Annotated in this window: 39 protein-coding genes, 1 pseudogene and 1 riboswitch (1 of these 41 running past the window's edge); of the genes and pseudogenes, 22 read left to right on the top strand and 18 right to left on the bottom strand. The window is 71.3% G+C overall.

From position 1 onward, the window contains the following. Positions 1–665, bottom strand: the 5' portion of a protein-coding gene (locus ACGFYP_RS28775; protein ID WP_393499486.1) for a fatty acid desaturase family protein. It extends 442 nt beyond the left edge of the window; only the first 665 of its 1,107 coding nucleotides appear in the window; the start codon lies at positions 663–665; the stop codon falls past the left edge of the window. A 298-nt stretch (positions 666–963) separates the two neighbouring features. On the opposite strand from ACGFYP_RS28775, the gene ACGFYP_RS28770 reads away from it, so the two are divergent. Both ACGFYP_RS28770 and ACGFYP_RS28765 read left to right on the top strand, forming a co-directional pair. After that, the gene (locus ACGFYP_RS28770; RefSeq protein ID WP_393499483.1) at positions 964–4,008 is read left to right on the top strand and encodes a DEAD/DEAH box helicase; all 3,045 of its coding nucleotides are present in this window, start codon (positions 964–966) and stop codon (positions 4,006–4,008) included. Then, the gene (locus ACGFYP_RS28765) at positions 4,005–5,327 is read left to right on the top strand and encodes an SWF or SNF family helicase (protein WP_393499480.1); all 1,323 of its coding nucleotides are present in this window, start codon (positions 4,005–4,007) and stop codon (positions 5,325–5,327) included. The genes ACGFYP_RS28770 and ACGFYP_RS28765 overlap by 4 nt, the downstream gene beginning before the upstream one ends. A gap of 27 nt (positions 5,328–5,354) precedes the next feature. Here the strand turns inward: ACGFYP_RS28765 and ACGFYP_RS28760 are convergent, their stop codons facing one another. Beyond that, positions 5,355–5,927, bottom strand: a complete 573-nt coding sequence (locus tag ACGFYP_RS28760) for a hypothetical protein (protein ID WP_393499477.1) — start codon at positions 5,925–5,927, stop codon at positions 5,355–5,357. Between the two features lie 129 nt (positions 5,928–6,056). Beyond that, positions 6,057–6,911 (bottom strand): bifunctional 5,10-methylenetetrahydrofolate dehydrogenase/5,10-methenyltetrahydrofolate cyclohydrolase, encoded by an 855-nt coding sequence (locus ACGFYP_RS28755; RefSeq protein ID WP_361955892.1) that lies wholly within the window; start codon positions 6,909–6,911, stop codon positions 6,057–6,059. Positions 6,912–6,940: 29 nt separating this feature from the next. Further along, positions 6,941–7,046: riboswitch (ZMP/ZTP riboswitch) on the bottom strand. A gap of 112 nt (positions 7,047–7,158) precedes the next feature. Between ACGFYP_RS28755 and ACGFYP_RS28750 the strand changes: the two genes are divergently transcribed. From ACGFYP_RS28750 to ACGFYP_RS28740, 3 genes are all read left to right on the top strand, one after another. Then, positions 7,159–8,547: a GAF domain-containing protein gene (locus ACGFYP_RS28750; RefSeq protein WP_393499472.1), complete on the top strand. Its 1,389-nt coding sequence runs from the start codon at positions 7,159–7,161 to the stop codon at positions 8,545–8,547. A gap of 45 nt (positions 8,548–8,592) precedes the next feature. Beyond that, positions 8,593–10,116: an aldehyde dehydrogenase family protein gene (locus ACGFYP_RS28745; protein ID WP_393499469.1), complete on the top strand. Its 1,524-nt coding sequence runs from the start codon at positions 8,593–8,595 to the stop codon at positions 10,114–10,116. A gap of 398 nt (positions 10,117–10,514) precedes the next feature. Beyond that, positions 10,515–12,500, top strand: a complete 1,986-nt coding sequence (locus ACGFYP_RS28740) for a PIG-L family deacetylase (RefSeq protein ID WP_393499466.1) — start codon at positions 10,515–10,517, stop codon at positions 12,498–12,500. Positions 12,501–12,761: 261 nt separating this feature from the next. Here ACGFYP_RS28740 and ACGFYP_RS28735 read toward each other — a convergent pair. Both ACGFYP_RS28735 and ACGFYP_RS28730 read right to left on the bottom strand, forming a co-directional pair. After that, positions 12,762–13,028: pseudogene (locus ACGFYP_RS28735) on the bottom strand (transposase); the annotation flags it as partial. Positions 13,029–13,410: 382 nt separating this feature from the next. Further along, positions 13,411–14,925, bottom strand: a complete 1,515-nt coding sequence (locus tag ACGFYP_RS28730; protein WP_393499463.1) for a DHA2 family efflux MFS transporter permease subunit — start codon at positions 14,923–14,925, stop codon at positions 13,411–13,413. Positions 14,926–15,130: 205 nt separating this feature from the next. Between ACGFYP_RS28730 and ACGFYP_RS28725 the strand changes: the two genes are divergently transcribed. Then, positions 15,131–15,547 carry a discoidin domain-containing protein gene (locus tag ACGFYP_RS28725; protein WP_393499459.1) on the top strand — a complete coding sequence of 139 codons (417 nt, stop codon included), beginning with the start codon at positions 15,131–15,133 and terminating at the stop codon, positions 15,545–15,547. A 154-nt stretch (positions 15,548–15,701) separates the two neighbouring features. Here the strand turns inward: ACGFYP_RS28725 and ACGFYP_RS28720 are convergent, their stop codons facing one another. From ACGFYP_RS28720 to ACGFYP_RS28700, 5 genes are all read right to left on the bottom strand, one after another. Next, a complete protein-coding gene (locus ACGFYP_RS28720; protein WP_393499456.1) occupies positions 15,702–16,838 on the bottom strand; it encodes a PQQ-dependent sugar dehydrogenase in 1,137 nt (378 codons plus the stop codon). A 536-nt stretch (positions 16,839–17,374) separates the two neighbouring features. Further along, positions 17,375–18,340: a hypothetical protein gene (locus tag ACGFYP_RS28715; protein WP_393499449.1), complete on the bottom strand. Its 966-nt coding sequence runs from the start codon at positions 18,338–18,340 to the stop codon at positions 17,375–17,377. A 690-nt stretch (positions 18,341–19,030) separates the two neighbouring features. Beyond that, positions 19,031–19,162, bottom strand: a complete 132-nt coding sequence (locus ACGFYP_RS28710) for a universal stress protein (protein WP_393499447.1) — start codon at positions 19,160–19,162, stop codon at positions 19,031–19,033. A 36-nt stretch (positions 19,163–19,198) separates the two neighbouring features. Then, positions 19,199–20,191 (bottom strand): transcriptional regulator TrmB, encoded by a 993-nt coding sequence (locus ACGFYP_RS28705; RefSeq protein WP_393499444.1) that lies wholly within the window; start codon positions 20,189–20,191, stop codon positions 19,199–19,201. 138 nt (positions 20,192–20,329) lie between these two features. Then, positions 20,330–24,064: a S8 family serine peptidase gene (locus tag ACGFYP_RS28700; protein ID WP_393499441.1), complete on the bottom strand. Its 3,735-nt coding sequence runs from the start codon at positions 24,062–24,064 to the stop codon at positions 20,330–20,332. Between the two features lie 319 nt (positions 24,065–24,383). On the opposite strand from ACGFYP_RS28700, the gene ACGFYP_RS28695 reads away from it, so the two are divergent. The 7 genes from ACGFYP_RS28695 (at position 24,384) to ACGFYP_RS28665 (ending at position 31,059) form a co-directional block, all read left to right on the top strand. Continuing rightward, a complete protein-coding gene (locus tag ACGFYP_RS28695) occupies positions 24,384–24,797 on the top strand; it encodes a hypothetical protein (RefSeq protein WP_361955806.1) in 414 nt (137 codons plus the stop codon). A 58-nt stretch (positions 24,798–24,855) separates the two neighbouring features. After that, complete coding sequence (locus tag ACGFYP_RS28690; protein ID WP_393499437.1) at positions 24,856–25,416, top strand: hypothetical protein; 561 nt, start codon at positions 24,856–24,858, stop codon at positions 25,414–25,416. A gap of 32 nt (positions 25,417–25,448) precedes the next feature. Next, positions 25,449–25,544, top strand: coding sequence for an Ms4533A family Cys-rich leader peptide (locus tag ACGFYP_RS28685; protein ID WP_361955802.1), 96 nt, complete (start codon positions 25,449–25,451; stop codon positions 25,542–25,544). 196 nt (positions 25,545–25,740) lie between these two features. After that, positions 25,741–27,471, top strand: coding sequence for an ABC transporter substrate-binding protein (locus ACGFYP_RS28680; protein ID WP_393499433.1), 1,731 nt, complete (start codon positions 25,741–25,743; stop codon positions 27,469–27,471). Next, the gene (locus ACGFYP_RS28675; protein WP_393499430.1) at positions 27,468–28,445 is read left to right on the top strand and encodes an ABC transporter permease; all 978 of its coding nucleotides are present in this window, start codon (positions 27,468–27,470) and stop codon (positions 28,443–28,445) included. Before ACGFYP_RS28680 ends, ACGFYP_RS28675 begins: the two co-directional genes overlap by 4 nt. Next, positions 28,442–29,431: an ABC transporter permease gene (locus tag ACGFYP_RS28670; RefSeq protein WP_361955796.1), complete on the top strand. Its 990-nt coding sequence runs from the start codon at positions 28,442–28,444 to the stop codon at positions 29,429–29,431. The genes ACGFYP_RS28675 and ACGFYP_RS28670 overlap by 4 nt, the downstream gene beginning before the upstream one ends. Next, entirely contained in the window at positions 29,428–31,059 is a 1,632-nt protein-coding gene (locus ACGFYP_RS28665) for a dipeptide ABC transporter ATP-binding protein (protein WP_393499425.1), read from the top strand. Before ACGFYP_RS28670 ends, ACGFYP_RS28665 begins: the two co-directional genes overlap by 4 nt. Before the next feature lie 43 nt (positions 31,060–31,102). Here ACGFYP_RS28665 and ACGFYP_RS28660 read toward each other — a convergent pair whose 3' ends face one another. The 4 genes from ACGFYP_RS28660 to ACGFYP_RS28645 all read right to left on the bottom strand — a co-directional run bounded on the left by ACGFYP_RS28660 (position 31,103) and on the right by ACGFYP_RS28645 (position 35,861). Next, on the bottom strand, positions 31,103–31,933 hold the full coding sequence (locus ACGFYP_RS28660; protein WP_393499422.1) for a RimK family alpha-L-glutamate ligase: 831 nt from the start codon (positions 31,931–31,933) through the stop codon (positions 31,103–31,105). A 229-nt stretch (positions 31,934–32,162) separates the two neighbouring features. Beyond that, on the bottom strand, positions 32,163–33,218 hold the full coding sequence (locus tag ACGFYP_RS28655) for an ABC transporter ATP-binding protein (protein ID WP_393499419.1): 1,056 nt from the start codon (positions 33,216–33,218) through the stop codon (positions 32,163–32,165). Further along, entirely contained in the window at positions 33,215–34,840 is a 1,626-nt protein-coding gene (locus tag ACGFYP_RS28650) for an ABC transporter permease (RefSeq protein WP_393499416.1), read from the bottom strand. Before ACGFYP_RS28650 ends, ACGFYP_RS28655 begins: the two co-directional genes overlap by 4 nt. A 1-nt stretch (position 34,841) precedes the next feature. After that, a complete protein-coding gene (locus tag ACGFYP_RS28645) occupies positions 34,842–35,861 on the bottom strand; it encodes an iron ABC transporter substrate-binding protein (protein ID WP_393499413.1) in 1,020 nt (339 codons plus the stop codon). A gap of 225 nt (positions 35,862–36,086) precedes the next feature. Here ACGFYP_RS28645 and ACGFYP_RS28640 point away from each other — a divergent pair, with 225 nt between their 5' ends. After that, complete coding sequence (locus tag ACGFYP_RS28640) at positions 36,087–38,678, top strand: AMP-binding protein (RefSeq protein WP_393499410.1); 2,592 nt, start codon at positions 36,087–36,089, stop codon at positions 38,676–38,678. A 33-nt stretch (positions 38,679–38,711) separates the two neighbouring features. Here the strand turns inward: ACGFYP_RS28640 and ACGFYP_RS28635 are convergent, their stop codons facing one another. Together ACGFYP_RS28635 and ACGFYP_RS28630 are read right to left on the bottom strand one after the other, a co-directional pair. Beyond that, positions 38,712–40,328, bottom strand: a complete 1,617-nt coding sequence (locus tag ACGFYP_RS28635; RefSeq protein ID WP_393499407.1) for a phospholipase D family protein — start codon at positions 40,326–40,328, stop codon at positions 38,712–38,714. A 267-nt stretch (positions 40,329–40,595) separates the two neighbouring features. Further along, complete coding sequence (locus ACGFYP_RS28630) at positions 40,596–42,347, bottom strand: lysyl oxidase family protein (protein ID WP_393499404.1); 1,752 nt, start codon at positions 42,345–42,347, stop codon at positions 40,596–40,598. 343 nt (positions 42,348–42,690) lie between these two features. On the opposite strand from ACGFYP_RS28630, the gene ACGFYP_RS28625 reads away from it, so the two are divergent. The 8 genes from ACGFYP_RS28625 (at position 42,691) to ACGFYP_RS28590 (ending at position 54,950) form a co-directional block, all read left to right on the top strand. After that, a complete protein-coding gene (locus ACGFYP_RS28625) occupies positions 42,691–44,451 on the top strand; it encodes a GMC oxidoreductase (RefSeq protein ID WP_393499401.1) in 1,761 nt (586 codons plus the stop codon). After that, a complete protein-coding gene (locus ACGFYP_RS28620) occupies positions 44,448–46,022 on the top strand; it encodes a patatin-like phospholipase family protein (protein WP_393499398.1) in 1,575 nt (524 codons plus the stop codon). Before ACGFYP_RS28625 ends, ACGFYP_RS28620 begins: the two co-directional genes overlap by 4 nt. Before the next feature lie 16 nt (positions 46,023–46,038). Further along, positions 46,039–47,913 (top strand): hypothetical protein, encoded by a 1,875-nt coding sequence (locus tag ACGFYP_RS28615; RefSeq protein ID WP_393499395.1) that lies wholly within the window; start codon positions 46,039–46,041, stop codon positions 47,911–47,913. Positions 47,914–48,062: 149 nt separating this feature from the next. Next, positions 48,063–48,941, top strand: coding sequence for a hypothetical protein (locus ACGFYP_RS28610; protein ID WP_393499392.1), 879 nt, complete (start codon positions 48,063–48,065; stop codon positions 48,939–48,941). Positions 48,942–49,313: 372 nt separating this feature from the next. After that, complete coding sequence (locus ACGFYP_RS28605) at positions 49,314–50,399, top strand: UDP-glucuronic acid decarboxylase family protein (protein WP_393499389.1); 1,086 nt, start codon at positions 49,314–49,316, stop codon at positions 50,397–50,399. A 111-nt stretch (positions 50,400–50,510) separates the two neighbouring features. After that, complete coding sequence (locus ACGFYP_RS28600) at positions 50,511–52,400, top strand: glycosyltransferase family 2 protein (protein ID WP_393499385.1); 1,890 nt, start codon at positions 50,511–50,513, stop codon at positions 52,398–52,400. Positions 52,401–52,435: 35 nt separating this feature from the next. Then, positions 52,436–53,458, top strand: a complete 1,023-nt coding sequence (galE, locus tag ACGFYP_RS28595; RefSeq protein WP_393499382.1) for a UDP-glucose 4-epimerase GalE — start codon at positions 52,436–52,438, stop codon at positions 53,456–53,458. A gap of 55 nt (positions 53,459–53,513) precedes the next feature. Next, complete coding sequence (locus tag ACGFYP_RS28590) at positions 53,514–54,950, top strand: UDP-glucose dehydrogenase family protein (RefSeq protein WP_393499379.1); 1,437 nt, start codon at positions 53,514–53,516, stop codon at positions 54,948–54,950. An 88-nt stretch (positions 54,951–55,038) separates the two neighbouring features. Here the strand turns inward: ACGFYP_RS28590 and ACGFYP_RS28585 are convergent, their stop codons facing one another. Both ACGFYP_RS28585 and ACGFYP_RS28580 read right to left on the bottom strand, forming a co-directional pair. Beyond that, positions 55,039–56,688 (bottom strand): right-handed parallel beta-helix repeat-containing protein, encoded by a 1,650-nt coding sequence (locus ACGFYP_RS28585; RefSeq protein ID WP_393499376.1) that lies wholly within the window; start codon positions 56,686–56,688, stop codon positions 55,039–55,041. A 192-nt stretch (positions 56,689–56,880) separates the two neighbouring features. Further along, the gene (locus ACGFYP_RS28580) at positions 56,881–57,411 is read right to left on the bottom strand and encodes a MarR family winged helix-turn-helix transcriptional regulator (RefSeq protein ID WP_393499373.1); all 531 of its coding nucleotides are present in this window, start codon (positions 57,409–57,411) and stop codon (positions 56,881–56,883) included. Positions 57,412–57,671: the final 260 nt, after the last annotated feature.

The raw sequence follows: 57,671 nt of genomic DNA, 5'->3' as shown, positions 1-57,671 counted from the left end.
AGGAGGGCGCCTTCGACGAGCCGCTCGCGCCGGGTCCGGTACGGCCCGTTCCTGGAGAACAGGGCCTGGATTCCGTAGATCTTGAGCGCGATGCCCTCCAGGGTGGTCAGCGGGAAGAAGAGCCAGGCCTGGTGGCGGGTGAGCCAGCGGCGGAATCCGACGCGCCCGGTGGTCTGGTGCTGGGCGAAGACGAGGATGTCGGCCGCGACGTCCGGGTCCTTGTCGAGGTGGTTGGGGTTCGCGTGGTGGCGGTTGTGCTTGTCGTTCCACCACTCCTGGCTCATGCCGAGCAGCAGGTTGGCGTGGACGAGTTGGATGAACCGGTTCCGGCTCCGGTCCGCGCTGATCTGCGCGTGTCCCGCGTCGTGGGCGACGAAGGCCACGCGGGCGGAGAGCAGGGCGAGCGGTACGGCGAGGAGGAGGGCCCACCAGGAGGGCCCGAGCAGGACCATGCCGGCGACGACGGCGGCGAGTCCCAGGAAGTTGACCGCCATGCCGCGCGCGTACCAGCCGGTCCTGCGCTCAAGCAGTCCCTGGTCCTTGATGGTGCGCAGGAGCGGGGCGAACTCGCTGGCGCCGCGCCTGGGGGCTGCGCCACGGGTGACGGCCCCCGGATCGGCGGCGCTCCGATCGGGCGCCGTGAGCGTTGCGGTGGCCTGAGGCATGGCGGTCTCCGGGGTCCGTGGGCGGGGTCCCGGGCGCGGGCCGCCCGGTCTCCCTCGAACCTACGGATCGGTGATCCTCCGCAACCATGACGTCACCCCCCGAGATCCCGGGGGGATTGCCCGGGGCTGGAGGTAGGGCTGGCTCCACCCCCACGGCGGTGTCGGGCGGCCAGGTCCGTGCGAAGCGCCCGAGCGGACGGGGGAACGTGAGTCAGCTCACTTCGATCCCGCTCACGGGTGGGCCGGTCGCTCCTGTACCCTCGGCCGCTCGGCCCAGTAGTCAAATTTGAGGAATGTGTTGTCGCCGTCCCAGAGACTCGATGAACTCGCCCGCTGTTCCGCCGTTTTCCTGCCCGCCGATCCGCCCCGCGCCGGCCGCGTCGCCTTCTGGTCGCCCGACTGGACACCTGACGGGTCACCCGACGGGGCAGCCAGCTCGACACCCGACGGGGCGCCGCAGACCGACGGCCTTCCGGAGACGGTCGACCGACTGACCGTGGTGGCCGAGGACGTCCGCCCGCGGACGGTTCCGGCCGTACTCCTCCCCGTACGGGACGCCCTGCCGCTCCTCACCCGCGCCCGCTTCTCCGACGGGGCCTCGCCCGCAACCGCGTTCTGGGGCGCCGCTTCCCTCTTCGCCCTGCACCTGGCGGCGAGGGGGCTCCTGCTGCCGGGCCTCACGGCCACCGACCACGACGCCTGGCGGGCCGGGCCACTGGGCCCCGAAGAGCTGGCCGACCTCCGCGCCCTCGCCGCGTCGATGCCGCCGGCCGCCCATGCCGTACCGCTGTCCGAGGCCGGGGATGCGGCCGGTGACGGGCCCTTGCTCCTCCCCGAGCCGGAGAGGCTGCTGCGCGCCTTCGTGGACGCGGTCGTGGACGGGCTGCCGCGCACCCCGGCCGCCCCGCTGGCCGCCGGCGGGCCCGCCTTCGCGGCCGACGAGCCCCAGGAACTGCCCGCACACCGGGCCTGGGCCGCGGACGTGGCGGCCGGTCACGACGCGGGCGTACGACTCTCCCTGCGTCTGGAACTCCCCGGGCTCAACGAGCGACAGGCCCCCGCCTTCCGGGCCGTGCTCCAGATGCACAGCGTCGCCGACCCGACACTGGTCGCGGACGCGGCGGAGGTCTGGGCGGGGTCCGGCTCCGCCGGATCTGCCGGTCCGGGGGGCTCGGCGGCCTCGGCGTTCGGGCCCCGGGCCCGGATGGACGCCCTGCTCGCCCTGCGCCGCGCAGCACGCGCATGGGCGCCGCTGGCGCCGCTGCTCTCGGCGGCCGTCCCGGACGCCGTCGAGCTGGCGGACGAGGAGGTCACGGACCTGCTCGGCCCCGCGGCCCGGGCGCTCGCCGCGACCGGCGTCCAGATCCACTGGCCGCGCGACCTGGCCCACCGGCTCACCGCCCACGCGGTGATCGGCCCATCGGACGAGTCCACAGAGTCCACAGAATCCGCCGGACCCACTGGTCCCGCCGGACTCGCGGGACCCGCCGGTGACGCCGCATCCGTAGAGGGCGCCGGAGGCGCCGACGGCGGGCGCTCCTCCGCGCTCCCCTCCTTCCTCTCCGCCGACGCCCTCCTCGCCTTCAACTGGCGTTTCGCCATCGGCGACCAGGACCTCACCCGCGCCGAGCTCGACCAGCTCGCCGAGGCCGGTCGCCCGGTCGTCCGGCTGCGCGACCAGTGGGTCCTCGTCGACCCCGCCGAGGTGCGCCGCGCCCGCGCGTCCCAGGACCGCAAGTTCACCCCGGTCGACGCGCTCGGAGCCGTACTCACCGGGACCGCCGACCTGGACGGAGAGCGGGTCGAGGTCCGGGCGACCGGCTGGCTGGAGCAGTTGCGCGCCCGCCTCGCCGACCCGGAGGGCGGCCCGCAGGAAGTCCCGCAGCCTGCCGCGCTCGCCGCGACGCTCCGCGACTACCAGCTGCGCGGCCTCAATTGGCTGCACCGGATGACGTCGCTCGGACTCGGCGGCTGTCTCGCCGACGACATGGGTCTGGGCAAGACCATCACGCTCATCGCGCTCCATCTGCACCGGCAGAGCGATCCGTCGGCCGCCGGGCCCACCCTCGTGGTGTGCCCGACCTCGCTGATGGGCAACTGGCAGCGGGAGATCGAGAAGTTCGCGCCCGGCACGCCCGTACGCCGCTTCCACGGCCCGTCGCGCACGCTGGAGGAGCTGGCCGACGGCGAGTTCGTCCTCACGACGTACGGCACGATGCGGCTCGACACCGACCAACTGGCCGCCCGGACGTGGGGCATGGTCGTCGCGGACGAGGCCCAGCACGTCAAGAACCCGTACTCGGCCACCGCCAAGCAGCTCCGTACGCTCGGCGCCAAGGCGCGCGTCGCGCTCTCGGGCACCCCGGTCGAGAACAACCTCTCCGAGCTGTGGGCCATCCTCGACTGGACGACCCCCGGTCTCCTCGGCCGGCTCGGCACCTTCCGGTCGCGCTACGCCTCGGCCGTCGAGGGCGGCGAGGACCCGGCGGCCGCCGAGCGCCTGGCCGCGCTCGTCCGCCCGTTCCTGCTGCGACGCCGCAAGTCCGACCCGGGCATCGCCCCCGAGCTGCCGCCGAAGACGGAGACCGACCGCGCCGTCTCCCTGACCAAGGAGCAGGCCGGGCTCTACGAGGCGGTGGTGCGCGAGACCCTGGCGGCCATCGCCGAGGCGGACGGGATGGAGCGGCGCGGTCTGGTGGTGAAGTTGCTGACGGGGCTCAAGCAGATCTGCAACCACCCGGCCCAGTACCTCAAGGAGGAACGCCCCCTGATCGAGGGCCGTTCCGGAAAGCTGGAGCTGCTCGACGAGCTGCTCGACACGATCCTCGCCGAAGACGCGAGCGTGCTCGTCTTCACCCAGTACGTCCAGATGGCTCGGCTCCTCGAGAGCCATCTGGCGGCGCGGGGCGTGCGTACGCAGTTCCTGCACGGGGGCACTCCGGTCGCCGAGCGCGAGGCGATGGTCGCGCGCTTCCAGGACGGCGAGGTGCCGGTCTTCCTGCTGTCGCTGAAGGCGGCGGGTACGGGGCTCAACCTCACCCGGGCCGGGCACGTCGTGCATTACGACCGCTGGTGGAACCCGGCCGTGGAGGCCCAGGCCACCGACCGCGCGTACCGGATCGGCCAGACCCAGCCGGTGCAGGTCCACCGGTTGATCGCCGAGGGCACGATCGAGGACCGGATCGCGGACATGCTGCTGCGCAAGCGGGCGCTGGCCGACTCCGTACTCGGCTCGGGCGAGGCGGCGCTGACCGAACTGACCGATGCCGAGCTCGCGGACCTCGTCCGACTGCGCGGGGACGGGGACCAGAACGAGGACGGAAACGGGGAGGACGGACGATGAGCGCCTACGGACAGGGACAGGGACACGGACAGGGATCCGACGAGGAGCGGACGTTCGAGGCGCTCCCGCCCGCGCGGGGATCGGCCTTCGCCCGCACCTGGTGGGGCCTCGCCTGGCTCAAGGCCCTGGAGGACACGGCGCTCGACGGCCAGCAGCTCAAGCAGGGGCGGCGCCAGGCGCGCGCCGGCGCGGTGGGCGCCGTGTCGGTACGTCCTGGCCGGATCACGGCGGTCGTGAAGGACCGTGACGGTTCCTCGTACCGCAGCGACGTCCTCCTCCAGGAGCTGTCGGACGCCGACTGGGACCGGCTGCTCGACCTCGCGGTCGAGAGCGCGGGGCACATCGCGGCGCTGTTGGACCACGAGATGCCGCCGCACCTGGTGGAGGACGCGGCGGCCGCCGGGCTCGAACTGCTGCCGGGCATCGGCGACCTGGACCCCGAGTGCGGCTGCGAGGCGTGGGACCACTGCCCGCACACGACCGCGCTCTGCTACCAGGTGGCGCGGCTGCTCGACGAGGACCCGTTCGTGCTGCTGCTGATGCGGGGGCGCGGTGAGCGGGCCCTCGTGGACGCGTTGCAGGAGCGGAGTGCGGCGAAGGCGTCGACGGCCTCGGCCACGGGCGCTCGCGAGTCCGCCGAGGGGGCGGGGGCCGAGGGCGTACTCGCCGAGGAGGCGTTCGCCGCGCGGGACATCCTGCCGCCGCTGCCGGCTCCTCCGGCGCTGCCTTCCGTACCGGGCGAGCCGCCCTCGCTGGACACCGAGGCCGAGCCGGCGCCGGGTGTCGACCCGGCGGCGCTGGAGTTCCTGGCGGCGGACGCGGCCGCCCGTGCCCACCGGCTGCTGGCCGAGGCGCTCGCGCCCGGCCCTGAACGCCATGACCGCCTCTTGACGCCCAGTCAGGACGCGGTGCGGATGGCGGCCATGGGGGCTCCCCCGACGCGGGTCGTGACGCGGCTCGCGGAGGGGTCGGGGCGGCGCCGGGCCGACCTCGACCTGGCCACGCGCGCGTGGCGCTTCGGGGGCGCTGCCGCCCTCTCCGTACTGGAGGAGGAGTGGACACCGGATCCCGAGGCGCTGGTACGGGCGAAGGCGGTGCTCGCGGAGGCGTGGGAGGAGGCCGACCGGCCCGTTCTGCGGCAGGCCGGGGCGGCGCGCTGGACGGTGGTCGGCGCGGAGGCGCAGCTGCGCCTGGGCGAGGACGGCCGCTGGTGGCCCTTCCGCAAGGAACGCGGCTCGTGGGCCCCGGCGGGCCCCGCCGACCAGGACCCGTCCGCCGCGCTCGCGGGCCTGGGGACGCCGGAGGAACGAGAGGGATGACGGGGAGGATGCCACTGGGCGGCAGGGTCAGAGCAGGGGCGCGGTGAGGGGGCGGGCGGCCGTGCCGGGTGCGGCGTACGCGGTGAGGCTGCAGGCGACGGTGTCGGATCCGAGGAGGTAGCCGGAGCGGTACGGGTACTGGACGAAGGTGGTCCAGCGCGTACCGCGCGGCTGCGCGGAGGCCTTGCGTCGGAGCGGCTCGCGGCACAGGGCCGCCGCCGCGTCCCGTATCCCCCGGTCGGTGCGGTGCTCGCCGGTCAGGCGGACGACGGTGACGAGCTGGGCGTCGTGCGGCCGGCCGCAGCCGCGTCGTACGACGGTGCCGGGCGCGGCACGGTCGATGTCGAAGCACTCCCCCGGCTCGAGGTGGTGGTACGCGACGGCATCGGCGGGCCCTGCCGTTCCGCCCTGCGCCGCGAGCCGTTCGCCGGCGGCCGGGGCGACGTCGACCGTCGCGCCGCCCCGCGTCCGCGCGGTCGCGTCCCACCGGCTCTCACCCTCCTGGCGGCTCGCGAACGCGACGGCCGCGACCAGCGCGAGAAGCGGTACGAAGACGTACCGGGCGAACGACGGCGCATTCTCGCCGGAGAACGGGGACATGGTGACCAGGGTCACCCGCGGAGGGCCAACAGGGTTGTTCTGCAGCCGAGTTGAGGCCCGGCCCGTACAGAACTGTGACAGTTCCCTTGCCTGTACGGGCCGTTCGGATCCTCGTTCCACTCCGAGAAGCTACAGACCGAGCTGGCGCTCGGCTCCCTCGACGGTCTGCGCGAGGAGCACGGCGATCGTCATCGGGCCGACACCGCCCGGTACGGGGGTGATGAGGGAGGCCCGCTCGGCGGCGGAGTCGAAGTCGACGTCGCCGACGTTGCCCGGGTTGTAGCCGGCGTCGATCACGACGGCGCCGGGCTTGATGTCCTCGCCCTTGATGAACTGGGGCTTGCCCACGGCCGCGACGAGGATGTCCGCCTCGCGGACGACCGACGACAGCTCGGCGGTGCGCGAGTGGCAGTACGTGACGGTGGCGTCGCGCCCGAGCAGCAGCAGTCCTGCGGGCTTGCCGAGGATCGCGGAGCGGCCGACGACGACGGCGCGCTTGCCGCGCGGATCGACGTCGTACGCGTCGAGCAGCCGCATGATGCCACCGGGCGTGCAGGAGACGAATCCGGGCAGTCCGAAGCCCATGGCGGCGAAGGAGGCCATGGTGACGCCGTCGACGTCCTTCTCGGGGGCGATCGCCTCGAAGGCGGCCCGCTCGTCGATGTGCGGGCCGACCGGGTGCTGGAGCAGGATGCCGTGGACCTCGGGGTCCTGGGAGAGCGCGGTGATCGCGGCGACGAGCTCCTCGGTCGTCGTCTCGGCGGGCAGCTCGACGTGCTTGGAGCGGATTCCGGCCTTCGCGCAGCGGTTCTGCTTCATCTTCACGTACGTCACGGAGGCGGGGTCCGAGCCGACGAGCACCGTGGCGAGGCACGGCGTGACGCCGGTGCGGCGGGTGATCTCGGCGGCGCGGGCTGCGGTCTCCTCGACTGTGCGGCGGGCGAGGGCGGTGCCGTCCATGAGGGAGGCGGTGCTGGTGGACATGGGCCACTCCTGGGCGTCGTCGATGACAGGGTGATCGCCCAGGCGCACGGCAGCGTCGGATCCGCACGGGTGCGCGGGGTCCGTGGGCCGCTCCCCGGTGGTGATCCACCTCAAGCGCCAGTCACGGCCCGAGCCCCACTCTACGTGAGCCCCGGGCGGGGCCCAGGGGCGGTGTCAGGACAGGGCGCATATGCCGGGGTGTCGGGACGCTTGTCGACGACCTCCGCGCGCACGACGATGACGACGGATGGGACGTCCGACGGATGGGACGTCCGACGGATGGGACGTCCGGCCGACGAAGCCGTACGAATCATGGACGCCGTGGAAGCCGTGGGACCTCGACGTGGAGGCCGAGTTGAGCGATGCGTGGGAGGCGGCGGAGCCGGACGCCGGGGCGCTGCGGAGGGCGCACGAGGCGTTCACCAGCGGCGGCCGGGTCCACCTCCCGCCGGTGCGGCCGCTGGTCGCGGCGTCGTGGCGGCGCTCGGCGCGGGCCCGGGTGAGCCCGGACGGCGCGGCCTGTGTGGAGCTGGCGGACGACGAGCTCGCCGACCACCGCGCGGGGCATCCACTGTCCGCCGCAATGCCCGTGATCCGGGAGCTGATGGGCGCGTACGCGACGGACGGCGAACACCTCCTGGCGGTCTGCGACGCGGCGGGCCGGATGCTGTGGGTCGAGGGCCATCCGGGGACGCTGCGGAAGGCGCGGGCGATGAACTTCGTCGCCGGGGCCCGCTGGTCGGAGTCGGTGGCCGGGACGAACGCGCCCGGGACCGCGATCGCCGTGGACCGCCCGGTGCAGGTGTTCAGCGCCGAGCACTTCCAGCGGCCCGTGCAGGCGTGGACCTGTGCCGCCGCTCCCGTACACGATCCGGGCAGTGGGCGGCTGCTCGGCGCCGTCGACATCACCGGCGGGGACCGGCTCGCACATCCGCACAGTCTGGCGTTCGTGCAGGCCGTGGCGCGGGCGGCGGAGTCGCAATTGGCCCTGCTCGCGCCACCGCCCGCGGCCGAACGGATACGGCTGACCGCGCTCGGCCGGGACGAGGCGCTGCTCACCGTGGCGGGTCGGCGGCTGCGGCTGAGCCGCCGCCACAGCGAGATCCTGGTGGTCCTGGCCCATCGACAGGAGGGCGTGGGTGGCGAGGAACTCCTCACGCTCCTGTACGAGGACGAATCGGTCACCCCGGTCACGCTGCGGGCCGAGCTGTCCCGGCTGCGCGGGCTCCTGGGGCCGGAGCTGCTGCGTTCCCGCCCGTACCGCTTGGCCGCGGAGGTGGACGCGGACTTCGCGACGGTGGACCGGCGCCTCGGCTCGGGTGCGGTGTCGGCGGCACTCGCCGACTACGCCGGGCCGCTGTTGCCCGCGTCCCGCGCTCCCGGGGTCGTACGAATACGGGAGCGGCTGGCCGGCCGGCTGCGGGCGGCGCTGGTGGACCGGGGCGACGCGACGCTGCTCGCGGACTGGACGTACAGCGCGTGGGGCGAGGACGACGTGGAGATGTGGCGGGCGCTCGCGCGGGTGGTGCCGGCGTCGGGGCTTGCCCCCGTGCTTGCGCGCCTGCAGGCGCTGGACGAGGAACTGGCCGCGGGCGCAACGGGGTTGCAACGTCGGGCTCCGCACACTCGGGGTTGAGTGCCGGTCAGGGACGGCCGGCGCGGTTCGAGGGAGGCCATGTCCATGACCCGTTACGCCGCACCCGGCACCGAGGGCGCGCTCATGTCGTACCAGGCCCGCTACGACCACTGGATCGGCGGCGCGTACGTGGCCCCGGCGCGGGGCCAGTACTTCGAGAACCCGAGCCCGGTCGACGGCCGTCCGTTCACCGAGGTCGCCCGGGGCACCGCGGAGGACGTGGAGCGCGCCCTCGACGCGGCGCACGCGGCGGCGCCGGCGTGGGGCCGTACGTCGTCGACCGAGCGCTCGAACGTCCTGCTCAGGATCGCCGACCGGATGGAGGCGCGTCTGGAGGAACTGGCGGTCGCGGAGAGCTGGGAGAACGGCAAGCCGATCCGCGAGACGCTGGCCGCCGACATCCCGCTGGCGATCGACCACTTCCGCTACTTCGCGGGGGCTCTGCGCGGCCAGGAGGGCGCGCTGAGCGAGATCGACGACGACACCGTCGCGTACCACTTCCACGAGCCGCTCGGGGTCGTGGCGCAGATCATCCCGTGGAACTTCCCGATCCTGATGGCGGTCTGGAAGCTGGCGCCTGCGCTCGCGGCGGGCAACGCGGTCGTCCTCAAGCCGGCCGAACAGACCCCGGTGTCCATCCACTTCTGGATGAGCCTGGTCGCCGATCTGCTGCCACCGGGCGTGATCAACATCGTCAACGGCTTCGGAGCGGAGGCGGGCAAGCCGCTGGCGTCCTCCCCGCGCGTGGCGAAGATCGCCTTCACGGGCGAGACGACGACGGGGCGGCTGATCATGCAGTACGCCTCCGAGAACATCAAGCCGGTCACGCTGGAGCTGGGCGGCAAGTCCCCGAACATCTTCTTCGACGACGTGTGGGCGTCGGACGACGACTTCAGGGACAAGGCGCTGGAGGGCTTCACGATGTTCGCCCTGAACCAGGGCGAGGTCTGCACGTGCCCGTCCAGGGCCCTGATCCAGCGCGGCCACTACAGCGAGTTCCTTGAGGCGGCGGTCGCCCGCACGGAACAGATCGTCCCCGGCCACCCGCTGGACACGGACACGATGATCGGCGCCCAGGCCTCCAACGACCAGCTGCAGAAGATCCTGTCGTACCTGGACATCGGCCAGCAGGAGGGCGCGAAGATCCTGACGGGCGGTCAGCGCATCGAGTACGACGGGGAGTTGGCGGGCGGCTACTACGTCCAGCCGACCATCTTCGAGGGCGACAACCGCATGCGGATCTTCCAGGAGGAGATCTTCGGCCCGGTCGTCGCGGTCACCTCCTTCACCGACTTCGACGACGCGATCCGCACGGCGAACGACACCCTCTACGGCCTCGGCGCGGGCGTCTGGACCCGCGACGCCACCACGGCCTACCGCGCGGGCCGCGCGATCCAGGCGGGCCGCGTCTGGACGAACTGCTACCACGCCTACCCGGCCCACGCCGCCTTCGGCGGCTACAAGCAGTCGGGCATCGGCCGCGAGACCCACAAGATGATGCTGGACCACTACCAGCAGACGAAGAATCTGCTGGTGAGCTACTCACCGAAGAAGCTCGGCTTCTTCTAGGGCCTGTCGTTTGGATCAGGCCGGATCGGGGAGCGGGGTCTGGTGCGTGCGATCGCAAGGCGGAGGAGGGAGTCAACGCGGTGGGGGCACCTCCCGTGCCCGAAGGGCTACGGGGGACGTTGACGACCGACGACAACGCGGCTGGGGGTGCCCCCTGCTCGAAGAGCTTGGGGGAGCGGTGCCAGGGCCCGCGAGCCCGGCATGATCCAAACGAAAGGCCCTAGGGGCACCATCGGTGCCGCGTGCCCGGCGGCTCGTCCTGCTCGGCCCCATTCGGGTGAGAGCGGCTGTACCGGGCGGAACGGGTGCCTTCGAACTCGGTTGAACCGGTGAGCCGAAGCCCGTCCAGCGGGCCGGCCACGCATGACGGGCACAGCCGGACGGAGGATGCGCGACCCGTGGACGACAGAAGAGTGGCGCGGCGCACGGTTTTCGCGGCTGCTGCAGGGCCAGCCGCCGCGGCCATCGCCGGATTCCGCCTTCCCGAGCCGCCCGCCGACCCGGCGCGACGGGCCGACCCGGCACCGGGCCGGCCCAGCGCGACAGGTCTGCGGGCGCTGCTCATGCAGTTCGCCGCGCACCCTGACGACGACCTGTACTTCATGAACCCTGACACGCAGCGGCTGCTCGACGCCGGGGTCCCGATCGTCTCCGTGTTCATGACCGCCGGCGAGCACACCGGCAAGAACTGGATCAAGGGCATGCCCGTGACCCCGCCCGACAAGGCGGCGTACTCCTCCGCACGCCGACAGGGCCTGCGGCAGGCGTACGCGGACGCGCTCGGCGCCGACAAGTTCACCGCCTGGGACCGGCGGGTGACCACCCTCGCCGGTGGGCGCGGTGCCGAGGTCAACACGCTCGTCCACAGGGGACGGCGGGTCGAGCTTGTCTTCCTCAACCTGCCCATGCACACCCCCCGCCGCTACATGGCCGTGCCCGCGCTGTGGAAGGAGCTCGCCTTCGAACTTCACACCCACCTGTCCGCCGACTCCCCCGTCACCCGCGCCGACAGCTACGACCACGAGCAGCTCATCGAGGTCCTTGCCGGGCTCCTGGCCGCCTACCGGCCGACCGTCGTGCACACGCTCGACCCCGACCCTGACATCCAGATCAGCGACGAGGCCACCCGCAAGAGCGACAGCGAGCAACCCGGCTACTCCGACCACGGCGATCACACCGCCGTCGCGTCCTTCACCTGGGCCGCGCTGCTGCGCTGGGTCGCCGCCGCGACCGCAGGGGGAGGGGCGGTGCCGGCGTTCACCGTGAGCGCCTTCCGCGGCTACTACAACCGGCACTGGCCGAAGAACCTCCCGCCCGGCGTCCTCGCCGAGAAGGCCGCGCACCTCGTACCGTACGGCGGCGACCCGACCTGGGACTGCGGCAATCCCTCCGGCTGCGGTGACTACAGCGTCGGCGGCGATCGTCCGCTGACCAACCGGAAGGGATGGGTGCGCTCCACCCACTACCGCTGGCCCGCCCCGGCACCCGCCGTCGCCGAGGAGCCGGGCGGCCGACTGGCCGCCTACGCGGTACTGGGTCTGCGCGTGGTCCGCTGGCGCGAGACGGCCCGGGCGTCCGGCCGGTGGGCCAAGCCGGAGGACCTGGGCGGCGGCCCGTTGGCGCCCGCCCTCGCCTCCGCATCCCTCCCCGACGGCCGCCTGCTCCTCTTCGGCATCCGCTTCGCGGCCCTCTCCGGCCCGGGCGACAACCGGCGCGAACTCGTCTTCCTGGAGCAGCGCTTCCCGGGCGGCCCCTTCCTCGCCTGGCAGGGCCTGGGCAACCCCGACCGCGGCGACGACCGGGGTCGCCGTATCGGCGCCCCGGTGGCGGTCACCGCTCCGGACGGACGAGTCCACCTCTTCGTACGCAACGCGGACAAGGGCGTCTCGACGCGGGTACGGGCGGCTGACGGCAGTTGGCGCCCATGGCAGCCGCTGGCGGCCCAGGAGGAGCTGCAGGACGGCCTGACGGCGCTGGTCGACGCCACCGGCAGGGTGCATGTCCTGGCCGCGGGCCGCACGGCCGTACGCCGCTGGGTCGACGGCGTCCCCGCCGCCCCGTTCCCCCTCGCGGGCGGCCCGGTCGCGGCGGTCCCGGACCCTGGCCCGGACCACGTCCGGGTCTTCTACCGCGCCCCCGCCGACGGGCTGCTGCGCGCGACGACCGGCCAGGCCCCGGCCTTCGAGGGCTACGGCCTCTTGTCCGCCGCTCCCGGCCCGGTCCTCCTGGGCCGCGACCTGGGCCATCGGGTCCAGTTGTACGGCGACGGCCGACTGCACACCCGAACCCAAGGGGTGGTGCCGGTCGGCGACGCGGTGCTGGTGCGCGGGGCGACGGCGGTGGGCCTCGGCGCGGACGCCCGGCCGTGGGTCTGGCGCCCGTAGGAACGTCGTGGGCCCGTTTCTTTGGGGGAAGCGGGCCGCACGCGGGCAACGACACGAGGCCGACGGGCAGCCGGCGGCATTGGCGCGTCGGTCGTCCGGCTAGGCGATCGCTACGTTGATCCGGCGTTTGCGCAGCTAGGATCGGTTGGCGCGACTGGGGTACGCCTTGTCGCCACGTCCCCGGTGCGGTCCGGTACGGGCCATGTTCAGGACCCGGCAGGTGGTCGATCCGACGTTGACCGCCGATCAGCCGTCCGCGTCCTTCCCGGTGGTGTCGGCCCTGTTCTGGAAGGCACGCAGGATCCTCGACCAGGTGCTGTCGGCCGACCAACGGCGGTGACGTTCGTACACGGTCTGCCAGGTTCCCTAGCGTTCGGGCAGGTCACGCCAGGGAATGCCGGCCCGCGTCCGGTAGAGCACACCATTGACCACGGTTCGGTGGTCGGCCCACCGCCCGCCCGGGCTCCCCGATTCCGGCAGCATGGGAGCCCATCGCTCCCACGGCTTCCCGCTCTTGCCTCCTGCCAGCCGCTCGGGCGAGCGCCTACCAAGATCCGGACCATTTCCGGACCAGCCCCAGCCAGATGGCCGCACAAGCAGCCGTTAGATCAGGTCAGCATGGGTGAAGCTGCTGTACCACCAGCAGACGAAGAACCTCCTGGTGTCCTACTCCCCGAAGAAGCTCGGCTTCTTCTAGAGCCTGGAGTCGGTTGCCCGTAAGCAGCACCTGGCCGGGGGGGGGGGGGGGGGGCCCGCCGCCGCCCGCGGGGGGGGGGGGGGGGGGGGGGGGGCGGGGGGGGGGGGGGGCCGCCCCCGGGGGGGGGGGCCCCCCCCCCCCCGCCGCGCCCCCCCCCCCCCCCCCCCCCCCCCCCCCCCCCCCCCCCCCCCCCCCCCCCCCCCCCGGTGGTCGCTAGGTGGGTGTACGGGCGGTCTTGTTCGTCGTGGTGCCGTCTTCGTCCTGGACTTCAGGCGCAACGGGCTGTTGCGGAACGGGCGGCGTACGGACCAGCAGCGCGACCAGCACCGTCAGCCCCCCGAGCACGGCGCCGATACCGAATCCCCACCGGATGCCCGCGGCCAGGGCGCCGGTGGCATCGGCGCCATCGGCTGCTGCCGTGGCGGCGCGTCCCGACATGACACTGATGACCAGAGCGGTGCCGGCGGCGGCCGCAACCTGTTGGAGCGAGCCCAGGATGGCGGAGCCGTGGGGGTAGAGGTGGGGCGGAAGTACGGACAGGCCGGAGGTGAAGACGGGCGTGAAGACGAACGCCATGCCGGCGCTCAGTGCCACGTGAAGGGCGAGCACCAGCCACGGCGAGGTCTGTTCGTCCGTGAGGGCGAACAGCGCGAGGCAGAGCGCGGTGAGTACGGCTCCGGGGACGACCAGCCGTGGTGCGCCGATCCGGTCGTAGAGCTTTCCGACCTGTGGTCCGAGCAGGCCCATGGTCAGGCCGCCGGGGATGAGGAGCAGCCCGGTCTGCAGTGAGGTCAGGCCGCACACCTCCTGCAAGTAGATCGGCAGCAGGATGAACGCACCCATGAGCGCCATGAAGGACAGGCACATCAGGCCGAGGGCCACGGAGAAGTGACGAAACGTCAGGGCACGTAGGTCCAACAGTGGGGTGGACGAGCGCTGCAGTGCCAGCTGCCGCCATGTGAACAGGCCCACCAGCACGGCACCGACCAGGGTCGTGGCCTCTGGGGGCACGACCGCCGAGGCTTCGTCCCCGGCGCCGAGGCCGCTCAGGCCGTAGACCAGGGCGCCGAAGCCCACCGCCGCCAGAGGGATGGACAACCAGTCGATCGGGGTGGCCTGCGGCTCGCCGATGTTGACCAGTTTGCGCTGACCGACCATCGCCATGGCTCCGGCGATGGGCAGTACCGCCAAGAACAGCAGGCGCCATGTTCCCAGCTGCAGCAGCACCCCGGAGACGGCGGGGCCGAGGGCGGGTGCGACGGAGATGACGAGGGTGATGTTGCCCATGACACGGCCGCGGTCCTGCGGCGGCACGAGGGTCATCAGCGTCGTCATGAGCAGCGGCATCATGACGGCGGTGCCACTGGCCTGGATGACCCGGGCGACCAGGAGCACGGGGAAGGCGGGCGCGGCCGCGGCCAGCGCCGTGCCGGCGAGGAACAGCGCCATGGCCAGGCCGAAGGCGGTCCGGGTCGTCACGCGCTGGAGGAACCACCCGGTCACCGGGATGACGACGGCCATGGTGAGCATGAAGGCCGTGGACAGCCACCCCGCGGCTGCCGCCGTGACCTCGAACTCGCGCATGAGTCGCGGGATCGCGTTGACCATGATCGTCTCGTTGAGGAGAACGACGAACGTGGACAACACAAGGATCCGCAGCACGGCGGTGACACGGTCGGGCGAGAGGGTGGGTGTTGCTTGTGGTGCGAGCATGGCGCCTTCCGTCATGTGAGTGTCCTCCGCACATAGCAGGTCACACCAACAGACCGCGGCGCCGGGAAGAACTCATCGGTGTCCCCCCGATCCTGTCGGCGCCGCCGCCCGAGCTCAAATCATTTTTTGTCGTTGACCCCGTCACCGTTCCGGCGCTCACCAACTCCTGAACACCCGCCGGACCGGCGGGGCAGGCTGCCCGACACGGACGTCACGGTCCTTGCGGGAGTTCCGCGAGCGCATCGAGCGCGAACTGCCCGGGGACCTCGCCCGCGGGGCACGGACCCGGGGCGACGGCAGTCGGACCGCCCGGGCCGTGGACGGCGACCCGGACACCGCGTGGACCTCGCCCGCGCCGAACCGGGGGACGCTCACCGTCGACCTCGGCCGTGAGCGGGCCGTCGACCGCATACGTCTCGCGGAGGACGTCCGGCACGGCCAGCAGGTCGAGGCGGCGGTCGTGGAGGCGCACACCGCGCACGGCTGGGAACCGATCGCCGACGTCGGGACCCTCGGCGCGAGCCGGATCCTTGTCCTGCCCGCTCCGGTGACGGCACGTCAGTGGCGGCTTCGTGTCGTCGGGTCCAGGAACGCCGCCCGGATCGCCGCGTTCGAGCTCCATCGCTCGCGCGTGTGAACACGACCGCGGGTGCCTGCCGACCGCCGGGGGGGGGGGGGGGGGGGGGGGGGGGGGGGGGGGGGGGGGGGGGGGGGGGGCGCCGGCCCCCCCCCCCCGCCCCCCCCCCCCCCCCCCCCCCGCCCCCCCCCCCCCCCCCCCACGGCGCGGGATGCTAGGCCGGGTCGATGCGGGCGATGTTGCCGCCCAGCGCAAGCACGTACAACTCGCCCTTGCCGCCCTGCACGAACGAGATGACCTCGCCGCCGTTGACGACGAGGTCGTTCACTCCGGTCACCGTGCCGTTCTTCAGCTCGAGCGCGCGGAGGGTGCCGTCGCAGTAGTCGCTGAACACGTACTGGCCCTTGAGGGCCGGGATCGCGTCCCCCCGGTAGACGAATCCGCCGGTCACCGCGCACCCGAGGCCGCCGCGGGCGTACTCGTGGATCGGGCGCACGTGGTCGGCCGGCTCCGTGCCGCCACGGAAGGGATGGTTGCCCTCCATCTGGGACCAGCCGTAGTTCTCGCCGCCCTTGTTACGCGCCGGCGCCCAGTCGATCTCCTCCCAGTCGTTCTGGCCGACGTCGCCGATGAGCAGGTCGCCGGTGCGTGAGTCGAAGGAGAACCGCCAGGGGTTGCGCAGTCCGTAGGCCCAGATCTCGCCCCTCGCGTTCGGGTCGTTCACGAACGGGTTGTCCGACGGAATCGCGTACGGCGTGCCACCGCGCGGGTCGATCCGCAGCATCTTGCCGAGCAGCGTGGCGAGGTTCTGTCCGTTCCCGTGCGGGTCGCCGCCCGCGCCGCCGTCGCCGAACGCGATGTAGAGGTATCCGTCGGGCCCGAACTTGATGTCGCCGCCGTTGTGGTTCGAGTACGGCTGCGTCTGAGTGAGGACGGTGCGCCGGGTGTCCGGCTGGAGCTTGCCGTTCCGCACGGCGAACTCGTCGATGGTGCTGGTGCCTTCGAGATTCGTGTACGAGATGTAGAAGTGCGCGCGCTGGTTGTCGAACGCGATGCCGAGGAGGCCGCGTTCACCGTCGGTGGTGGTCTCGGCGGAGATGTCGAGCACGGGCGCTCCGAGCCCTTGATCGCCCAACACCCGGACCGTGCCGGCCCGTTCGGCGATCCAGATCTTGCCGCCGGGACCGGCGGCCCCGGCGATCGGGTTCTGCGCCGTGGCCACGTTCGTGAGCGCGATCTTGGCGACCTTGTGCCGGGGTGTTCGGTCTTCCGCGGACGCCGTGCTCAGGGCGAGGGAGGCGACGAGGCAGGCGGTGCCGATGATCGCCGAGCTTGTCGTGCGAACTTTCACCGTGATCCTCCTGGAGGCGGCGAACGGGGGCTCCCGGCTGCTCAAGGCGGTAAGAAGTCGGCGTCGCCCGCGCCAGCACACAACCGGGGTGGGGGGAAGGGCGCACCAATGGCCACGGACGAGACTACTGGCACCTGAGCGATTGGTATAGGCCAAGCGAGCGCATGCTGCGCGGCAGCGGATTGCCGCTTCACGAAGCCGGCGCTGGACAGCGGGCGCCTCGGCCACGGAGGTGAGGAGTTCGCCGAACGGTGCGGGTGGTCCGGCCGTCGTGCACCAGCGCGCACAACTGGTGCTCGGTGCCCCGTACGTACTCCTCGGCGATCCACCGCCGGTCCGGGCAGGCCTCGTCCTCCGCTGGGACACCGGCGCGCAGGTGGAACGCCGGCCTACCCGTCCGGCACTTCGACCGTGGACGTCTCCGGCTGGATCATCCGCGCGCCACGGGACGGAATCTGAGGGTGAAGGGAGTTCCGATGCCCGCGGACATCTGCACCTTCCGCCATCTCATCGCTGGACCGGCTGCGCCATGTCGCTCAGGGGCAACTCGAGGCCGGGTCGTCGTGGACGAGGGCGCAGATCATCTGCTCGCCTCGCCGGTGGTCCGGGTAGGTTGTGCGCAGTTCGGCCTTGAAGTCGTTCCACTGGCGGGTGGTCTCGGCGGTGGCCCCGGAAAGTGCGTGGCTGAAGTTGTCGCCGGTCTTCGAGCGGCGGGCTGCGGCAGTGTCCTTGTTCAGGTCGCGGTTGTGCTGCACACGGCCGGCGCAGTCGTCGTCCTTGACCCCGGTGGAGTCGAAGTCGGAGTAACAGCCCGTTGCGAGGTCCACGGGTATGCGGGTGCGTGCGTCCCGGGTCCAGGCGGCGTCCTCCATCCCGCTGTAGCGGCGGATGTCGAAGAAGGGGGCGACATCCGTACGTGCCAGTCCGGGAGGGTTGTCCAGGCCGACAGGACCGGGGGCGGCGCGGTCGGACCAGTTCGAGTGCGCGTAGAAGTCCTGCATCTGGTGCCAGCCGCGGCCGAGCTGCTCCAACACGTCGCACTTGGCACGGTCGGGAGCCTCCTTCCACGTGCAGTGGGAAGTCAGGTCGCTCTGGTCGGCCCGGACCTTGCCCTGTGCGTCGACGAGGCCGTCGGCCGCCTGGATCGCGTTCCGGAAGTGGGCGACGGAGGTACGGATACAGGCGAGGAGCTCGGTGGTGGCCTCGTCCCGGCTGCGGGGATAGTCCTCGACGTAGCGGGGGCTGACGTAGTCGGCGTTGTCGCAGTGCAGAGGGCCGAGGAGGAAATAGCCGCCGTGGTCATTGGCATTGATGGCCCCGTTGCGGGCATCCGCCATCTCGGACAGTGTGGCCGACTCCCATGGGAGGGCCGCCCGTGTCACGGTCTCGTGGTTGCCCCCGGTGAACGCGAGTGCGGGGTCGGACGGCGCAGCGGCCAGGGCGATCATGAAGACCGCCACGGTGGTCGTTCGCGCCAGGCTGGGTATGGGGCTGTTTGGCATGCGACGCTCCAGTCGTACGGGAACCGAAGGTTCTCGGTGCCCCGGCAGTGGCTGCGCTTCCGACGGAGACGGATGTCTTCAGGCCAGCCTAACGAAGGAACGGCACGGACGCCGGAGGGGTCATGGGGCGTCACGCCCGCGTAGCAGAGCGGCACCCATCAGGACCATCGGCATCCTGCCGTTTCACCTCAGTGGTCGAGTTCGTGGCACCGCGGGTGCCGCCCGGGCTGGCCGGGCTGTCCGGAGTGGCATCGATGAACCCCGGATCCGCGGTGCGGGCGTTGGTGTCGCCGACGGGACGGCACCCGCCTTCGCCCGGCAGGGCAAGGGGCGACGTCGGTGTGACGGGCCCTAGGTCTGTTGGACGGTACCCCTGCAGGAAGGAATCGAGCGCGGAGTTGAGCCTCCGAAGACGGCCGAGGGCCTCGGCATCGGCAGGCGGGGACAGGGCGACCGCGCCGGCGGGGCCGCGGACGGACAGCGCCCCGCGCTTACGCGCGAGCCGCGACTCCCACACCACCGTCTCCCCTTCGGTGCGGTGCCAGGTGCGCCGGGTCGTGAACGGTCCTGCGCCTTCGGCGCGTTGCTCGGGCGGTTCCACGACACGAGCCCAGTTCCAGCTCCACGGCCCCCCGGGCAGTGAAACGTGGATGTTGTCCTGTCTCCCCGAGTGCCCGGTGTCCCCACCTGTCAGGCGTGTGGCACGACGGCCGCAGGACAGGAGGCGTGGTGGATGACGGCGTGGGTGACCGATCCGATGTGAGCCCCCTGGCCGCCCTGCGTCGACCGACGACCATCAGGCGCCCGTCCGGCGGATGACACGTCGTGCCCGCCCTTTCGGGGTACGGGTGGGGGAATTCAAGGAACCTCTGTCCAGCCGTTCCGCATGGCGTGGGCTCCCAGCTGCATCCGGGTCCTGACTCCGGCCAGGTCCATGAGGTGGCGCAGGCGTCGGTGCAGCGTACGCGGTGACAGACCGAGTTGGGTCGCGGCGGTCAGGTCCGTCAGGCCGGCCAGGAGCAGGGTGACGATCCTTCGGTCGAGATCGGTGGGACCTTCCGTACCGACCTCGACGGTGGGATCGGCCCCTCCGCCTGCGCCCGACAGTTCGAGGGGGCGGGCCGTGCGCCACACCGTCTCGAAGAGTGCGTCCAAAGCGTCCAGGAGGCCACTGCGGTGGAGCAGTACGGCTCCGGGTTCTCCGGCCGCTGTGACCGCGAGCGGGACGAGTCCGAGGTCGGCGTCGGCCAGGACGAGCTTCATCGGCAGTTCGTCGGCGACGCGCAGGTGCACGCCCTTGCCCAGGGAATCGATCGCGTCGTCGACGATGCCGGGTTCCGCCAGTACGGCCCGGTCCAGCACGGCGCGGAAGTGCACACCCCGGCCGATGGCCACGGGTTCGGCCGTGTTCTCGTCGGGCGGCAGGGCGACGAACGGCGCGGTGATGAAGGAGCGGACCTGCGTGCGGGCCGCCTGCTGCACCTGGAGGAATCGATGCCGGATGGCGTCGACGCCCGTGACGACCTCGATCAGATCGTTGATGCTGCTCCCTGTCATCGCCGCCCGGTGTTCCTCGGCGAAGGTCACCAGGGCATGCTCGGCCATGCGCAGCCCGTCCCTGCGCTGGCTGATGAGGGCGCCGAGCGCCATGGCCGGCGGCGCGGCGGTGAACCGGTCGTCCGCCGACCTTGTCGCCAGTCCCCACTCGACGAGGCGGGACAGGGCCTTGTCGAGGTGGGCCTGCGACAGGACGGCCAGGTCGGCGAGGAGGCTCGCGGGGGAGTTCGGGCGTCCGAGCAGCGCCCGGTAGACCCGCTCGTCGTCGGGTTCAAGGCCCAGAACATCCAGCATCGGCGACCGACTCTCTTCCGCTTGCCGCAGCGGGGAGAGTATGCGCCATGGCGGCAGACCCTGAATAGTCCCTGGTGGGAGCGGGTGCGGGGGGGAAGGGTCCCGGGGAGCCGCCTCCCCGGGACCCGACAGAGCGGTTCATCGCAGGCCGTACGCCCGGATGATCTCGTTCTTGACGCTGTAGCCGCTGTCCGTCCCGGCGCTCGCGCGGACCGAGAGGAAGCCGCCGGGCTTCTTGGCCGTCCTGAACGAACCCGTCCAGTAGCCGTCGGTGCCCTTGGTCAGGGTCACCTTCTGCCAGGTCGTGCCATCGTCGTACGAGACGTCCAGCTTCACCGTGGTGACGGTGCCCGGCAGGGTGCCGCGGCCCATCGGCACCGGCTTGAGCGCGATCTTCTGGGTCGAGTTGGCCCTCACGTCGCCGTGCAGGTCCGACTCCAGCTTGTAGTCCAGGTTCAGCACCGAGAACGGCTCGAAGAAGTCCGAGTCGACGGTGTCGGACATGAACGTCCACTCGGTTCGGGTGCGCGTCGACAGCCGGAAGTGATCACGGGGGCGCTCGGCGTCGAGGACGGCGCGGTAGGGCAGGTTGCCCGCCGGCACCTCCACCCACTGCATGTCCGTGCTGTGCGGGTTGTCGTGGATCAGCTTCTCGCCCTGGAAGACCTGCAGGTGGGTCGGCGTCTCACCCCACGGCAGGAAGCCGCCCAGCCGCATGGTGTCGCTGGCCGATGCCCACGCCTGCACGTTCCAGGTCATGTGGTTCTGCCAGCGGGAGTTGTACACGCCGAAGGACTCGCTCTGGCCGGGGCGGGTCGCCGGAGCGAACCAGTCCAGCCGGGTGGTGCTGCCCTTGGCGTACGTGTTGTCGCCCGACACCATCACCCACGGCAGGGTTCCGTCGACACCCTGCGCGTGGAACTCCCTCCAGACCTGGTCCGGCGTCACCCATTCGGTGCGGGTGCCCGGGTGCCACTCGGCCTCGGGGAAGTTGAACGACGGGCTGAGGGTGAAGTCGGACCGGTAGCCTTCCGCCACCGTGCCGCCCGCGGCCGAGTAGTAGCGGGCATCGATCCGGGCGAGGTCACGCTTGGTCGGCTTGTAGACCAGGTCCCGGTCCGGCACCTGGCCGGGGTATTCCCGGGTCAGGTCGTAGACGAAGGGCGTGTGCTCGGTCTGCTCCACGGACAGCCTCAGCATGCCGGTCCTGGCCATCGAGACGAGGGACTTGCCCGCGTCGCGGTGCACGGTGGCGACCGGGATGGCCGACTCGCCGACGTACTCCATCAGGCCACCGACGCCGTCGTTGACCACGATCAGCGCCTTCGCGCCGGCCGCGACCGCGGCCTCGGTGCGCTCCTGCGGCGAGACCTCGTCGCTGCGCGTGATGACGACGACCTTGCCCTTGGCCTTGATCCTCTCGTACGCGGCCGCGGCGCCGTTGCCCGCGTAGGCGGCGTCCAGCTTGTCCGTGGCGGTGCCCAGGGCACTGCCCGCCTGCACCCGTGTCTCGAAGCGGAGCCCACCGCCCAACGTGCTCAGGCCGAGCGCCGGTTCGCCCTTGCGCCAGCGGGTGGTCAGGATGAACTCTCCCTGTGTCATCGGTTTCGTCGGCGCGACGTAGACGTCGTCGTACGTCGGCGGCAGCACATACGCGCTGCGGTAGTCCATGAACGCGTCGAGGCCCTTGTAGTGGACGTTGAAGTCGACCTTGCGCTGGCGGTCCTCGGTGCGCTGCGGCGCCTCGGTCTGCAGCAGGCGTGCCTTGCTCGCGTCCAGCACCACAGACGCGGAGCCGTCCTTGAGCACGGTCTCCGGGGCGACCATCACGGCCAGACCCGAGCGGTCCTCCTTCTCGCCGGCCACGTCGAGGTACCCCGCGACGGTGTACAGGCCGGGTGGCATGCGCATGGTGGTCTGGCCGTCGACGTGGACCGACCACGGCCAGAAGTCGCCGGCGAGGTTGACCGTGACCTGGCCGACGGCGGGCTTGCCGTCCCGGCCGACCAGCTTGATGGTCAGGTCGTGACGCTCCTCCTCCTTGAGCAGCGCCACGGATGTACGGGTGACCGGCTGCCCGGTCGCCGCGTCGGTGGCTGTCACGTAGCCGACGTGCCGGCCGGCGGAGGCGGCCTTCGGGTCACCCGTCACCGGGACGGCGGCGGTGCCGCCCGCCGGGACGGTGACCGTGGTGGCTCCCAGCGTGAACGGGCCGCCGTCGTCGGTCAGTGCCAGGTCGAGCGTGAGGTCGGCGGAACCGGCGTTGGTGAAGGTCAGGTCCTTGGTGACGGCGGCGTCGCTCGGCTCGTGCGGCCATGTGTGGTTGCCGAAGAAGAGGGATCCGGTGGCGCGGACCGTGCTGCGCACGGCGGCGGCCACGTCGAGGCGGCCGGTGCCGACCTCGTACGGCGAGTACCCGCCCTCCAGGCCCTTCGCGGTGCTCATCAAGTGTTCCTTGAGCTGCGCGCCGGTCCAGTCCGGGTGCTGCTGGGCCAGGATCGCCGCCGCACCGGCCACGTGCGGGGTGGCCATCGAGGTGCCGCTGATGGTGCGGTAGAGGCCCTCACCACCACCGGTCATCTCCTGCGAGCGGGCAGCGGTGATGTCCACGCCCGGCGCGGCGATGTCCGGCTTCATGCCGCCGGAGTGGGCCAGCGGGCCTGTACTGGAGAAGGACGCGAGGCGGTCCTGCTTGTCCGTGGCGGCCACGGTAAGCGCGGAGGCAGCCGCACCCGGGGCTGAGATGCTCTCCGGACCGGAGTTGCCGGCGGCTATGACGAACAGGGTGCCGTACTGGGCGGAGAGCGCGTCGACGGTCTGCGACATCGGGTCGCTGCCGTCCGTGGGGTAGGAATCGCCGAGGCTCATGTTGACGACGTCCGCACCGGACTCGGCGGCCCACTGCATGCCGGCCATGACCCAGGAGTCCTGGCCGGATCCCTCCGGGCCGCCGAGCACCTTGCCGACGTACAGGTCGGCGCCGGGTGCGACCCCCTTCTCGTCCCCTCCGGAGGCAGCGCCCGAACCGACGATCGTGCCGGCCACATGGGTGCCGTGCCCGTTGACGTCGGTGATGCCCTCACCCGGCACGAAGCTCGCCGTGCCGTCGATCAGGCCGGCGAGGTCGGGGTGGTTGACGTCGATGCCGGTGTCGAGCACCGCGACCTTGACGCCCTTGCCGTTGTACCCGGCCGCCCAAGCCTCGCCCGCGCCGATCAGCGGCACGCTCTCCTTCAGACTGGCCTTAACGCGACCGTCGAGCCACAGCTTTTCGACACCCGCGCCCAACGTCGCACCGCCGTGCGGCACGACGGAGGTCCAGAAGGTGCGGGCCTGCCGCTTCTCGGTGCTGAGCACCGCGCCTCGGATGCCCTTGAGCTCGCGGGTCAGCTTGCTGCCGCGGGGAGCCGTCGGCTCGGCGGCCGCGCGGGACTTCGGCTCGGCGTACGTGGCGATCAGCGGTACCACGGCCGACTTGGCGTCGTCGTACCCCATCTCGATCAGGTCGGTGACGTTGAACAGCCGCCGGTCCAGCCTGTCCGTGCCCAGCAGCGGCGCCGCTTCGTCCGGGATGACGAACAGGTCGCCTTTGATCTGCTGGAATTTCACGCCGCCGACGGCGCTGTCCGGCCGGTCGACGTCGGCGATCTGCTTGCCGTCGGCCGTCGTGGTGACCGTGACGACATCGCCGGTGACGAGGGTGACCTTGTGGGTCGGCGAGGGTGCGGGGGTGACGGTGGGCTTGCTCGGGGCGGCTTGTGCGGGTGCCTGCAGAACTGCGAGGCCCGACGCCAGCAGGGGCACCGCGGTGGCTGCCGAGATCAGCCGCCAGCGCCTGCGCCGGAAGGCGGATGCGTGAGAGGGGGAGTACATGCCATGGGTCTATCGATCGGTGAACGCCGTCGTGAAGGCCTCGGGACGGCAAGTCCTCGCCATGGCAAAGGCTTGTCAGCCGTGAATCGTGGTATTCCGGACGGAAGACGACGCCCCTCGGTGGGCGTCCTGCGGTGCCGACCCCATGCCGCTGACGTGCGAGGTTGCTTTCCAGACGCTGCTGGAAGTCACGGCGACACGGTCTTCTCTCCTCTCCGACGTGCGCTCGGAGGACGACGGGAGTCAGATGGAAAGTATCCGGTCCACCGGACGGAGATACGCCTCGGCGGCCCGGCCGGACGACATGGAGGAGCCTGGCATGACGACCCACGCAAGCTCACCCGGTCGGCGCGAGGACACGCACAGCAGCGGTTGGCTGGTGTTCGCCGCCGTCATCATGATCTTCAGCGGGATCATGACGCTACTCGGAGGCATTTCAGCCATCGCCAAGGACGACGTGTTCCTGGCCACCCGTAACTACGTCTACGAGCTCGACCTCACCGGCTGGGGCTGGATCCACCTCATCCTGGGCATTCTGATCCTGCTCACCGGCGTCGCCCTGTTCACGGGCGCCACATGGGCCAGGGTCGTCGGCGTGGTGCTGGCCGGTCTCAGCATGATCGCCAACTTCATGTGGCTCCCCTACACGCCGTGGTGGGCGCTGCTGATCATCGCTATCGACGCCCTCGTCATCTGGGGGCTGTGCGTCGCGCCACGGCCGATGAAGGACTGACGGCCGGGACCGACGCCCGTGGCACACGACCCAGCGGCAGGGGAGCTGCCGACAGCTGGTGCTCCTCCTCGGCGTCGCCGGCTCCCCCGACGTCCTGCGTGCCCGGCTTGCCGCGCGGCACACCCGGTACGTCCAGCACGCGACCGCGCACCAGCACGCCCGTGTCGTCGCTCTTTCCAACGACGTCCACTCCTGTCTGCGGGAAATCGCCAACGCCGATGTCGAGTTCGTCTTCAACCTCCCCCTCGTGCTCGCGCACGACGAAGGCACGGACCTGGAAACAGCCGTCGCCGCCGCTGCCGCCGTCACGCAGGACCACATCGACAGATTCACCCGCGGCTACCACGACGCGGTCCCGGAGCTGCCCCCGTCGGCGCGCGCTCACCTCGAAGGGGTGGCCTTGTGGACCCAGGGGACGTTCGACCGGCTCGGCGACTGCGGCCGCTGCACCGCCTACTGGGACACGAAGTCTTCATCGCAGCGGATGAGGTTCCTGGAATATCGAGGCCTGAAGCACCGATCCAACTCCCGTGCGCATCCCGGACATTGGCGTTCCTCTCGATCGCGGCATGATCACATGTCGAGACGGGTGTCTCACCAGACCCCTGAACCGCGTTGACATCGTTCGGGTGATCGTTCATATTTCTCGGCATGTCGCACCGTCACGTCGTCTCCGAGCACGCCGCCCTTGAGCTGGCGCTCATCGGCGTGTCCGGACACTCCGTCGCCGACATTCTCTGTAGCTGACGCCAGCCCGAGCGCCCGTCGGCCTTCTCACCGTTCCGTAGTGCCGACGATCTTCCGCGTCCGGGTGTTCCCTCCCCGCAGGCGCGGCTCTTCTCTGTGAACCCTGTGCTCGGCCATCTCCTTCGGCCGGGGCCGCTCGCCGCTGTCTGCGTGGAGTCTCTTTCCCGCTCATACAGTCATTCGAGAGGCCTTTCCGATGCGTCAATCGTCCGTCATTTCGCGCCGCGTGGCAGCGGCCGCCGTCAGTCTGGTCCTGGCCTCCGGCGCTGCCGCCTGCGCGGGGCCCGAGGACTCCGGCGCCAAGGGCGGCACCTCCGGCAAGGCTGGGGACGCCCCGCAGAAGGGCGGCACGCTCACCGTCCTCAACGCCGAGGCCCAGACCGACTTCGATCCGGCCCGGCTCTACACCTCCGGCGGCGGAAACGTTCCCTCCCTCGTCTTCCGCACGCTCACCACCCGCAACCGCGAAGCGGGCGCCGCCGGCACCCAGGTCGTCCCCGACCTCGCGACCGACACCGGCCGCCCCAACAAGGACGCCACGGAGTGGACGTACACGTTGAAGGAGGGGCTGAAGTTCGAGGACGGCACGTCCATCACCAGCGCCGACATCAAGTACGGCATCGAGCGTTCCTTCGCCGCCGAACTCTCCGGCGGAGCCCCGTACCTGCGTGACTGGCTGGTCGGCGGCGACACGTACCAGGGCCCGTACAAGGACAAGAAGGGCCTCGCGTCGATCGTCACCCCCGACGCCCGGACCATCGTCTTCAAGCTGAAGAAGCCCGAGGGCGAGTTCCCCTTCGTCGCCACCCAGACCCAGTTCACCCCCGTTCCCAAGGCCAAGGACACCGGCGCGAAGTACGAGGAGCACCCGGTCTCCTCCGGACCGTACAAGGTCGTCAAGAACGAGAACGACGGGGAGCGCCTCACCCTGGAGCGCAACGAGCACTGGGACCCCAAGACCGACGAGGAGCGCAAGGCCTATCCGGACAAGATCGACGTCCGGTCCGGTCTCGACGAGGCCGTCATCAACCAGCGCCTCGCCACCTCCACCGGCGCCGACGCCTCCGCCGTCACCACCGACACCAACCTCGGCCCGGCGGAGCTCGCCCAGGTCGGCTCCGACAAGGCGCTTGCCGCCCGGGTCGGCACCGGCCACTTCGGCTTCACCAACTACATCGCCTTCAACCCCAAGGTGAAGCCCTTCGACAACCCGAAGGTGCGGCAGGCGATCTCGTACGCGATCAACCGCACCAGCGTCGTCAACGCGGCCGGCGGCTCCGCGCTCGCCGAGCCCGCCACCACCTTCCTGCCCGAGCAGAAGTCCTTCGGGTTCACGGCGTACGACCACTTCCCCGCCGGGAAGACCGGCAACCCGGAGAAGGCCAAGCAGCTCCTGAAGGAGGCCGGCTTCCCGAACGGGCTCAAGATCACCCTGCTGCACTCCACCGCCCAGAACCGCGCCACCAGCCCCGAGATCGCCACCGCCGTCCAGGAGGCCCTCGGCAAGGCCGGCATCACCGTCGAGCTCGACGGCCAGGAGCCCAACTCCTTCAACGAGAAGCGCTGGAGCGTCAAGGACGCGCCCGGCTTCTTCCTCTCCCGCTGGGGCGCCGACTGGCCGGCCGGCGGCCCGTTCCTCGCGCCGATCTTCGACGGACGCCAGATCGTCACGAACGGCTCGAACTACAACCACGCGCAGCTGAACGACCCGGCGGTCAACAAGGAGATCGACGAGATCAACAAGCTGACCGACCTCAAGGCCGCCGCCGCCCGCTGGGGCGCCCTCGACAAGAAGATCGGCGAGCAGGCGCTCGACGTGCCGCTCTTCCACCCGGTCTACAAGCGGCTCGTCGGCAAGAACGTCAAGAACGTCGTCATCAGCGACTGGACCGGCGTCCTCGACGTCTCGCAGGTCTCGGTCAAGTGACCGCTCCGACCGACACGACGGCGCCTGTGGCGGGCCTCCCCGCCACGGGCGCCGCCCGGCAGGTGTGGCGACGGCTGCGCACCCGCCCCGCCGCCCTCGTCTCCGCCGCCGTCCTCCTCCTGCTCGTACTCCTCGCACTCGCCGCGCCGCTGATCGCCGCCCTCGGGGGCCAGGACCCGAACGCCTACCACGACGACCTCATCGACTCGGCCCGCGGCGGCGTCCCGTACGGCGCCTTCGGCGGGGCGAGCGCCGACCACTGGCTCGGTGTGGAACCCGGCACCGGCCGCGACCTGTTCATCCGGCTGCTCTACGGCGCCCGGATCTCGCTCCTCGTCGCCGTCGGCGCCACCGCCGTCCAGGTCCTCATCGGCGTCCTCGTCGGCCTCGCCGCCGGGCTCGGCAACCGCTGGGTCGACGGCGTCCTCGGCCGGGTCACCGATGTCCTGGTCGCCCTGCCGATGCTGGTCCTCGCCGTCGCGCTGACCGCCGTCGTCCCGCGCGGCTTCCCACGGCCGCTGCTGCTGATCCTCGTCATCGGCTTCCTCGGCTGGGCCGGGACCTCCCGGATCGTGCGCGCCCAGACCCTCACCCTCAAGAGCCTCGACTTCGTCGCGGCCTCCCGGCTGGCGGGCTCCGGGCCGTGGCGGACCGCACGCCGCGAGCTGCTGCCCTCCCTCGCCGCCCCCGTCATCACGTACGCGGCGATCCTCGTTCCCACCAACATCGTCGTCGAGGCCTCGCTCTCCTTCCTCGGGGTGGGTGTCACCCCGCCCACCCCGTCCTGGGGGCAGATGCTGTCGACGGCGCAGACCTGGTTCCGGGCCGATCCCGCATACGTCCTGCTGCCCGCCGGACTGCTCTTCGTCACGGTGCTCGCCTTCACCGTCCTCGGCGACGCGGTCCGTACGGCCCTCGACCCGCGCGAAGCAAGCCGGCTGCGCGTGGGCACCCGTAAGGAGAACTCCCGATGACCCGCTTCGTCCTCAAGCGGCTCGCGGGTGCCGTGCTCGTCCTTCTGGCGCTCTCGGTCCTCGTGTACTCGCTCTTCTACCTGGCACCGGGCGACCCCGCGCGGCTCGCCTGCGGAGAGCGCTGCAACCCCCAGCAGATCGCCCAGGTGCGTGAGCAACTCGGCCTGAACAGCAGCACGTTCACTCAGTACCTGCACTTCCTCCAGGGCATCTTCGCCGGCCGCGACTACTCCACAGGCACCTCGCTCGTCCACTGCGACGCGCCCTGCCTCGGCCTCTCCTACCAGACCGACCAGCAGGTCACCCAGCTGGTCCTGGAACGGCTCCCCGCCACGGCCTCCCTCGCCCTCGGCGCCATGGTCATCTGGCTCGTCATCGGCCTCGGCACCGGTCTGCTCTCCGCACTGCGCCGGGGCGGCCCCACCGAGCGGATCCTGACCCTGCTCACCCTCGCCGGGACCGGCACCCCCGTCTTCATCCTCGGACTGCTGCTCCTCATGGCCGTCTGCGCCTACCTCCAGTGGCTGCCCTTCCCCAGCTACGTGCCGCTCGGCGAGAACCCCGAGCAGTGGGCCTGGAACATGCTGCTCCCCTGGCTCACCCTCGGCTTCTTCGAGTCCGCCAAGTACGCGCGGCTCACCAGGAGTTCCACCCTGGAGACGCTCGCCGAGGACCACATCCGCACCTTCCGCGCCTACGGGGTGGCGGAGCGGTCCGTCGTCACCCGCCACGCGCTGCGCGGCGCCGTCCCGCCGGTGATCGCCGTCAGCGCCGTCGACCTCGGGTCGATGTTCGGCGGGGCCGTCCTCACCGAGTCCCTCTTCGGCATCCCCGGGCTCGGCAAGACCCTCATCGACGGGGTGCGCGCGATCGACCTGCCCGTGGTGGTGGGCGTCGTCATGGTGACGGGCACGTTCGTCGTCCTCGCCAACGTCATCGCCGACCTGCTGTACGCCGCCGCCGACCGAAGGGTGGTCCTGACGTGACCCCGCTCGTCGAAGTACGGGACCTCACCGTCGAGTTCGCCCGCGAGGGAGAGCCCGTACGGGCCGTCGACGGACTCTCCTTCACCCTCGACGAGGGCCGCGCCCTCGCCCTCGTCGGCGAGTCCGGCAGCGGCAAGTCGACCGTCGCCGGCGCCCTCCTGGGGCTCCACCGCGGGACCGGTGCGAAGGTCGGCGGCACCGTCCGGGTCGGCGGCATCGACGTCGCCACCGCCGGGACGGGCGAGCTGCGGCGGCTGCGCGGCGGAGTCGCCGCCATGGTCTTCCAGGACCCGCTGTCCGCCCTCGACCCCTACTACGCCGTCGGCGACCAGATCGCCGAGGTGTACCGCATCCACGCCGGGGGTTCTCGGCGCGCCGCCCGCGCCCGCGCCGTGGAGGTCCTCGACCGGGTCGGCATCCCCGACGCGGTCCGCCGCTCCCGCTCCCGGCCGCACGAGTTCAGCGGCGGCATGCGGCAACGTGCCCTGCTCGCGATGGCCCTCGCCTGCGAACCCCGGCTCCTGGTCGCCGACGAACCGACCACCGCCTTCGACGTCACCGTCCAGGCCCAGATCCTCGACCTGCTGCACGAGTTGCGGCGCGAGACGGGCACGGCGCTGCTCCTCGTCACCCATGACGTCGGCGTCGCCGCCGAGAGCGTCGACGAGGTGCTCGTCATGCGGGGCGGGCGGGAGATCGAACGTGGTCCCGTCGGTGGGGTCCTTGGCACACCCTCGGAGCCGTACACGCGCAGGCTGCTCGCCGCCGTGCCCCGGCTCGACGGGCCGGTGCGCGCCCCCCTCGCGAAGGGGGAGCCGCTGCTCGAAGCCCGGGACCTACGACGGGAGTTCGGGCGCGGGAAGAGGACGGTGACCGCCGTCGAGGGCGCCTCCCTCACGATCCACGCGGGAGAGACGCTGGGCATCGTCGGGGAGTCCGGCAGCGGCAAGACGACCCTCGGCCGCATGCTGGTACGGCTCCTCGACCCGACCGCCGGTGAACTCGATTACAGGGGTGGCGGGATCGGCGAACTGTCGGAGAAGGAGCTGCGGCCGTACCGCCGTGAACTCCAGATGGTCTTCCAGGACCCGGTCGCCTCCCTCAACCCGCGCCGCTCCGTCGGGGAGTCGATCGCCGACCCCCTGCGCGTGGCGGGTCAGCGCGACGAGAGCCGGATACGGGGCCGGGTGCGGGAGCTGCTCGACCGGGTGGGACTCGACCCCGACCGGTACGAGGCCTACCCCCACGAGTTCAGCGGTGGGCAGCGCCAGCGCGTCGGTATCGCCCGCGCGCTCGCCGCCGATCCGCGGCTGATCGTCTGCGACGAACCGGTCTCCGCGCTCGACGTCACCACCCAGGCCCAGGTGACCACGCTGCTCGCCGATCTCCAGGCCGAACTGGGCCTCGGGCTCGTCTTCATCGCCCACGACCTCGCGGTGGTCCGGCAGGTCAGCGACCGGGTCGCCGTCATGCGCTCCGGCCGGATCGTCGAGCAGGGCACGGTCGAGGAGGTGTACGGCGCGCCCCGGCACCCGTACACACGGCAACTGCTCGCCGCCGTCCCCTCCCTCGATCCGGTCCGCGCGGCAGAACGCCGGGAACGACGCCAGGAGCTGACGGTCGTCTGACCCGCACGAGGAACAGACGCCCATGGGTGCGCATCGGCGGCGTTCAGCCGGCTGGTGGGAGACGGTTGCGGCAGGCGGTGGCGATGGCTTCGGCGATCCCCGGCATGTCGGGCCGCCAGGTGGGGTTGCAGTTCACCTCGCACACGGTGAAGGAACCGTCCGCTTCGAAGAGCAGATCGACGCCGGCGACGCCGAGGCCGACGGCGTCCGCCGCTTCGACGGCCAGCGCCTCCGCGTCCGGATACCTGCCCGTGCAGACGGTGTGGGTCCCGCCCTGCGCCAGGTTGGAGACCAGGCGGTCGTCGCCGGCCGTGCGCACGGCGGCGGCCACGGCCACGCCGCCGACCACGATGACGCGCAGGTCCCGGCCGTGGGAATGGGCGACGTACCGCTGAAGGAGGTAGGGGTGCCGGTCGTCCAGACTGCCGGCCACACCGCGCAGCCATGTGTCGTCGGTGGCGAGGAAGACCCGTCGGCCACGATGGCCGCGCACGGCCTTGACCACGCACGGCTGCGGCACACCGCTGTCGAGGACGTCCTCCAGGGGTGCGTCGGTGTGGGTGCGGGTGTCGGGGACGGGGACGCCCGCGGCGGCGAGCTGTTGCAGGTGCCAGAACTTGTTCACCGCCGCCAGGACCGCTTCGGCGGGGTTGAGCAGCTGCGTGCCCATGGCGGCCAGGTGCCGCAGCAGGGTGACTTCTCTGTCGGGTGACAGCTGAGGCGTCGACAGGCGGGCGTAGGCCACGGCGGGCGCCGGGACGGGTCGCCCGCTGGTATCGGCAAGGGTAAGCCGTCCGCCTTCCACGCCGAGTACCAGCTGACTGCTGTGGACGACCGCGGCCCGGTGCCCGAGCTCCGCGGCGAAGGAGGCCATGAGTGACGACGTGACCGGGCCCGGATTACGGCCTGCCGTACCGTCCGCGTCCCGGCTGAGCCCAGGACACAACAGCAGCCACACACATGCTTCGTTCCCCGACGACATGCCCGTCTCCTTCCTCACCGGCACCCCTCTGCCTGCCTGCTACGGACGATGGCAGGGCGAGCGTCAGCCTACTGACCTGGGGTAGGGAGCAAAGGCGAACGCACCGATGCCTGACGGACGGCTACTTGCCTCCCACCAGCGGTGCGTGCAGGGTGGCCTCGCCCGTGACGCGGATGCCGGTCCTGGCGCCCGGGTGTACCTGGAGCGGTCCCGGGGCCCGGATCTCGATCTGCTGATCCAGTCCGTCGACGGAGACGGTGACCATGGAGTCGTGGCCGTAGAAGCGGACGTCTGTGACGGTGCCTCGGGCGGTCGCCTCGTCAAGTCCGGTGAGGTGGAACTGTTCGGGGCGGAGGAGGACGAGCCCCTCGCGCAGGCCCCCGGGGGCGGCGGTGAGGGGGATGCGGCCCAGTGCAGTGGTGGCGGTGTTCTCGTCGGCCGTGCCGGTGACGAAGACGGCGTCGCCGACGAAGGAGGCCACCCAGGGATCGGCGGGGCGTCGGTAGAGCTCCTCGGGGGTGGCGCACTGGGCGACGCGGCCGTCGCGGACGACGGCGACGACGTCGGCCGTGGAGAGGGCCTCCTGCTGGTCGTGGGTGACGAGGACCGCCGTGGCGCCGCTGGCCCGGAGTACGGCGCGGACCTCTGCCCGTACGGCCCCGCGCAGTCCGCTGTCGAGGGCGCTGAACGGCTCGTCGAGGAGGACGAGATGGGGTGCGGGGGCGAGGGCGCGAGCCAGGGCGACGCGCTGCTGCTGGCCGCCGGACAGTTCGTGCGGCATCCGGTCGCCGTAGCCGGCGAGACCGACGAGGTCCAGCATCTCCTCGACACGCTTCGCGCGGGCCCCGCGCTCCGTTCCGGTCAGGCCGAAGGCCACGTTGCGGGCCACGCTCAGGTGCGGGAAGAGCGCGCCTTCCTGGGGGACGATGCCGATGCGGCGACGCTCGGGCGGGAGGTGGACGCCGGGACCGACGAGCGTGCGCCCGGCGACGGTGACGGTGCCCGCGTCGGCGCGCAGGAAGCCGGCGATCACCCGCAGCAGCGTGGTCTTGCCGCAGCCGGACGGCCCCAGGACGGCGGCGAGGTGCCCGCCCTGGACCGTGAGGTCGAGGCCGTCGAGGACCGTGGCGCCCGGACCGTACGACTTGACCACGCCACTGACCTGGAGGTCGTTCATGTGCGGTGCCTTCCGAGGAGGTAGGAGGGGACGGCGGCCAGCAGGATGAGCAGGGCGGCGTACGGGGCCGCGGCGGCGAAGGATCCGGTGCCGGTCTCCGTCCAGAGCCGGGTGGCCAGGGTGTCCATGCCGGTGGGGCGCAGCAGCAGGGTGGCGGGCAGTTCCTTCATGCAGACGACGAAGGTGAGGGCCGCGCCGGCGGCGACGCCCGGTGCGGCGAGCGGAACGGTGACTTCGCGCAGCACGCCGAAGGGGGTACGGCCCAGGGAGCGGGCGACGTCGTCCAGTACGGGTGGGGCCTGGAGTACGGCGGCGCGGGTGGCGGCCACCGCGACGGGCAGGAAGAGGACCGCGTAGGCGCAGATCAGCAGCGGGGTCTCCTGGTACAGCGGCCGGGCGTAGCGGACCGCGAAGAAGACCAGGGCGAGCGCGACGGTGATGCCGGGTACGGCGTGGCCCGCGTAGGCGGCCTGTTCCAGGAGGTGGGCGAGCCGGCCGCGGTGGCGGGCCGCGATGACGCCGACTGGCAGGGCGAGCAGGGTGGTGAGCGCGGCGCCCGCGGCGGCGACGCCGAGGGTGGTGAGCGCGGTGCTGGTGAGGGTGGCCGGGTCCCAGGTCGCGGAGGAGCCGACGGCGAGCCAGTACCCCAGGGTGGCGAGCGGGAAGCCGACGGCGGCCGCGACGACGGCTCCGCACCAGGCGAGGGCGGGCAGCCGCAGTCGTCCGAGCGCGGCGGGGACGGCCCGCCGGGCGGTTCCCGCTCCGGTGCGGGAGTACCCGGCCCGGCCGCGGGTGCGGGTCTCCGCCGCGACGAGCGCGATGGTCATGAGGACGAGCACGGCGCTGAGCGCGGCCGCCGGGGTGCGGTCGAAGCTGGCGCGGTAGGAGGTGTAGATGCCCCGGGTGAAGGTGTCGTACCGCATGAGAGAAACGGCGCCGAAGTCCGAGAGCACGTAGAGCGCGACGAGCAGTCCGCCGCCCGCCGCGGCCGGCCTCAGCTGGGGAAGGGTGACGCTGAGGAAGGTACGCAGGGGCCCGCGTCCGAGTGAGCGGGCGACCTCCTCGTGCCCGGGGTCGGTGCCGCGCAGGGCGGCGGCGACCGGCAGGTAGACGTACGGGAAACTCGCGAGGGTCAGCGCGAGGGCCGAGCCCGTGAACCCGGCGAGCGAGGGGGCCGCGGAGAGCCAGGCGAAGGCGGTGACGTAGCTGGGCACGGCCAGGGGCAGGGTCACGAGGACCGACCAGACGCGGGCGCCGGGGAGGGCCGTGCGCGTGGTCAGCCAGGCCAGGGAGATGCCCAGGAGCAGGCAGGCCGCGACGACGGTGGCGGTCAGGCCGAGGCTGCGCAGGAGCAGTTGGCCGGTGCGGTCGTCGGCGATGACGTCCCAGGCGAAGGCGGGGCCGTGTTCGAGGGCGCGTACGGCGAGGTAGCCGAGGGGCAGGACGGCGAGGGCTGCCGCGAGGCAGGCGGGCACGATCAGGACCCACGAGGGTCTGGAGGCGCGGTCCGGGCGGCTGTCGGCACGCTTACGGTCGGCGGCACGCTTCCGCCCGACGGGCGCGGGGGCGCTCGCCGGGCGGGAGTCGTGACGCGTCCGGACCGGGGAATCCGGTGAGGTCACGTCAGACCAGTCCGGCTTCCTGGAGCATGGCCAGGGTTTCCTTGAGCGAGTCGAGCTTGCCGAGGTCGATCTTCGGCGGCTGGAGGGTCTCCAGCGGCGGGACGCCCGCCGCGGACTTCACACCGGCGGCGAGGGGGTACTCCTTGGTCTCCTCGGCGAAGTAGCTCTGGGACTCGGCGGAGAGCAGGAAGTCGACGGCCTTCTGCGCATAGGCGGCCTGCTTGGCATCGGCGCCCTTGAGAATGCCCACGCCGGCCACGTTGACGAGGCCGCCCGGGTCGCCCTTGGGCAGGTAGTGGATCTTGGCCTTGATCTTGTCGGCGCCCTTCTCGGCCACCTGCTCGTACCAGTAGTAGTGGTTGAGCAGGCCGAGGGAGACCTCGCCCTTGTCGACGGCTTCGAGGACCTTGAGGTTGTTCTCGTACGACGTGGGCTCGTTGGCCTTGAGGCCCTTGAGCCAGGTGCGGGTGGCCTCGTCGCCCTCCAGGACGCGCATGCCGGTGACGAACGCCTGGAAGGAGGCGTTGGTCGGCACGAAACCGATCTTGCCCTTCCACTCGGGCTTCACGAGCTCGTGCACGCTGTTCGGCGGCGTCGAGACCTGGTCGGGGTTGTACCCGAGGACGCGCACACGCCCGCTGACGCCGGTCCAGTCGCCGGCCGAACCACGATAGGCGGGGTCGACCTTGTCGAGGGTGGCCTTGGGGAGCGGGGCCAGGCGCTGCTCCTTGGAGAGCGCTCCGAGGGCTCCGGCGTCCTGGGAGAGGAAGAGCCCGGCCTCGGTCTTGTCGCCCTCCTCCAGGAGCTGGGCGGACAGCTCGGCGCTGTCGCCGTACCGGACCTCGACGTTGGTGCCGAGGCTGTTCTCCAGCTTCTCGATGAGCGGCTTCACCAGGTTCTCGTTACGGCCGGAGTAGATGACCAGTCCGGCCGGTTCGTCGCTGCCGCAGCTTGCGAGCGCGGGGACGAGGAGGGCTGCCGCGGTGAGCGCGGTCAGCGTGCGAGCCAAGGGGCGGCGCATGTGTGGTGATGCCTTCCTGCTGTGCCGATCGCTGCCCTCGCCCACGGCGATCGGGGGCTGCGACGAGCGACGATGAGCTACGGGGAGAACCTGTGAATACCGCATTGATAAGGTAAAGCTAACCTAATGGTCAAGCCAGAATTTGATAACGGACCGGCCGCAAATGGGCATCCAGTGACACCACCCCCTCTTCTCGGATAGGAAAGCCTTACCTACGATGCGCCCGTGACGCTCCTCCCCACCCCGCCCATCGGCGGCCACGCCCTCCCCCTCGCCCACGGACTCGCGCTGCACGGCGACCGCACCGCTCTGGTCACCGCCGAGGGCGAGGTCTCCTACGGCGAGTTGGCCCGGCGGGTCGCGGACACCGCCCGGCGACTCGGCCCCGGACGTCGCCTCGTGCTCCTCCCCGGCGCCAACACCGTCGGCGCGCTCGTCGTTCACCTGGCCGCGCTCTCGGCGGGCCACCCCGTGCTGCTCGTCCCCGGCGACCACCCGGAGGCCGTGGCGGCGCTGACCGCCGCCTACGACCCCGACGTCGTCGCCCATCCGGACTCCGGCTCCGACTCCGGCGAGTGGCGGATCGAGGAGCGGCGCACCGGCTCCGCACACTCCTTCCACCCCGACCTCGCCCTGCTGCTGAGCACCTCGGGCTCGACCGGCTCCCCCAAGCTCGTCCGGCTCTCGTACGACAACCTCCAGGCCAACGCCGAGTCGATCGCCACGTACCTGGGAATCCGAGACACCGACCGAGCGGCGACGACCCTGCCGATGCACTACTGCTACGGCCTGTCCGTCGTCCACAGCCACCTGCTGCGCGGCGCCGGCCTCGTCCTCACCGAACTCTCGGTCGCCGACGCCTGCTTCTGGGACCTCTTCCGCACCGCCCGCGGCACCGCCCTGGCCGGAGTCCCGTACACCTTCGACCTCCTCGACCGGGTCGGCTTCGCGGAGATGGACCTGCCGCACCTGCGGTACGTCACCCAGGCGGGCGGCCGCCTGGCCCCCGAACGCGTCACCCACTACGCCGAACTGGGGCAGCGACGCGGCTGGGACCTCTTCGTCATGTACGGCCAGACCGAGGCGACCGCCCGCATGGCCTACCTGCCGCCGGAGCTCGCGACCGCGCATCCGGGAACGATCGGCGTACCCGTGCCCGGCGGTTCGTTCTCCCTCGAAGCCGTCGACGAGACCTCCGGCTCCGGGGCGGACGTCGGTGAACTCGTCTACGCGGGCCCGAACGTCATGCTGGGCTACGCCCACACCCCCGACGACCTCGCCCTCGGCCGCACCGTCGACACCCTGCGCACCGGAGACCTGGCCCGGCGCACGGACGCGGGCCTGTACGAGATCGTCGGCCGCCGCAGCCGCTTCGTGAAGATCCTCGGTCTGCGGATCGACCCCCAGCAGGTCGAGACGATGCTCGCATCGCGCCACGGCCTGAGCGTGCTGTGCTCGGGGGACGACGAGGGGCTCACCCTCGCCGTGGTGCGCGAGCCGCGGTGGGACGAACGGCGGATCCGAAGACGCGTCATGGAGGAGTTCGGCCTGCCGGCGCGTGCGATACACGTCCACCTGCTGCCCGAACTCCCCCGCCTGCCCACGGGCAAGCCCGACTACCAGGCCGTCCGCGCCCTGAGCCGGCCGCACGACGCCGGAGTCCTGCCCGGTGGCGCGGGCCCCGACGACCTGTGCGCTCTCTACGCCCGCATCCTGGACCGTACGGATGTGACACCCGACAGCACGTTCGTCGCGCTCGGCGGCGACTCCCTGTCCTACGTCGAGATGTCACTCCAGCTCGAAGAGCGCCTCGGTCATCTGCCCACGAGCTGGCACACGACGCCGATCAGCGAACTGCGGGCCCCCGAGCGGAAGAACCGGGGCGGGCGCAGGTCCCTGGAGACCAGCGTCGCTCTGCGCGCGGTGGCGATCGTGTGCGTCGTCGGCTCGCACATACAGCTCTTCGAGCTCCGGGGCGGCGCTCACCTGCTGCTCGCGGTGGCCGGTTTCAACTTCGCCCGCTTCCTGCTCACCTCCGCCGAGCGGCGCGAACGCGTCCGGCGGACGGGGCGGAGCATCGCGCGCATCGCACTTCCGTGCGTGGCCTGGACCGCCTTCGCGATCCTGATCGGCGCCGACTACGACATCAACAACGTCCTCCTGCTGCACAACGCCCTCTTCCCCCAGGACACGGGACCCCGAATCCACCTGTGGTTCGTGGAAGCCCTGGTCTACATCCTGCTCGCCACCCTCGCCCTGCTGGCCCTGCCCACCCTCGACCGGGCCGAACGGCGTTTCCCGTACGGTCTCCCCGTCGCCCTCGTCGCGCTCGGCCTGCTCACCCGCTACGAGCTGGTCGGCCTTCCCGAGCGCGCCCACATCACCGACGCCGTCACCGTGTTCTGGCTGTTCGCCCTCGGCTGGGCGGCCGCCAGGGCCCGCACGACACCCCATCGGCTGCTCGTCACCCTCGCCGCACTCGCCACGGTCCCGGGCTTCTTCCCCGGCGAGCCCCGGCGCGAGGCGTTCGTCCTCATCGGCTTCGTCCTGCTGGTGTGGTTCCCCACGCTCCCCAGCCACCACCGGATCAACCAGGTGGCAGGGCTCCTCGCCGCCGGCTCGCTCTCCATCTATCTGACGCACTGGCAGATCTACCCGATCCTGGACGACGTCTCCAAGCCCCTGTCGCTGGTCACGGCCCTCCTCTTCGGCATCGCCTACGCCAAGGGCGCGGACCGTCTGACCCGAAGGCTGCAACCGCTGCCTCGCCTTGCCGCGCTGCGTACGGCGTGGGGCGGCGGCCACCGGAAACCCTGAGAGGCATCGGACGTACGGGTGGGGTGTGGTTCGTCAGTACGTGTTGTGGCGGCGCAGTCCGACCGGGCGCCCGTCCGGGTCGACCAGGAGACGGTACGGCGGCAGCGCGAGGCTGCGCGTCAGGCGGGACATGTCGGGTGGGCGGTAGGCGCGCAGGCGGCCGGGCGGTCGTGGGGTGTGACGGCCGCTCGCGTACCAGGCGTCCAGGGCCTCCGCGCTCGCGGTGAAGGAGGCGAAGGCTTGCTCCGGATCGCACAGCTCCTCAGGGGTGAAGCGCGCGTCCGGCTTCCCGGCGTCCAGGTGCTCCTGGGAGAGCTCCAGGCGCAGGTCCCGTGCGAAACGGCGGACGCGGTCGCCCAGGCCGGCGGGGTCGTGTGGCTTCCGCCGGTCCACGCGTTCGTCCAGGACCACGCAGTTGAGTTCCGAATCGTGGGTCCAGGAACGGAGGTTGATGTTGTCCGAGCCGACCGAGGCCCACACGTCGTCGATCACGCACACCTTGGCGTGCACGTACACGGGCGTCCCGGAGGCGTTCTCCAACCCGTACACGGCCACCCGGCTGCCTCCCGCGCGGCGCAGTCTTTCGAGTGCCGTGACACGTCCGACGAGGTTCATCGGACGGGTGAGCCGTCCGTCCTGCTCGGGGACGGTGGGTATGACGGCGATCAGACGCAGGCCGGGATTCTCGTGCAGGGCCCGGGCGAAGAACCCCACGACGTTCGGGGACCACAGGTACTGGTCCTCCAGGTAGATGAGCGATCGCGCCCGGCGCAGGGCCTTGAGGTAGCTGCGCGCGATGCTGCGTTCACCGTCGGGGGCGAAGGGGTAGCCGCGCAGCAGCCGGTTGGGATAGGTGCGCAGCACCTGCACGGAGTGGCTGCCGCAGGGAGGGGGGTCGGGCAGCTGTGGAGGGAGGGCGTCGGCTTCGGTGTCCTCGCGGTGCACCAGTGCGCGGAGGCGGACCATGGGGCTGCGGCTGAGGGGTGAGGGGTCCTCCCACCGCTCGCGGAAGCCGGCTTCGAGATCGCCGACGGCCGGGCCGCGGATGGCCAGCTGCACGTCGTGCCAGGGCGGCCGGGGGCCGTAGGCCGCCGCGAAGGGCAGCGTCTGGGGGTCGCCGTGGTGGGAGGCGTCGTCGTTGCGGCTGTGGCAGAGGTCGATACCGCCGATGTACGCGACGTCGAGGCCGGGTCGGCCCGGGTGGCGCAGGACGACGAGTTTCTGGTGGTGGGAGCCGCCGGGCCGCACCCGCATGTCCAGCAGACATTCGGCACCGGCTTCCTCCAGCTGCTCTCCCAGGTGACGGTTCTCGCTCTCGCTGAACTGGAGCGTGTCCAAGTGGGAGCGCCAGACAAGCCCCTTCACGATCACTCCGCGCGCTGCGGCTTCGCCCAGCACGGTGCCGATCTCCGTCCCGGCGCCGTGGAGGCGTTGGTCGGGGTCGCCGCGCCAGTCGGTGAAGAGCAGGAGGTCTCCGGCGTGCTGCGCTCTGACCGCACGGAGGAGTTCGGCGAAGTACACCGCACCGTGGACCAGCGGCGTGACGTCGTTGCCGCGGGTCCACGCGGCTCCGTCGGGGTGGCGGCTGTCCAGGCGGGTCGAACCGTTCCCACGTTCGCCTGCGGTGAGCATCCAGTCGCTGTCCTTCACGGTGGCCTCCACCCGGCGGCTACTCACTCCGCACGGCGCCGAAGCCGCGCCGCGGTGTCACGATCGGCGTCTCCCCCGGCCCGCGCGTCTCACTCGCCCCACCTGGGTCGAGCTGGGATCACACCCTCCGCCACCACACTCGGTAGCGTGTTCTTCACTCTGGGTGTACACACGAGCGGGTGGCGCAGCGTCTGCCGCGCCACCCGCTCTCTTCAGGTCAGGACGCCCGTCGTTCCGGGCCGCAGGGCCGAGCCGAATCGTGTGTGATCAGTTCGCGTTCACCAGGTCGTGCGCGGGGACGGTCACGGTCCGCTTGCCGGGCGTGCCACCGAGGACGATCTTCCGCAGGGCGCTGTTGTTGTCGAGGTTGGTCTCCTTCAGGCGCTTGGCCGGGTTGGCCAGCACCTGGATGTAGTAGGTGCCGTTGGGCACGTCCGTGATGTCGAAGGACTGGCCCGGCAGGTCCTGGCTGTAGGTGTCGCCGGAGCCGACGTCCAGCACCTCGCGGACGGAGATGGAGTTCTCCTGGCCGCAGGCGGTGGCCAGATCGGTGTTGTACGGGTGCCAGTTGGCGTTCTTCACCGTGTAGTCGACGGCGTCGGTGTTGGCCAGGCAGAAGGCCTCCTTGCCGCTGCGGACCGCTTCCTTCTGGTCCGCCTTCAGCAGCCGGTAGCTGGCGAAGTCGGTGAAGTGCCAGTGCACGTGGCCGGGGCGCGGGTCCCACTCCATGGTGCCGGTCGGGGTGTAGCCGACCTGCTTGCCGTTGGCGTCGTAGAAGTACTGGTAGGCGTCCATCTTGGCCTTCCCGGGCGAGCGGAAGCCGTCCACCACGAGCTGGGCCGGACCGGCGTTCCACACGTTGGCGCTGAAGGCCAGGTAGTCCTTGCCGGGGACGTCCTGATCGCCGTCGCTGATGGTGATGCCGTAGGCCGGCAGCGAGCGCAGGTCGGGCTTGGGTACGTCCGGGACGGAAGCCTTGCCGGTGGGCCGCTTGGCCATCGGCATGAGGGCGGGCGCCTTGCGGGAGCCGTCGGTCTGCCCGGCCGTGTCGCCGGCCTGCATCTCGGCGCGTGCGGCCTGCTGCTTCTTCAGCGCCCACGGCAGGGCAGGCGGCGCGGCCTTCAGCGGCCCGTGGCCCACGTTGTACGAGGGGCCCGCGCCGCTGGTCTCCGGTGCGCCGGCCTGGGCGGGCGTCGGGGCGTGCCCCGGCCCGTGCCCGGCGTGAGCGGACGGAGCCTGGTGGGCGGCGCCGTGTCCGGCGTGCTCCCCCGCGGTGGCGGACCGGGCGCCCGCAGCGCCGCCGCCGTCCTCCCAACTGCGCTCCTGGACGGTGACCTTGACCGTCGCGGGCTTGTCGGCGATTCCGAAGAGGTCCCGGTACTTCTTGGCGACCCCGACCTTGGCCGTGTACGTACCGGCGGCGAGCTTCACCGGCTGGGTGTAGGAACCGGCGTAGGTGTTGGCGGCCCACCCCTTCTCGACGCCCCACACGGAACCGAGGGTGAAGGGGTTGGTGGGGCAGCTCTCCGGATACTTCGAGGTGGAGGGCGCGTCGGGCCGGACCCGTCCGCTGGCGTTGTTCGGACAGAAGCTCTCCGCCCGACCGACGACCTTCTTGCCCGCCTTGTCGGTGACGGTGATCTCCGTGAACCCGGGCAGCCCGGAGAAGTCCTTCACGGTGCCCAGGGGCAGCGCCTTGACCTTGGCCTTGCCGCCCTCGTACACGGTCTGGCTGATGGTCACCGGGTCCTTGTAGGACTTCCGGGTCACCTTGAACTCCAGCGGTGTCCCCTCCGCGGTGAGGTAGGTGCCCAGGTCCAGGAAGACGCCCGGCTCCTCCTTCCACGAGGTGAGCGTGACCGAGTCGGTCGCCGCGATGAGACTCAGTTTGGGCCCTGGCGCGGCCTTCGCCTGCTCCGGCGTGGCGGCCATGAAGCCGACCGTCACTGCCATGACGGCGACGGCCGTGGTACCGACGAGCAGCGGACGCCGCCGCCGGATGGTGCGCGTAGTGGTCATCGTTCCCTCGTTCTCCGGATGCTGTGAGAAGGAAGCCGACAGCGGGCCACCGGGTCCGACGGGACAGGACGACCGTCCGGCCGGAGCGGTGAGAGGCACTCGCTGCGCCCGTGCGATGAGATGAGGGGACCGGATGCCCGGTTGTCCGGAGAGTCGAAATCGTCGCGACGTTGGCCGGATTGCGCTGCTGTGGGGGAAACCGACGGGTGCCGCTGCGTGGGGCGTCCCGGCGGGGCGGAGCGAGTGCAGGTGTCCATCGATCCCGCAACCTGGCGCGGCGGCCGTCCAGGTCGTCGCTTCGACGTGCGCGTGACGACACGTGGGTGAACCATGGGAAGGGGTCGTGCGTGCGGCAGCCGCAGACGGGGGGAAGTCAAGGCACAGGTTTCGGCTTCGGCTTCTAGAGGTGGCGAGCGTGGACGTCTTCGATGCCGTGGTCGTCGGGTCGGGTTTCGGTGGTTCCGTGACCGCGTATCGCCTGGCCCAGGCCGACCTTCGCGTCTGCCTTCTCGAAAGAGGAAAGCCGTTCCCGCCCGGATCCTTTCCACGGAGTCCCCACGAGACGGCCAAGAACTTCTGGGATCCGGATTCCCGGCTGTTCGGCATGTACGACATGTGGAGCTTCTCGAAGATGGACGCCCTGGTGTCCAGCGGGCTCGGCGGGGGTTCGTTGATCTACGCGAACGTACTGATCCGCAAGCCGGAGAGCTGGTTCGTGCACGAGTCGTTCGACGGCGGCTACGAGAACTGGCCCGTCACACGCGCGGACCTCGATCCGCACTACGGCTCGGTCGAGACCATGATGGGCGCGCGGAAGTACCCCCTCGACGTGGAGCCCTACCGGCGCACGCCCAAGACCCTCGCCATGCGGCAGGCGGCCGAGCGTCTTGGGCTTCCGTGGGAGCTTCCGCCGCTGGCCGTCTCCTTCGGAGACCCCCCGGTGCCGGGCGCTCCCCTCGCGGGTGGTGAGGACAATCTGCACCACAGCCCGCGCTATGCGTGCAGGCTGGTCGGGGAATGCGACCTGGGCTGCAACTTCGGCAGCAAGAACAGTCTGGATTTCACGTACCTCAGCGCCGCGAACCGCCTCGGGGCGGAGATCCGGACCCTGTGTGAGGTCCGCTCGTTCGAACCGGTCCGCGAGGGGTTCCTGGTCTCGTACATCGACCACCGCGCCGCCGGGGACGGAGACCCTTCGGCTCCTCCCGTGCAGCGAACCATCAGGGCCAGGCGGCTGATTCTCTCCGCCGGGACGCTCGGCACCACCTATCTGCTGCTGAGGAACCGCAGCGCCTTTCCCGCGCTCAGCCCGGCGCTGGGTACGCGATTCTCCGGGAACGGGGACTTTCTCGGACTGGTGTTCAAAGCACGGGAGAGGCGTCAGGACCGGCCGGGGGAGACGGTGCCGCACCTGCTCGAGCCCAGTTTCGGCCCGGTCATCACGAGCGCGATGCGGGTGGACCGCAAGGGGAGCGGCGAGCGGGACCGGGGGTTCTACATCGAGGACGCCGGGTACCCGGAATTCCTCAACTGGCTCGTCGAGCACAACGTCCTCACCATGTCCAGCAGGGTCGGGAGGTTCCTGCTGCGGCGCGGATGGTCGCAACTGACCGGGACCGCCAGGAGCCGTGTGGGACGACAGCTCGGTGACGCCATGGGCAAGGGACTGTTCACCGCGACGTCGCTGCCGTTGCTCGGCATGGGAAGGGACGTCCCCAACGGCCGGATGTTCCTCCGGGACGGGCACCTGGACCTCGACTGGAAACTGGCCGCGTCCGATGCGTACTTCGAGCAGATGAACGAGACCATGAGGAGCGTGTCCCACAGTCTCGGCGGGCGGTACGCTGCGAATCCCCTGTGGTTGCTCAACCGACTCATCACCGTGCATCCCGTGGGCGGTGCGCCGATGGGCCGCACCCCGCGGGAAGGCGTGGTGGACCCCTTCGGCCGTGTGTACGGCTGTCCCGGGTTGTCGATCGCCGACGGCTCGGTGCTGCCCGGCCCCGTCGGCCCGAATCCCTCGCTCACCATCGCGGCGCTGGCCGACCGGTCGGCCGACCGCATCATCGAGGACCATCAGCAGAACCCTGTGAGCCCCTCATGACGACGACCGGACAGGGCGCCGCGCCCCACAGCGGATCCCCGCGCAGATCCCTCATCCTCGCCGGCGGCGGGCTGAAGGTGGCCTACCAGGCAGGGGTCCTCCAAGTCCTCCTCGACGAGGCCGAGCTGACGTTCGATCATGTCGACGGCGCCAGCGGAGGCGTGTTCAACCTCGCGATGTACTGCCAGGGGATGTCCGGGCGCGAGATGGCGGACAACTGGCGCAAGCTCTCTCCGCTGAAGGGCGTCTCCCCGAACTGGCGGGAGCTGCCGAAGGGGCCGTACGCCCGTTCCCTCTTCACGCTCGACGGCTATCGGCGGCGTGTCTTCCCGGAGTGGGGGCTGGACTGGGACCGCATCCGGGCCACCGATCGGGAAGCCACGTTCAACCTCTACAACTTCAGCGCCAACGAGCTGGAGACGGTGACCGCCGACCGCATGGACGAGGAGCGCTTCTGTGCCGGGGTGGCGCTGCCCATGTGGTTCCCTCCGGTCGTCATCGACGGGCAGACCTACATCGACCCGGTCTATCTGACCGACGGGAACGTCGAGGAGGCGATCCGGCGGGGCTGTGACGAACTGTGGATCATCTGGACGGTCAGCCGACGCCACCGCTGGCGGGACGGCTTCGTGGCCAACTACTTCCACATCATCGAGACGACGGCCAACGGTCAGCTGCAGCACTGGCTGCGTCGGATCGAGGCCAGCAACGAGGCCATCCGCGGAGGGGGAGACGGAGAGTTCGGCCGGCTGATCGACGTCCGGCTGCTGAGCGCCGAGGTCCCCCTGAACTACCTCATCAACTTCAGCAGGGACCGTTTCGCCCAGGCCGTGGAGCTCGGGGTCCAGCGTGCTCGCCGTTGGTGCACGGCCCAGGGGATTGTCTGGAAGCCCGGCGCCCCTCCGGGCCGCCCCGACGACCCGACCCGTCTGCGCTTCACCGAACGCATGGTCGGCCGCGTCGTCTTCGGGGCGGACTCCGGGGAGGTCTCCGGGGAGGACGGCGTCCCGGAAGAGGTCTCGTCGGAGGGCCGGGCCACCGCCGACATCGCCGTGCACCTGACCGTCGACATCCGGGGAGTGGACCGCTTCCTCGTCGATCCGGAGCACGAGGGCTCGCTGTACGGAGAGGTCGTCTGCCAGGAGCTGGGCGGTCGCCTGCCCGTCGAACGGGGAACCTTCCAGCTGTTCGTGGAGCACTCCGACCCCCAGCACCTGCGGATGCGCTACCGCCTGTTCTTCACCGACCGGGCCGGCCACCCGCTCACGCTCAGCGGGTACAAGGACGTCAGTGAGGATTCCCGCCGGGGGGTCTGGAAGGACACGTCCGTCCTCCACACGCGCGTTCTCCGTGGCCACGTCGAAGCCGAGGCGGAGTCCGAAGCCGAGACGGTGGCCTCGGGAAGCGTGCACATCCGGCCCGCCGACTTCCTGAAGCAGCTCACCACCTTCCGGGTCGAGGCGCCGACGCTCTCCGGCAGGGTGACCACGCTGGGGCGCTTCGGGCAGTTCTTCTTCGGCAAGCTGTGGGACGTGTACGCGCAGAACGTCCTGCCCTGGTCTCCGCTGTGACCGAGGAGGAACCGTCGTGGACATCCATGAGTTGCGCAAGCACGCGGAGGCACTCAGGTTCACCCCTCAGGAGCCGGTGCGCTGGCTGGCACCGAAGGAGCTGATGCGAACGGCGGTCAAGGTCGGCCTTGCCGCCGTGTTCGCCGACTACTCGGACAAGCGCGAGATACAGGGTGCGCTCGAGGCCGGTCTCCTGCGGGCGCCGTTGGCGGATCCCCTCGCCCAGGAGATCTGGATCGACTTCGTCGCGGACCTCGGCGACGGGTTCGAGGCGACGGCCTCCGTGGCATCCGCCCTGGCGACGGACCGGCTCTCCGTCGCCGGGCCCGCTCCGCTCCCCCGTGGCTCGCTGCTCGTCCTCGGCGGGGACCAGGTCTACCCGGTGGCGTCGACGACCGCGTACGAGGACCGGATGAAGGGGCCCTACCGCGCCGCGCTCCCGTCGGCGCCGGACCAGCCGCTCATGGTCGCGCTGCCGGGCAACCACGACTGGTACGACGGACTCACCGCGTTCCTGCGGATGTTCGCCCAGGAGTCGCCCATCGGCGGCTGGCAGACCCGGCAGACCCGGAGCTACTTCGCCGTGGAGCTGCCGCAGCGCTGGTGGCTCGTCGGTCTTGACAGCCAACTCGGCTCCTACGTCGACAATCCGCAGCGGCGCTACTTCGAGACGCATCTCTCGCCGCGCCTGCTGCCGGGCGACAGCGTGATCGTCTGCTCGGCCGCGCCCACCTGGGTGGAGAGCGACGAGGAAGCCGACGCCTTCAACTCCCTGCACTGGTTCGACCGCACCATCGTAAGGACCCGTTTCGACCGGGCGACCAGGAAGCGTGAGGAGACGGGCGCGTCCATTCGGCTGTGGCTGACCGGCGACAGGCACCACTACGCCCGCTACGCGGAACGGCTGGCCGACGACGGGCCCGGAGCCGACGACGACGCCCTCCCTCCGGACCCCCGGCGGCGCCAGATGGTGACGTGCGGCCTCGGCGGTGCGTATCTGGCGGCCACGCACAGGCTGCCGAAGGCTCTGCCCCTGCCGCCGGTCGCCTCCCGCATACGGCAGAAGGACGACCCGCCGCCGGTGTTCTCCCTCGCACCGCACACGTACCCGGAGGCGACGGAGTCCCGCTCGCTGGCCCGCGCGATCGCCAAGCCGTGGTCGCGGCACTGGCTCCCCCGGCGCAACCCGGGATTCGCGGTCCTGGCCGGGGTGGTGCAGATGGTGCTCGCCCTGCTCATGAACGGCGCGTTCGCGCTGGCCGAGGGCAGGCACAACCCTGTCGGCGCCCTGCGGGCCGCCGACGGCGACGACCTGCTCGGCCTGCTCTGCGCGAGTGCCGGCTTCTTCGTCCTGCCCTTCGTGATCGGCTGGTGGACGGGGCTGCTGCGCGAACGGCGGCCCAGGGCACCGTCCGGTCCTGTCGTGGCCGTGCTGTTCCAGTTGGCGGTCACCGCCGCGGCGCTGACCGCCACCGTCGCCATCGCCCAACTCGTACCCTCCTCCTGGAACGGGCTCATCCACCTGGCGATCCTGCTGGTCGTCGCCGCCGTGGTGGGCGCGTCCCTCGGCTCCCAGCTCTTCGCCCTGTGGGTGCTGTGGACGAACCGGGGTCTGGTCGCCGAGTGGCAGATGTCCGGGCAGTCCATCGACGACCACAAGGGATTCGTCCGGATGCACATCGGACCGGACGGCGCACTCACCCTCTACCCGCTGGCGCTCGACGGCACCTGCAGGGACTGGCGCCTCGACGAGGCCGCGGACACCCTGGCCCCGTGGACGCGACCGGTGCCCGCGACACCACCGACCGTACGACTCATCGAGGAACCCGTCGTGATCGCGCGGCACGACCCGGGGCAACCTCCTCCTGCCCAGCCAGAAGACCCTGTGTGAGGCAGGGCGGGGTCGACTCGAGCGGCGGGCGCGACACGAGCGGAGAGTGTGCCCGCGCGGTGTGATGGTCTCGGGGATCCTGGCAGGAACCGTCCGTTCCGCACCCCGGGAGGTGTGTCGTCGACAGATCCGCCCGCGCGCTGTTGGGCGTGTACAAGGGGTTCGGCGCCGAGGCCGTGGCCGCGACGGTGCGGCACGAGGAACTGCTGGGCCGGCCCGTCGAGATCGGCAACGACTACCTGCCGCACGAGAGTTGGGCGTGGTTCGATCCGGCGACGATGCGCCGGGATCAGCTCGACCCGTGGCGCGCATGGCGGGACGAACGCCCGGGCTCGGCGTTCGTGTACGGGATTCCGCCGCTGGTCGAGGGATTCGACGGGGCGTTCGCGCGGGGGGTGGCGGGTGAGTTCGACGCCGCGTACGCGCGGGCGGCGCGGGCGATGGTGGAGTCGGGGCACGGCGACGCGGTCGTCCGGCTCGGCTGGGAGCCGAACAACCGGGCCATCGGCCCGTGGCAGGCGACGGACGACCCGGCGGGGTACGCGGCTCTGTTCCGGCACGTCGTCGACGTGTTCCGCGCGACGCCGGGGGCGTGCTTCACGTTCGAGCTGTCGAGCTCGCTCGGGGTACAGCCCGGACGGCGGCTTCGCGCCTTCGCCGACTACTACCCGGGGGACGGGTACGTCGACTGGCTGGGCATGAACGCCTATGACCTCAAGTGGGGCGACCCGGCGGTGACCCCGGCCGACCGCTGGTCCTGGATCCGGTGCCAGGAAGCGGGCCTCGACGCCCATGTGGCCTTCGTCCGCGCGCGGGGGAAACGCAATGTGTGCTCCGAGTGGGGTCTGTACCGCCGCGGAGACAGGTTCGCGGGCGGCGGGGACGGCACGTACTACCTCGATCGGATGGTCGAGTACTTCTCCTGGGGCCAGGTCGCGTACCAGTCGTACTTCGACCACGACTGGGGCGGCGGCACGCTGGCGGAGTTCCCCGCGGCGCGGGCCGCGTACGTGAGGCGGTTCGGGTGACCGAGCACGGGTGACCACGCATCTCCCCGCACATTTCGAACTCACGCACCTAGGTCACATGTGCAAATGACCCCATCCATCGATAGGGCATGCACGACCCGACCTCACACATGCGTGTGACCCTGACCGATTACGCCGTTCGAAAGCGGGATGAGCCCCGAACTGGGCTCAGACCCCGTGCGCTCCCCCGTGCGACACCCGCCGAACAGCCCAGCCCCCGAATTGCCTCCGCAAAAATAGCAACAGCCACCCATATTCTCGTCCCACGTTTCCGAGAGCGCTCCGTTCGTCGGCTCGTCCGGTCATCTGCCATTCACCTGTCCGTGCGAGCGGGGCATGAGGCCATTCCGCTTCTCATTCCTGGAGAAACACATGCGCGTTGCCGTGACCGGTGGCGGTGGTTTTCTTGGGTCACACTTGTGCGAGGCGCTTTTGCGGCGCGGCGACTCAGTGGTGTGCCTGGACAATTTCTCGACCGGCGACCCCGCGAACATCGCACACCTCCTGTCCGACCCGGCCTTCGAGTTCCAGCACGCGGACGTGAGCGTGTCCGTGGAGGTCGCCGGCCGCGTCGACGCCGTCGCCCACCTGGCGTCCCCCGCCTCCCCGCCCGACTATCTGCGCCGGCCGCTGGAGACCCTCGCGGTCGGCAGCCGGGGCACCGAGAACGCGCTGCGTCTGGCGCTGCGCCACGACGCCCGCTTCATCCTCGCGTCGACGAGCGAGATCTACGGCGATCCCCTGGTCCACCCGCAGGAGGAGTCGTACTGGGGCAACGTCAACTCCATCGGTCCGCGCAGCGTCTACGACGAGGCGAAACGATACGCCGAGGCGGTGTCGGCCGCGTACCGCCGCAGTCACTGCCTCGACGTCGGCATCGCACGGATCTTCAACACCTACGGCCCGCGGATGCGCCCGCACGACGGCCGTGTGGTGTCCAGCTTCATCACCCAGGCCCTGACCGGGGAACCGCTCACCATCTACGGCGACGGCAAGCAGACCCGCAGCTTCTGCTTCGTGGACGACCTGATCCGCGGTCTCCTCGCGCTCCTCGACTCGTCCGAGATGGGCCCGTTCAACCTCGGCAACCCGGTCGAGCGCACCGTCTCCGAGCTCGCCGAGATCGTGCTCGCGATGACCGGCTCGCCCTCCGAGGTGAAGTACCACCCGCTGCCGGTCGACGACCCGGTCCGCCGCCGCCCCGTGATCGACCGCGCCCGCGAGGTCCTCGGCTGGGAGCCGGAGGTCGACATCACCGACGGCCTTCGCCGGACCGTCGCGTACTTCAGCGCCCGCCAGGACCGGCTCGGCGCGTCGGCCGCGGCGATCCGCGGCGACCAGAGCGAGACCGTCCCGCTGGACGCGGCGACGTCCGCGGTCACGACGCCGCAGGCGATCCCCGGCCCGGCGGCCGCCGCCACCGGCGTGGCGTCCGGCTCACCCGCGTCGGGGAGCTGATCCGCGCGCCGCGGCCGAACGGTACGCCGACCCGGCCGCGGCGCCACCCCGACCCCCCGCTCCCTCTCCTGCCCCACGGCCCGCTTCGAACCGCCCGGAGAACTCGCTGTCATGACGTCGTTGGAGCAAGGTCCCGCGCTCGGGACCGGCACCGCCCAGGATCCCCCGGTCATCTCCCCCGCCCCCGGCTCACCGGAGGAATGGGCGGCGCTGGGGAACGAGATCACGGCCCTCTCGAACGGCTCGGTGGCCTCCATCGGCCCGGACGGCCCCGTCCTGGCGATGCCCCGGCACAACTTCGAGACCCTCCCGAGCAGCTTCGTGCGGGCGTTCTCCCGGGGCGACCGCTTCCTGGTCGCGCTGCTCTCCCTGGGCTGGGCGGCCTGCCTGGTCTGGTTCTGGGTGTGGTGGCTCCAGCCGTCCCACCGGGTCGGCTGGATCGGCCTGGTCGTCAACAGCGCCCTGCTGCTCTACCTGGCCTACCTGCCGGTGCACTTCCTGATCGCGCTGATCCGGATGCGGCGCTTCGACCCGGCCGTCGAGGTGCCCGCCCTGCGCACCGCGTTCGTCGTCACCCGCGCCCCGTCCGAGCACTGGGACATCGCCCGGGCGACCCTGGAGGCGATGCTCCACCAGGAGTTCCCGTACGCCTACGACGTCTGGCTCTGCGACGAGGACCCCAGTGAGGAGGTCCTCGACTGGTGCCGGGCCAACGGCGTCGGCCTCTCGTGCCGGCGCGGCCGCGCCGACTACCACCGGGCCGACTGGCCGCGGCGGACCCGGTGCAAGGAGGGCAACCTCGCCTACTTCTACGACCACTGGGGTTACGAGCGCTACGACGTCGTCGCCCAGCTCGACTGCGACCACGTGCCGCACCCTCGGTACCTCGCCGAGGTGGTCCGCCCCTTCGCCGACCCGGCCATCGGCTATGTCGCCGCCCCCAGCGTCTGCGACGCCAACGCCGACCAGTCCTGGGCTGCCCGCGGCCGGCTTCAGCGCGAGGCCCTCTTCCACGGCCCCGTGCAGCTCGGCTACTCCGCCGGCCTCGCCCCGCTGTGCATCGGCTCCCACTACGCCGTGCGCACCCGGGCGCTGCGGGACATCGGCGGCCTCGGCCCCGAGCTCGCCGAGGACTTCTCGACCTCCTTCCTGCTCAACTCGGCAGGCTGGCAGGGCGCGTTCGCGATCGACGCGGAGGCACACGGCGACGGCCCGATCACCTTCGGCGCGATGATCACCCAGGAGTTCCAGTGGTCGCGCAGCCTGGCGGTGATGCTCTTCGGGATGCTGCCGCGCCACCTGAGCCGTATGCCCGGCAAGCTGCGCCTGCGGTTCTCCTGCGCGCTCCTCTACTACCCGCTGCTCGCCCTGACGACCACCCTCGGGATCCTGCTGCCGCCGATCGCGGCGCTCACCGGCATCCCGTGGATCCACGTCAACTACTTCGAGTTCCTGGCCCGCTTCTGGACCATGTCCGTCTGGCTGATGCTGCTCACCCTGCTCTGCCGCCGGCGCGGCCTGCTGCGCCCCAAGGACTCCCCCGTCGTCAGCTGGGAGATCTGGCTCTTCGGTCTCGCCCGCTGGCCGTACGTCGCCTGGGGTGTCGGCGCGGCCCTGATGCAGAAGCTGCGGCCCCGTCCGATCACCTTCAAGGTCACGCCGAAGGAGCGCGACGGTCTCGAGCGGCTGCCGCTGCGCGCCGTGGCCCCCTACCTGCTGATCACCACGGTCCTGTCGAGCACCGCCGTGATCGGCCAGTTCACCGGTCCCGCCGTGGGCTATGTCTTCCTCTGCATCCTCGGCGCCTTCTCGTACACGGCGGTGACGCTCGCGGTCGGCGCGCTGCACATCGGCGAGACGGCACGCGCCGCGGGCGTCCCGCGTCACCGCGCGCTGCGGACCGCCGCCGTCCCGCTCTCCGCCGGACTGCTCTCCGCGGTGCCCCTGGCGCTCGCCGTCGCCGTCTTCCCCACCTACCTCGCCGGCTTCTACGCCTGGTGACGGCCCTCGCGGCCGATCGAGAAATGAGGTTCCCCGTGCCCCAAACGGTCCTGGTCACCGGCGGCGCCGGTTTCATCGGCAGCCACACCTGTGTCGAGCTGCTCCGCTCCGGCCACGAGGTCGTCGTGCTCGACGACCATTCCAACAGCTCTCCCGAGGCCCTCGAACGCGTCGCGAAGATCGCGGGCCGCCCGATCGCCGCGAGCCACATCGCGGACGTGCGTGACCGGCGGGCCCTGGACGCCGTCTTCACGAGCCACCGGATCGACGCGGTGATCCACTTCGCCGCGAAGAAGGCCGTCGGCGAGTCGGTGCGGATCCCGCTCGCGTACTACGACATCAACGTCGGCGGCACCACCGCCCTGGTCTCGGCCATGCACGACCACGGGGTGCACCGGCTGGTGTTCTCGTCCTCCTGCTCGATCTACGGCGACGCGACGACCGTCCCGCTGACCGAGGACTCCCCTGCCTCGCCGACCAACCCGTACGCCACCACCAAGTGGACCTGCGAGCAGGTCCTCGCGGACCTGTGCCGGCACGTGCCCGAACTGCGCGTCCTGGCACTGCGGTACTTCAACCCGGCCGGGGCCCACCCCACCGGGCTGCTCGGCGAGGACCCGCGCGGCGTGCCGAACAACATCATGCCGTTCCTCTCCCAGATCGCCGTGGGCCGCCGCGACGAGCTGGACGTATTCGGCGACGACTACCCGACGCCCGACGGCACCGGGGTGCGCGACTACATCCACGTCGTCGACGTCGCCGAGGGGCACCGCGTGGCCCTCGACCACATCGACGACGAGCCCGGCATGCGGGTCTTCAACCTCGGCACCGGGCGCGGCGCTTCCGTCCTCGAGCTCGTGCGCACCTTCGAGAAGGTGTCGGGTCGACCGATCCCGCACCGGATCGTCGAGCGCCGGCCCGGCGACGTCGCGGAACTCGTCGCCGATCCGGCGAAGGTCACCGCGGCCTGGGGCTGGAGCGCGCGGCGCGACCTGGCCGAGATGTGCCGCGACGCGTGGACGTTCCAGCAGCAGAACCCGTACGGCTACGCCCCCTGACACGTCCCACCCGTCCCTCTCTCCCCACCTCCGCGCCCAGACAGGAGAACAGCGCATGCGGTTGACCGTCATCGGTACGGGATACCTCGGAGCTGTGCACGCCGCGTGCATGGCCAGCATCGGACACGACGTCCTAGGCGTCGACGTCGACATCGAGAAGATCACTGCGCTCGCCGAAGGCCGACCACCCTTCTACGAACCGGGTTTCGACGAGGTCCTGACCCAGGCGCTCGCCTCCGGACGCCTGCGCTTCGGCACCAGCCTGCGCGAGGCGGCCGCGCACGGCGAGGTCCACTTCATCTGCGTGGGCACCCCACAACAGGCCGGCTCCCAGGCGGCCGACCTGCGGTACGTGGACGCCGTCGTCGACGGGCTCGCGCCGCACCTGCCCGCGTCGTGCCTGGTGGTCGGCAAGTCCACCGTCCCGGTGGGCACGACCGCGCGCCTGACCACCCGTATCGCGGCTCTCGCGCCGCTGGGGGTGCGGGCGGAAGTGGCGTGGAACCCCGAGTTCCTGCGCGAGGGCTTCGCGGTCGAGGACACGCTGCGTCCTGACCGGCTCGTCGCGGGCGTGACCAGCCGGGAGGCCGACGAGACGCTGCGCCGGGTGTACGCCCCGATGCTGGAGGCGGGCGTCCCGTACATCAGCACCGACCCGAACACGGCCGAGCTGGTGAAGGTCGCGGCCAACTCCTTCCTCGCCACGAAGATCTCCTTCATCAACGCGATGGCCGAGGTCTGCGACGCGGCGGGCGCGGACGTGGTCACGCTCGCCGACGCCCTCGGCCACGACACCCGGATCGGCCGGCGGTTCCTCAACGCCGGTCTGGGCTTCGGCGGAGGCTGCCTGCCCAAGGACATCCGGGCGTTCGCCGCCCGCGCACAGGAGCTGGGCGTCGGTCCTGCGGTGGAGTTCCTCGACCAGGTCGACGAGATCAACCAACGCCAGCGGACCAGGACCGTCGCGCTCGCCCGTCAGATGGTCGGCGGCGACCTGACCCGCCGCCGGGTCACCGTCCTGGGCGCCACGTTCAAGCCGAACAGCGACGACGTGCGCGACTCACCGGCGTTGGCCGTCGCCATCGCGCTGCAGCGGCAGGGTGCCGACGTCCGGGTCCACGACCCGGAGGGCACCACGAACGCACGGCGCGCCCACCCGGAGCTGCGCTGCAGCACGGACCTGCTGACGGCGTGCCAGGGCGCGGAGATCGTCCTCCACCTCACCGAGTGGGGCCAGTACCGCGAGGTGGACCCGGTCAAGCTGGCCCGCGTGGTCCGCGAGCCGGTCCTCATCGACGGGAGGAACGCGCTCCCGCACGACACGTGGCGGGCCGCCGGCTGGACCGTCAAGGCGCTGGGCCGCCCCGCGTCGTCGGCCCGGCCGTCGGACGCCCAGGCCCGGGAGCCCCTGCGAGCCACGATCGCGTCCCCGGCCACCGAACCGGACCGCGCGGGGGCCATGGCCCCCGCGATGCCGACGAACATGGCCTAGATCCGTCTCGGAATGACCGGCTCTGCCCTGCGCTCATGGTCCTCGACCGGAAGCGCAGGGCAGAGCCGTGTGACGTCCTTCGGTTCTCCTACGGTGCGACGTCGTCAGCGGTGCGCGTCTGCGCGGCCCCGGCCGTCAGTGACTGCGGGACCCGGTTGCCGAAGTAGTCCAGGGGGCCCACGTCGACGCCCAACTCCTCCGGGTCCAGGCCGACGGGCACCTCGTCCTGGCAGTCCGGCACCAGGTTCATGGGTCCTGCCCCGTCGGTGGTCGGGGCGGCCAGACCGAGCAGGCACGGGTCGTCGCTGGAGCCGGTCGGCTCGCCGTCGAGCGTTTCCTGGCGGGAGGTGGTGCGCCAGAGGTCCAGCGCCTTGAAGCGCCGGGTGCCCCACTCCAGCGACCAAGGGCCCGTGCTGTAGTAGACGTTGCCCTGGAGCCGGAGCGTGCTGGGCTTGTAGGACGACTGGGCCTCGATCAGGGGGCCGCCGTCGGTGGCGAAGATGTTGTTGTGGACGCGCACGCCGCGCATGCCGTCGCGCAGCCGCAGCGCCGGAGGCCGCTTCCCCGCGACCTCCGAGGAGGCCAGGTCCTCCGACCGCATCACCACCGTGTTGTGGTAGATGTCCAGGTTCGTCAGGCGGGAACCGTAGGCGACGATGCCGCCGTACTCGGGCAGCTTCCGTGCGTCGTCCCAGCTCATGTTGAAGCGGACGATGTTGTTCTTGTGGGCGCCGGTCGCCTGGCCGGAGTAGATGAGGAAGCCCGGGCCGTCGTTGTCGTACGCGAGGTTGTACTGCATGACCGACGAGGAAACGTTGTTGTCGAGGCCGAATCCGCCGCCGTCGACCCGCGAGCCGGTGCGGTTGCGGTAGGACCTGTTGTTCTCCAGGACCACTCGGGTGGAGTCGTACGCCCAGATCCCCTCGGGGCCCTCATCGGCGTCGGCGGCGGACCTCGTGCCGTTGTCGTGGGCCACCGAGCGCATCACCTTCGCGTCCCGGACACTGCCGAGCGTGATGCCGCTGCCGGTGTTGCGCTCGTCGCTCTTCGGGTCGCCCGTGTTGGAGTACGCCTTGACCCGCTCGATGCGGAGCCCCGAGTGCGCGTAGGCAGGGCGGTCCGCATCGAACTCGGGCCCGTAGAAGACGAGTCCGCCCTCGAGGTTGTGATGCACGGAGACGTCGCTGATCCGTACGTCGCTGTAGCCCGCGACGGCGTCCTTCTCCGCGCCGATGCTGATCCCGTTCTGGAAGCCCCTCGCCTCCACGTTCGTGATCCTGACGTGGTCGAGTCGCCGGTCGCCGGGGAGGCTGTTGCGGAAGGCGATCCCGACCCCTTCTCGCAGGCCTTGGCGGTCACCGACAAGCGAGACGTTCCTGATCTCCACGCCGCCGGTGTTGCGCACGGTGATGGCGGACGTGCCGCGTGGCGCGATCGTGGCGCGGCCGGTGCCGTACGACTCGATCACGACCGGCTCCGTCGAGCTGCCCGCCTCGTCCTGTCCGAGGGTGACGCTGCCGCGGAACCGCTCGCCGCCCTTGAGCCGGAGGCGGTCGCCCGGCTGGTAGCGCACGCCGTTCGCATGGTCGAGGGTCCGCCAGGGCTTCTCCGGCGAGAGGCCGTCGTTCTCGTCGTCGCCGTCGGGACTCACGTAGAAGGTGTACGGACCTCCTGTGGCGGGGCGGGCCGGCCGGTAGACCCCGGGCACGTCGCATCCTGTCAGCAGCAGAAGCACCATGGCCGAGACTCCAGCGGCCGTCCTCGTGGTCCGGCTCAGCTTCACCGCGTTCAAGCGCACCCCCTGGGCGTTCCTGGGTCACATCAAGCACACAACGCAACAGACTGCCAGAAACGGGGCATTCGAAACGCCGACGACGGCGCGGCATCCGAGTCACATGCGCCGCGGCCGAGACTTCGGCCGCGGCTGTCGTCACTCGGCCGGGGGCTCGTCCGAGGCCAGGATGGATGCCTCCAGCTTGCCGAGGAGGCGGGCGATCTGGCGGCGTTCGGCCGGTGACAGGCCCGCGAGCATCCGCTGCTCGTTGTCGAGGTGCTCGGCGAAGACGGCGTCCACCGTCGCCAGGCCCTTGTCGGTGAGACGGGAGTAGACGATTCGACGGTCGCCGGCGTCGCGTTCGCGGACGATCAGGCCGTCCTTCTCCAGGCGGTCGATCCGCAGGGTCACACCGGCCGACGAGACAAGCCCGGAGTCGGCGAGCTGGCCCGCGGTGAGCCGGTAGGGCTCGCCGGCCCGTCGCAGGGCGGTCAGCACGTCGAAGCCGGCCACCGACAGGCCGTGCCGCTCGATGGAGGCGGTGAGCCGGGTGCTGTAGCGGAGGAAGGAGCGGTGGAGCCGGGCGAGCACTTCGAGCGGACTCGTGTCCAGGTCAGGCCGTTCGCGCGCCCAGTCGTCGATCACCTTCGCCACGGCGTCCTGGTCCGCCGACTTCGATGCACCCATCCCCAACCCCTCGTACGACGCCCGCCACAACCTCGCGAGTTCTCACGGTGCTGAGAATCTTACCCCTGAGGGTTTGGAAAGGGGGGTGGGGGGGGGGGGGGGGGGGGGGGGGGGGGGGGGGCCCGGCCCCCCCCCCCCCCCCCCCCCCCCCCCCCCCCCCCCCCCCCGCGCCGTGCCGGGCGGCGGCCGCGACGAACCGCGCCGTACCGGGCGGCAACCGCGACGACCGGTGCCCCGACGAAGAGACCCCCGCTAGTCCG

Origin of the sequence: Streptomyces sp. NPDC048370 (assembly GCF_043200825.1) — a bacterium.
Lineage (GTDB): Bacteria > Actinomycetota > Actinomycetes > Streptomycetales > Streptomycetaceae > Streptomyces.
Note: the sequence above shows the minus strand (reverse complement) of the source record. Positions and strands in the feature narration are given on the sequence as shown.

What these genes read in the sequence shown, in the direction of transcription:
- ACGFYP_RS28765 (WP_393499480.1), top strand. Translation starts at nt 4,005, where the DNA reads ATGAGCGCCTACGGACAGGGACAGGGACACGGACAGGGATCCGACGAG.
- ACGFYP_RS28760 (WP_393499477.1), bottom strand. Translation starts at nt 5,927, where the DNA reads ATGTCCCCGTTCTCCGGCGAGAATGCGCCGTCGTTCGCCCGGTACGTC.
- ACGFYP_RS28755 (WP_361955892.1), bottom strand. Translation starts at nt 6,911, where the DNA reads ATGTCCACCAGCACCGCCTCCCTCATGGACGGCACCGCCCTCGCCCGC.
- ACGFYP_RS28750 (WP_393499472.1), top strand. Translation starts at nt 7,159, where the DNA reads ATGGGACGTCCGACGGATGGGACGTCCGACGGATGGGACGTCCGGCCG.
- ACGFYP_RS28745 (WP_393499469.1), top strand. Translation starts at nt 8,593, where the DNA reads ATGACCCGTTACGCCGCACCCGGCACCGAGGGCGCGCTCATGTCGTAC.
- ACGFYP_RS28730 (WP_393499463.1), bottom strand. Translation starts at nt 14,925, where the DNA reads ATGACGGAAGGCGCCATGCTCGCACCACAAGCAACACCCACCCTCTCG.
- ACGFYP_RS28715 (WP_393499449.1), bottom strand. Translation starts at nt 18,340, where the DNA reads ATGCCAAACAGCCCCATACCCAGCCTGGCGCGAACGACCACCGTGGCG.
- ACGFYP_RS28705 (WP_393499444.1), bottom strand. Translation starts at nt 20,191, where the DNA reads ATGCTGGATGTTCTGGGCCTTGAACCCGACGACGAGCGGGTCTACCGG.
- ACGFYP_RS28700 (WP_393499441.1), bottom strand. Translation starts at nt 24,064, where the DNA reads ATGTACTCCCCCTCTCACGCATCCGCCTTCCGGCGCAGGCGCTGGCGG.
- ACGFYP_RS28695 (WP_361955806.1), top strand. Translation starts at nt 24,384, where the DNA reads ATGACGACCCACGCAAGCTCACCCGGTCGGCGCGAGGACACGCACAGC.
- ACGFYP_RS28685 (WP_361955802.1), top strand. Translation starts at nt 25,449, where the DNA reads ATGTCGCACCGTCACGTCGTCTCCGAGCACGCCGCCCTTGAGCTGGCG.
- ACGFYP_RS28680 (WP_393499433.1), top strand. Translation starts at nt 25,741, where the DNA reads ATGCGTCAATCGTCCGTCATTTCGCGCCGCGTGGCAGCGGCCGCCGTC.
- ACGFYP_RS28670 (WP_361955796.1), top strand. Translation starts at nt 28,442, where the DNA reads ATGACCCGCTTCGTCCTCAAGCGGCTCGCGGGTGCCGTGCTCGTCCTT.
- ACGFYP_RS28660 (WP_393499422.1), bottom strand. Translation starts at nt 31,933, where the DNA reads ATGGCCTCCTTCGCCGCGGAGCTCGGGCACCGGGCCGCGGTCGTCCAC.
- ACGFYP_RS28655 (WP_393499419.1), bottom strand. Translation starts at nt 33,218, where the DNA reads ATGAACGACCTCCAGGTCAGTGGCGTGGTCAAGTCGTACGGTCCGGGC.
- ACGFYP_RS28645 (WP_393499413.1), bottom strand. Translation starts at nt 35,861, where the DNA reads ATGCGCCGCCCCTTGGCTCGCACGCTGACCGCGCTCACCGCGGCAGCC.
- ACGFYP_RS28630 (WP_393499404.1), bottom strand. Translation starts at nt 42,347, where the DNA reads ATGACCACTACGCGCACCATCCGGCGGCGGCGTCCGCTGCTCGTCGGT.
- ACGFYP_RS28620 (WP_393499398.1), top strand. Translation starts at nt 44,448, where the DNA reads ATGACGACGACCGGACAGGGCGCCGCGCCCCACAGCGGATCCCCGCGC.
- ACGFYP_RS28605 (WP_393499389.1), top strand. Translation starts at nt 49,314, where the DNA reads ATGCGCGTTGCCGTGACCGGTGGCGGTGGTTTTCTTGGGTCACACTTG.
- ACGFYP_RS28600 (WP_393499385.1), top strand. Translation starts at nt 50,511, where the DNA reads ATGACGTCGTTGGAGCAAGGTCCCGCGCTCGGGACCGGCACCGCCCAG.
- ACGFYP_RS28590 (WP_393499379.1), top strand. Translation starts at nt 53,514, where the DNA reads ATGCGGTTGACCGTCATCGGTACGGGATACCTCGGAGCTGTGCACGCC.
- ACGFYP_RS28585 (WP_393499376.1), bottom strand. Translation starts at nt 56,688, where the DNA reads ATGGTGCTTCTGCTGCTGACAGGATGCGACGTGCCCGGGGTCTACCGG.
- ACGFYP_RS28580 (WP_393499373.1), bottom strand. Translation starts at nt 57,411, where the DNA reads ATGGGTGCATCGAAGTCGGCGGACCAGGACGCCGTGGCGAAGGTGATC.